Annotated in this window: 42 protein-coding genes and 2 pseudogenes (1 of these 44 running past the window's edge); 19 read left to right on the forward strand and 25 right to left on the reverse strand. The window is 45.8% G+C overall.

Annotation, left to right across the window (positions count from 1 at the left end):
• The 7 genes from H6F66_RS26930 to H6F66_RS26960 form a co-directional block, all read left to right on the forward strand.
• Positions 1 to 300 (forward strand): transposase (locus H6F66_RS26930; RefSeq protein ID WP_190419731.1); only part of this gene is annotated, 300 nt, incomplete at its 5' end.
• A 92-nt stretch (positions 301 to 392) separates the two neighbouring features.
• A complete protein-coding gene (locus H6F66_RS26935) occupies positions 393 to 566 on the forward strand; it encodes a hypothetical protein (protein ID WP_190428162.1) in 174 nt (57 codons plus the stop codon).
• 216 nt (positions 567 to 782) lie between these two features.
• Positions 783 to 1,325, forward strand: coding sequence for a restriction endonuclease (locus tag H6F66_RS26940; protein ID WP_190428164.1), 543 nt, complete (start codon positions 783 to 785; stop codon positions 1,323 to 1,325).
• Entirely contained in the window at positions 1,322 to 1,474 is a 153-nt protein-coding gene (locus H6F66_RS26945) for a hypothetical protein (protein WP_190428166.1), read from the forward strand. Before H6F66_RS26940 ends, H6F66_RS26945 begins: the two co-directional genes overlap by 4 nt.
• 120 nt (positions 1,475 to 1,594) lie before the next feature.
• Positions 1,595 to 2,424 (forward strand): IS1 family transposase gene (locus H6F66_RS26950; protein ID WP_190428168.1). Its coding sequence is split into 2 segments (ribosomal slippage): positions 1,595 to 1,936 and positions 1,939 to 2,424, totalling 828 coding nucleotides; the frame shifts between segments, so codons are not numbered across the junction.
• Positions 2,421 to 2,711 carry a hypothetical protein gene (locus H6F66_RS26955; RefSeq protein ID WP_199295085.1) on the forward strand — a complete coding sequence of 97 codons (291 nt, stop codon included), beginning with the start codon at positions 2,421 to 2,423 and terminating at the stop codon, positions 2,709 to 2,711. The genes H6F66_RS26950 and H6F66_RS26955 overlap by 4 nt, the downstream gene beginning before the upstream one ends.
• A 29-nt stretch (positions 2,712 to 2,740) precedes the next feature.
• Positions 2,741 to 2,899, forward strand: coding sequence for a hypothetical protein (locus H6F66_RS26960; protein ID WP_190428340.1), 159 nt, complete (start codon positions 2,741 to 2,743; stop codon positions 2,897 to 2,899).
• A 55-nt stretch (positions 2,900 to 2,954) separates the two neighbouring features.
• Here the strand turns inward: H6F66_RS26960 and H6F66_RS26965 are convergent, their stop codons facing one another.
• The 3 genes from H6F66_RS26965 to psaA all read right to left on the reverse strand — a co-directional run bounded on the left by H6F66_RS26965 (position 2,955) and on the right by psaA (position 8,724).
• Positions 2,955 to 3,755, reverse strand: coding sequence for a class I SAM-dependent methyltransferase (locus H6F66_RS26965; protein WP_190428170.1), 801 nt, complete (start codon positions 3,753 to 3,755; stop codon positions 2,955 to 2,957).
• Positions 3,756 to 4,173: 418 nt separating this feature from the next.
• The gene (gene psaB, locus H6F66_RS26970; protein ID WP_190428172.1) at positions 4,174 to 6,387 is read right to left on the reverse strand and encodes a photosystem I core protein PsaB; all 2,214 of its coding nucleotides are present in this window, start codon (positions 6,385 to 6,387) and stop codon (positions 4,174 to 4,176) included.
• Positions 6,388 to 6,468: 81 nt separating this feature from the next.
• On the reverse strand, positions 6,469 to 8,724 hold the full coding sequence (psaA, locus tag H6F66_RS26975; protein ID WP_190428174.1) for a photosystem I core protein PsaA: 2,256 nt from the start codon (positions 8,722 to 8,724) through the stop codon (positions 6,469 to 6,471).
• Between the two features lie 454 nt (positions 8,725 to 9,178).
• Between psaA and H6F66_RS26980 the strand changes: the two genes are divergently transcribed.
• Positions 9,179 to 10,978, forward strand: a complete 1,800-nt coding sequence (locus H6F66_RS26980) for a hypothetical protein (RefSeq protein ID WP_190428176.1) — start codon at positions 9,179 to 9,181, stop codon at positions 10,976 to 10,978.
• Positions 10,979 to 11,202: 224 nt separating this feature from the next.
• Here the strand turns inward: H6F66_RS26980 and H6F66_RS26985 are convergent, their stop codons facing one another.
• Positions 11,203 to 11,367: a hypothetical protein gene (locus tag H6F66_RS26985; protein WP_190428177.1), complete on the reverse strand. Its 165-nt coding sequence runs from the start codon at positions 11,365 to 11,367 to the stop codon at positions 11,203 to 11,205.
• A 107-nt stretch (positions 11,368 to 11,474) separates the two neighbouring features.
• Between H6F66_RS26985 and H6F66_RS26990 the strand changes: the two genes are divergently transcribed.
• Positions 11,475 to 12,995 (forward strand): thioredoxin-like domain-containing protein, encoded by a 1,521-nt coding sequence (locus tag H6F66_RS26990; protein ID WP_190428179.1) that lies wholly within the window; start codon positions 11,475 to 11,477, stop codon positions 12,993 to 12,995.
• Between the two features lie 134 nt (positions 12,996 to 13,129).
• Here the strand turns inward: H6F66_RS26990 and H6F66_RS26995 are convergent, their stop codons facing one another.
• A complete protein-coding gene (locus tag H6F66_RS26995) occupies positions 13,130 to 13,864 on the reverse strand; it encodes a circadian clock KaiB family protein (RefSeq protein WP_190428181.1) in 735 nt (244 codons plus the stop codon).
• Positions 13,865 to 13,959: 95 nt separating this feature from the next.
• Positions 13,960 to 15,342, reverse strand: coding sequence for a type IV pilus twitching motility protein PilT (locus H6F66_RS27000; RefSeq protein ID WP_190428182.1), 1,383 nt, complete (start codon positions 15,340 to 15,342; stop codon positions 13,960 to 13,962).
• 646 nt (positions 15,343 to 15,988) lie between these two features.
• Here H6F66_RS27000 and H6F66_RS27005 point away from each other — a divergent pair.
• Together H6F66_RS27005 and wecB are read left to right on the forward strand one after the other, a co-directional pair.
• Complete coding sequence (locus H6F66_RS27005) at positions 15,989 to 16,363, forward strand: hypothetical protein (RefSeq protein ID WP_190428184.1); 375 nt, start codon at positions 15,989 to 15,991, stop codon at positions 16,361 to 16,363.
• A gap of 216 nt (positions 16,364 to 16,579) precedes the next feature.
• A complete protein-coding gene (gene wecB / locus H6F66_RS27010) occupies positions 16,580 to 17,698 on the forward strand; it encodes a UDP-N-acetylglucosamine 2-epimerase (non-hydrolyzing) (RefSeq protein WP_190428186.1) in 1,119 nt (372 codons plus the stop codon).
• A gap of 14 nt (positions 17,699 to 17,712) precedes the next feature.
• Here wecB and H6F66_RS27015 read toward each other — a convergent pair whose 3' ends face one another.
• From H6F66_RS27015 to ilvN, 3 genes are all read right to left on the reverse strand, one after another.
• Positions 17,713 to 18,813 (reverse strand): ABC transporter ATP-binding protein, encoded by a 1,101-nt coding sequence (locus tag H6F66_RS27015; RefSeq protein WP_190428187.1) that lies wholly within the window; start codon positions 18,811 to 18,813, stop codon positions 17,713 to 17,715.
• A gap of 144 nt (positions 18,814 to 18,957) precedes the next feature.
• Positions 18,958 to 23,955: a hypothetical protein gene (locus H6F66_RS27020; RefSeq protein WP_199313387.1), complete on the reverse strand. Its 4,998-nt coding sequence runs from the start codon at positions 23,953 to 23,955 to the stop codon at positions 18,958 to 18,960.
• A 565-nt stretch (positions 23,956 to 24,520) separates the two neighbouring features.
• Positions 24,521 to 25,039: an acetolactate synthase small subunit gene (gene ilvN, locus H6F66_RS27025; RefSeq protein WP_190428195.1), complete on the reverse strand. Its 519-nt coding sequence runs from the start codon at positions 25,037 to 25,039 to the stop codon at positions 24,521 to 24,523.
• Between the two features lie 264 nt (positions 25,040 to 25,303).
• On the opposite strand from ilvN, the gene H6F66_RS27030 reads away from it, so the two are divergent.
• Positions 25,304 to 25,672 (forward strand): BON domain-containing protein, encoded by a 369-nt coding sequence (locus H6F66_RS27030; RefSeq protein ID WP_190428197.1) that lies wholly within the window; start codon positions 25,304 to 25,306, stop codon positions 25,670 to 25,672.
• Positions 25,673 to 25,857: 185 nt separating this feature from the next.
• On the opposite strand, the gene H6F66_RS27035 is transcribed toward H6F66_RS27030, so the two are convergent.
• A complete protein-coding gene (locus H6F66_RS27035) occupies positions 25,858 to 26,805 on the reverse strand; it encodes an alpha/beta fold hydrolase (protein WP_190428199.1) in 948 nt (315 codons plus the stop codon).
• Here H6F66_RS27035 and H6F66_RS27040 point away from each other — a divergent pair.
• From H6F66_RS27040 to H6F66_RS27055, 4 genes are all read left to right on the forward strand, one after another.
• Positions 26,785 to 26,976, forward strand: a complete 192-nt coding sequence (locus H6F66_RS27040) for a hypothetical protein (RefSeq protein WP_190428201.1) — start codon at positions 26,785 to 26,787, stop codon at positions 26,974 to 26,976. The genes H6F66_RS27035 and H6F66_RS27040 overlap by 21 nt on opposite strands.
• Positions 26,977 to 27,291: 315 nt before the next feature.
• Complete coding sequence (infC, locus tag H6F66_RS27045; protein ID WP_190428202.1) at positions 27,292 to 27,825, forward strand: translation initiation factor IF-3; 534 nt, start codon at positions 27,292 to 27,294, stop codon at positions 27,823 to 27,825.
• 280 nt (positions 27,826 to 28,105) lie between these two features.
• Positions 28,106 to 31,093 carry a HEAT repeat domain-containing protein gene (locus tag H6F66_RS27050; protein ID WP_190428326.1) on the forward strand — a complete coding sequence of 996 codons (2,988 nt, stop codon included), beginning with the start codon at positions 28,106 to 28,108 and terminating at the stop codon, positions 31,091 to 31,093.
• A gap of 75 nt (positions 31,094 to 31,168) precedes the next feature.
• Positions 31,169 to 31,648: a Crp/Fnr family transcriptional regulator gene (locus tag H6F66_RS27055; RefSeq protein WP_190428204.1), complete on the forward strand. Its 480-nt coding sequence runs from the start codon at positions 31,169 to 31,171 to the stop codon at positions 31,646 to 31,648.
• Between the two features lie 70 nt (positions 31,649 to 31,718).
• Here H6F66_RS27055 and H6F66_RS27060 read toward each other — a convergent pair whose 3' ends face one another.
• From H6F66_RS27060 to fbp, 6 genes are all read right to left on the reverse strand, one after another.
• Positions 31,719 to 34,010, reverse strand: coding sequence for a dynamin family protein (locus tag H6F66_RS27060; RefSeq protein ID WP_190428207.1), 2,292 nt, complete (start codon positions 34,008 to 34,010; stop codon positions 31,719 to 31,721).
• 147 nt (positions 34,011 to 34,157) lie between these two features.
• Entirely contained in the window at positions 34,158 to 35,576 is a 1,419-nt protein-coding gene (locus H6F66_RS27065) for a cobyrinate a,c-diamide synthase (protein WP_190428208.1), read from the reverse strand.
• 41 nt (positions 35,577 to 35,617) lie between these two features.
• Positions 35,618 to 37,000 (reverse strand): glucose-6-phosphate dehydrogenase assembly protein OpcA, encoded by a 1,383-nt coding sequence (gene opcA, locus H6F66_RS27070; RefSeq protein ID WP_190428210.1) that lies wholly within the window; start codon positions 36,998 to 37,000, stop codon positions 35,618 to 35,620.
• Between the two features lie 87 nt (positions 37,001 to 37,087).
• Complete coding sequence (gene zwf, locus H6F66_RS27075) at positions 37,088 to 38,617, reverse strand: glucose-6-phosphate dehydrogenase (RefSeq protein ID WP_190428212.1); 1,530 nt, start codon at positions 38,615 to 38,617, stop codon at positions 37,088 to 37,090.
• A gap of 93 nt (positions 38,618 to 38,710) precedes the next feature.
• Positions 38,711 to 39,856: a transaldolase gene (gene tal, locus H6F66_RS27080; protein WP_190428328.1), complete on the reverse strand. Its 1,146-nt coding sequence runs from the start codon at positions 39,854 to 39,856 to the stop codon at positions 38,711 to 38,713.
• A 124-nt stretch (positions 39,857 to 39,980) separates the two neighbouring features.
• Positions 39,981 to 41,063 (reverse strand): class 1 fructose-bisphosphatase, encoded by a 1,083-nt coding sequence (fbp, locus tag H6F66_RS27085; protein WP_190428214.1) that lies wholly within the window; start codon positions 41,061 to 41,063, stop codon positions 39,981 to 39,983.
• Between the two features lie 240 nt (positions 41,064 to 41,303).
• On the opposite strand from fbp, the gene H6F66_RS27090 reads away from it, so the two are divergent.
• Positions 41,304 to 42,383 (forward strand): ATP-dependent 6-phosphofructokinase, encoded by a 1,080-nt coding sequence (locus H6F66_RS27090; RefSeq protein WP_190428216.1) that lies wholly within the window; start codon positions 41,304 to 41,306, stop codon positions 42,381 to 42,383.
• Positions 42,384 to 42,571: 188 nt separating this feature from the next.
• Here the strand turns inward: H6F66_RS27090 and H6F66_RS27095 are convergent, their stop codons facing one another.
• From H6F66_RS27095 to nrdJ (H6F66_RS27110), 4 genes and pseudogenes are all read right to left on the reverse strand, one after another.
• Positions 42,572 to 42,850, reverse strand: a complete 279-nt coding sequence (locus tag H6F66_RS27095; protein ID WP_190428218.1) for an RNA-binding protein — start codon at positions 42,848 to 42,850, stop codon at positions 42,572 to 42,574.
• Positions 42,851 to 43,181: 331 nt separating this feature from the next.
• Positions 43,182 to 43,400, reverse strand: a complete 219-nt coding sequence (locus H6F66_RS27100; RefSeq protein WP_190428220.1) for a hypothetical protein — start codon at positions 43,398 to 43,400, stop codon at positions 43,182 to 43,184.
• Between the two features lie 368 nt (positions 43,401 to 43,768).
• A pseudogene (nrdJ, locus tag H6F66_RS27105) lies at positions 43,769 to 44,833 on the reverse strand (ribonucleoside-triphosphate reductase, adenosylcobalamin-dependent); the annotation flags it as partial.
• Between the two features lie 243 nt (positions 44,834 to 45,076).
• Positions 45,077 to 46,306, reverse strand: a pseudogene (nrdJ, locus tag H6F66_RS27110) (ribonucleoside-triphosphate reductase, adenosylcobalamin-dependent); the annotation flags it as partial.
• Positions 46,307 to 46,475: 169 nt separating this feature from the next.
• On the opposite strand from nrdJ (H6F66_RS27110), the gene H6F66_RS27115 reads away from it, so the two are divergent.
• A complete protein-coding gene (locus H6F66_RS27115; RefSeq protein WP_190428224.1) occupies positions 46,476 to 47,054 on the forward strand; it encodes an Npun_F5749 family FMN-dependent PPOX-type flavoprotein in 579 nt (192 codons plus the stop codon).
• A 56-nt stretch (positions 47,055 to 47,110) separates the two neighbouring features.
• On the opposite strand, the gene cysE is transcribed toward H6F66_RS27115, so the two are convergent.
• A complete protein-coding gene (gene cysE / locus H6F66_RS27120) occupies positions 47,111 to 47,878 on the reverse strand; it encodes a serine O-acetyltransferase (RefSeq protein WP_190428226.1) in 768 nt (255 codons plus the stop codon).
• A gap of 166 nt (positions 47,879 to 48,044) precedes the next feature.
• Positions 48,045 to 50,444, reverse strand: a complete 2,400-nt coding sequence (locus H6F66_RS27125; protein ID WP_190428228.1) for a PhoX family phosphatase — start codon at positions 50,442 to 50,444, stop codon at positions 48,045 to 48,047.
• A 496-nt stretch (positions 50,445 to 50,940) separates the two neighbouring features.
• Here H6F66_RS27125 and H6F66_RS27130 point away from each other — a divergent pair, with 496 nt between their 5' ends.
• Positions 50,941 to 51,771: a hypothetical protein gene (locus H6F66_RS27130; protein ID WP_190428230.1), complete on the forward strand. Its 831-nt coding sequence runs from the start codon at positions 50,941 to 50,943 to the stop codon at positions 51,769 to 51,771.
• Between the two features lie 346 nt (positions 51,772 to 52,117).
• Here the strand turns inward: H6F66_RS27130 and H6F66_RS27135 are convergent, their stop codons facing one another.
• The 3 genes from H6F66_RS27135 to H6F66_RS27145 all read right to left on the reverse strand — a co-directional run.
• Complete coding sequence (locus H6F66_RS27135) at positions 52,118 to 52,561, reverse strand: hypothetical protein (protein ID WP_190428233.1); 444 nt, start codon at positions 52,559 to 52,561, stop codon at positions 52,118 to 52,120.
• A gap of 97 nt (positions 52,562 to 52,658) precedes the next feature.
• Positions 52,659 to 55,781 carry a PAS domain S-box protein gene (locus H6F66_RS27140; protein ID WP_190428235.1) on the reverse strand — a complete coding sequence of 1,041 codons (3,123 nt, stop codon included), beginning with the start codon at positions 55,779 to 55,781 and terminating at the stop codon, positions 52,659 to 52,661.
• Between the two features lie 243 nt (positions 55,782 to 56,024).
• Positions 56,025 to 57,671: the 3' portion of an ATP-binding protein gene (locus tag H6F66_RS27145; RefSeq protein ID WP_190428236.1), read on the reverse strand. Its footprint extends 537 nt past the window's final position; only the last 1,647 of its 2,184 coding nucleotides appear in the window; the start codon falls outside the window, past its right edge; its stop codon occupies positions 56,025 to 56,027.

Genomic DNA, 57,671 nt, shown 5'->3' on the forward strand with positions numbered 1-57,671 from the left:
AAATATCCAAAAGATTTACATATTATTCAGTTAGATAATGGAGGGTTTCACAGTTCCTTAAACTTAAATATACCGGAGAATGTCATTTTACTGTTTCAACCTGCATATAGCCCAGAAGTAAATCCCATAGAAAGGTTATGGAAGTATATCAAAGAGCAATTAAAATGGCAGACTTTTGACAATCTAGAAGAATTGAGAGAAGCGGTAGAGAAAAGTCTGGGAAAATTAAGTAAGGAAATAGTCGCTTCTTTGACTGGATGGAAATTCATTTTGGATGCTTTATCTGTAGCAGATATTTAGGAAATTGGTATAAGAATGAGTAACTACAGAATTTTTTCTGTTAGTTATGTCACAAGTGTTGAAATTTTCTGAAGGATGTTCATCAGTCGAAAGTGGTAATCAAAGTGAGAGCGATCGCGCTTTTGCAATCAATATCAGTAGAGTATGGGCGATCGCATCTGGTGTTTAAATGTCAGCCAGTAATTTTGCTGTGGGTAGATAGGATTTTTAAGCTGTGGGTGGGAAGAATAAATCAAAAGAGCGATCGCGCACTGTCTCGGAAGTAGAATCATGCAATCGTGTCTCTGCAATGCTTGTAGGAGTTAACAGATTACATTTTTATGAATTGGTTTCCTACTCATTAGTGTTTATGTACTAATCTGGAAAAGAGCGATCGCGCACTGGCTCCCAAGTAGAATCATGGGATCGTTGTTTCCTTGCCTTATACAGAAAGCCTGGCTGTCCTAGTTTGAGGCTATTTAAACTTGTCCAGAGAGCTGATTATGCCAAACAATAACTCACAAGAATATGAAAATTTGACCAGAGAAATTCTTAATGATGATCGTATTTGCCCTTATCTTGATCTAAATAGAATAGAAGCTGAAAAATGTTCGTTTCCTGGCAAGAAAACGGGAGCAAATTGGGAAGTTGATGCTTTTGGCTATGACCTAGATGGAGAGCTGGTTTTAATTGAGTGTAAACATTATAAAAAAGGTAAACTCAAGCAAAATCAAGTAGGTGGGTTTGCTTATACGATTCAGGACGTGGGGGCAAAGCGTGGCATTATTGTAACAACCTTTGGGCTTCAATCTGGAGCAATAAAGGTAGCAAAGGCAGAAAATATAACTTTAATCAGGTTAGATTACAATTCAACTGATAAAGATTTTACTGTTCATCTAGTCAATAGAGCAGTTATTCAAAGAACAGATCAATTTAATAGCATCAGTTTTAGTCCTGGTATAGCAAGAATCAAAAAGTATTCCCAAGAAGAACTTCTTAAACGGATGCATGAAGATTCTAGTAGAGACAACCCTGAGATAAAGTGAAAACTGGAAGCAATGACCTATCTGCTGCCCTAACAGCGTTGTTGATGGTTGGAAAAAAGCGATTCTCAACATTTTCCCTGATAGCGCGATCGCTACCAAAACCTTTACACCCGATTGAGCAAAAGCTGTCGCTGACGAGACTGGGTTAGGTGCGGCGCTGAATCTAAACGCTCACCGTTACATCATCTTGAACTATGAGATGTTCGGTAGTGCGTCAAGAAATGGTGGGTCAGGTAAAGTAGAGAGGTATCTACTTTCAAGCATGATCTATGGAATGTCGGCTTTGCGGTCATCCTAGCATCCATAAACATGGTAAAGCCCCAAATGGAAGCCAACGCTATTTCTGCCCCCAGTGCAAGCAAACGTTCAACGAGCGATTTGACACGTTGTACTACCATCGGCAAGTCACTCCAGAACAAATCCGACAAGTTTTACAGGCTCATAGTGAAGGCAGCAGTCTCAGAGGGATTAGCCGCACTATAGGACTTGCCTACAATACCGTCGTTAGCCTTGTCCATGCAGCGAGCCAGCAGGCTCAATTGGTTCACAATGGCGAAGTACAAGCCGTCCAAACTGAACAAGTAAGTGCAGATGAATTGTGGTCATTTGTTGAAAAAAACAAAAGCAATGTCTGCCAACTCAATTAGAGTCAGGTGATTGCTGGATTGGGGTGAGCTTGGCTGACGCTAGTGGGCTGCTCCTCGCAGCACGAGTGGGAAAACACACCGATGAACTCATTGAAGCATTAGTGGTCAGTAGTGAGGGGAAGACTGCCTGTAAACACTCGAACAGTGACGATTGGGGCGGTTATGAGAGAGTATTGCCCCCTGAGATTATTCATCATATCGGCAAAGACAAAACACAACGCTTAGAGAGAACTAATGGAATTATCAGACAACAAACAGGTCGATGGCATCGCAAACAGAATAAGTTTGGTAAGGTCTGGGAACACACGAAGGTGACTAGTCGATTAGTGGTGAGTTACTTCAACTGGATTTGGCAACACAGTCGGCTTAAAACAACAGCAGCCCAACGAGCCGGATTAACACTAGAACCTTGGTCCTGGGATGATCTAATTACTTATCCCACTATCATTTGACGCACTACCTAATTTTACTCCTGGCTATTGCCTACACCTGTGCGGTTTTAGCAGGTCGCCGTTCCCGAACTATGGGTTTACAAAAATACCTGGGTCGCCTTCAACAATTAAAGCGAATTCCCCGTCGTCATAGTACGTTTTGGATTGGATTATATGGTCATTTATGGATTGGTGCTATGGAGTTTTGGTCAGAATTAGCAGTAGCACTCATGGCTCTCAATCCTCATAAACTTCCCTATTTTCACAAAGGTCTACGTGCTATGACACTTATCCAGTCTGCTTTATAGGCTTCTTGTCACCCCTTCAGAGGAATCTATTGATCATTTTTAAAGACTATCCTGAAGAGAATAATATTGATGAAAAAGCCGGTCTAGCCTATGCAAACTTATTATTACCAGATGAAGGGCAAAATCTGATTGAAAAAGCTGGATTTGTCCGAATTAGATTTGGTGATAATACCTGTATGCCGCATTAGGAAGGCTATCACTTCCTTTATTTGGGCGAAAAAACCGTGACTATATTCTTTCTATTTATAATCGGGATGATTTTGACAAAGGTTTTCTAGCTACAAACAGGTAATTTTGGCATAGCAAAGAAAACGGATATGTCAAAATATTATCCAGAAAATCCCAAATCAACGCTAGTAGGCGGGAATTTCTAATGGCTTTTGGAAATACACCCCACATATTTCTCGGTAAAAAACCATAACGTTGAACTTCTATAACCTCAAATCCGGTTTCTTCACAGAGAGTGTCTATAGATTTGCGCGTATAACGGTATTGATGATGGAATTTGTTTGGAAATAGGGACGCGATCGCTTCAATTAGGCTAAACTTATTTGGAAAATGGTAACAGATAAAAAAGCCGCCAGCCTGCAATACGCGAAATATTTCTTTTAAGCTGGTAATTTCATTTCCTCCAGTCTCTCTAACGTGTTCTAAAACCCCTACAGACACAACTGCACTGAATTTATTATCTGAATATGGGATAGCTGTTGGTTCTTCCCAAATTCCTTTCTGAAAATCATAACCCAGGCTGTTTATGCTTTTTATAAGGCAAAAATCATCAAAAGAAAATCCTGAAGTTTTATAGCCAGATTTCACCAGAAAATAAGAAAAATGTCCGTTTCCACAACCCCAATCTAATACTTGACTTCCTTGGACAACATATTTTAAAAATATGCGATAAAGCCGACGATATTGATTTGCACTGATTAAGCTTCTAAATTGCCATAAACTACAATCAATATTCTGCTCTTGAATTTTGATTAGTTCATTAACTATTTCATTAAAGTTTGAATGACTCTCTTCAGTTTCTACAGTTTTTACCATTTCTACAGTTTCTACTATATTTTTTTTTTATCCGTTGGAATTGCATCTCATTATTTAATAAAGGCATTTTAGAATCCTAGCCTAATTTATAAAATAAATTTCCATAATAAACTATGAAAACGTTTACCGGATGTGGTATAGAGCTTGCAAGAGAAGGAAGATACCTAAGATAACGTCGTATGCTGTTTTCACAAACGGAACAATTGAAGGCGTAGTGAGTGGTGTCCAACTAATCTAAAAATCTAAATACATAAGGAAATATTAGTAAATTCCTACCATAAATGCTTTTTAAAAGAAAAATTTTGACCCATCAGCGAGGAAACTTGCCCAACCGGAACGTGAGCTAATTAAGTAAAAATCCTCTACCCGAAGGCAGAGGATTTTATTTGTTTACCTACAAATGCTAGTTTTAGCCAGATTAACCGAACTTACCAGCAGTTGAGGCAATGAGGAAGGCAGCGTAGGTGAGGACGTAGCCCACAGCGAAGTGAACTAGACCAACCAAACGACCTTGGACGATGGACATAGCAACGGGCTTGTCCTTCCAGCGAACCAGGTTCGCAAGAGGAGTGCGCTCATGCGCCCAGACAAGGGTTTCGATCAACTCTTGCCAGTAACCACGCCAAGCGATCAGGAACATGAAGCCAGTAGCCCAAACCAGGTGTCCAAAGAGGAACATCCAGTCCCAAACCGCCAGGTTATTCATGCCGTAGGGGTTGTACCCGTTGATCAGCTGAGCGGAATATAGCCAGAGGTAGTCGCGCAGCCAGCCCATGAGGTAAGTAGAAGACTCATTGAACTGAGCTACGTTGCCTTGCCAAATACCCAAATGCTTCCAGTGCCAGTAGAAAGTTACCCAACCAAGGGTGTTCAGCATCCAGAACGCGGCAAGGTAGAAGGCATCCCATGCGGAAATGTCGCAGGTACCGCCCCGACCAGGGCCGTCACAAGGGAAGGCAAAGCCGAAATCCTTTTTATCGGGCATCAGCTTGGAGCCACGAGCATCCAACGCACCCTTGACCAAAATCAGGGTGGTGGTGTGCAGACCAAGAGCGAAAGCGTGGTGAACTAAGAAATCGCCAGGGCCAATTGTCAGGAACAGGGAGTTAGTGCCGCTGTTGATGGCATCCAACCAGCCTGGTAAGTAAGTAGCACCCGCAGTGGAGGCAACGCTATCGGCGTTGGATAGCAGAGTGTCGAAGCCGTAAAGCACCTTACCGTGGGAAGCCTGGATGAACTGGGCAAATACTGGCTCAATCAAGATTTGCTTTTCGGGAGTACCGAAGGCAACCACAACATCGTTGTGGACGTATAAGCCCAGGGTGTGGAAGCCCAAGAACAGGGATACCCAGCTTAAGTGCGAGATGATCGCTTCTTTGTGCTGTAGTACCCGGTCAAGAACGTTACCCCGGTTTTGCTCAGGGTCGTAGTCCCGCACCCAGAAGATAGCTCCGTGAGCGAACGCACCGAGCATGAAGAAACCAGCGATGTACTGGTGGTGGGTGTAGAGCGCTGCCTGGGTTGTGAAGTCCTTAGCCATGAAGGCGTAGGGAGGCATCGCATACATATGCTGCGCCACCAAGGAAAGAGCAGTCCCTAGCGCTGCCAGGTGGATTCCCAACTGGAAGTGTAGAGAGTTGTTATAGGTGTCGTACAGACCTTGGTGAGGCAGGTTGAACTGCCCTTCAGTTTTGGTGCCAAAGAAGTTTTTGGCGTTCAGCATATCTTTGATGCTGTGACCAATTCCGAAGTTTGTCCGGTACTGGTGACCGGCGATGATGAAGATAACAGCGATCGCTAGGTGGTGATGAGCCATATCCGTCAGCCACAGCGATTGTGTCTGAGGATGGAAGCCACCCAAGAATGTCAGAATCGCTGTTCCAGCACCTTGTGCAGTTCCGAAAATCTGACCTGGGGTATCTGGGTTCTCAGCGTACACACCCCAATTTCCAGTAAAGAAGGGGCCTAAGCCTGCTGGGTGAGGTAGCGTGGTCAGGAAGTTATCCCAACCTACGTGCTGTCCACGAGATTCGGGGATAGCAACGTGAATCAAGTGACCTGCCCAAGCCAAAGAGCTAACTCCAAACAAACCTGCCAGGTGGTGGTTCAGCCGAGGCTCAGCACTCTTAAACCAGGACAGGCTGGGACGGAACTTAGGCTGTAGGTGCAGCCAGCCTGCGAACAGGAAGACCGCAGACAGCAAAATCAGGAATACTGCACCTTGGAATAGGTCATTATTCGTCCGCATCCCGATGGTGTACCACCAGTGGTAGACACCAGAGTAGGCAATGTTTACAGGAAAGTTCGCACCACCTTGGGTGAAAGCTTCTACTGCCGGTTGACCAAAGTGGGGGTCCCAAATCGCGTGAGCGATGGGACGGACATTTAGCGGATCTTTGATCCACTGCTCAAAGTTACCTTGCCAGGCGACGTGGAACAGGAGACTGGAAGCCCACAGGAAAATAATTGCCAGTTGACCGAAGTGGGTAGCAAAAATCTTTTGATAAAGATTTTCCTCCGTCATTCCATCATGGCTTTCAAAGTCGTGAGCCATTGCAATCCCGTACCAGATCCGACGTGTTGTCGGGTCCTGAGCGAGGTCTTGGCTAAATTTGGGAAATTTTGTCGCCATAGTATCCTCAATTATCGGTACAGAGTGCTGAGAACTAAGCAAGTTCTACTCATTACTCAGCACTCATTACTCAGTCCTGACTTATCCTATTGATAGGATTCGCGCCTCGAAGAACGCCCATATCGTGACGATTGCCCCCAGGAGGAAGTGAGCAACCCCCACAGCCCGACCCTGAATGATACTCAGAGCGCGAGGCTGGATCGATGGGGCAACTTTTAGTTTATTGTGTGCCCAAACGATGGATTCAATCAACTCCTGCCAGTAGCCGCGACCACTGAACAAGAACATTAAGCTGAATGCCCAGACAAAGTGAGCGCCCAGGAACAGCAGACCATAAGCGGAGAGAGCTGATCCGTAGGATTGAATCACTTGAGCGGCTTGCGCCCACTGGAAGTCACGCAACCAGCCGTTGATCGTGATGGCACTCATCGCAAAGTTGCCACCAGTTATGTGATCCACCGTACCATCGGCGTTGACTGTTCCCCACACATCCGACTGCATTTTCCAGCTGAAGTGGTAAACCGCGATCGCAATCGTGTTGAACATCCAGAACAGACCCAGGTAAACGTGGTCCCAACCAGAAACCTGGCAGGTACCGCCACGACCAGGACCGTCGCACGGGAACCGGAAGCCCAGATTAGCCTTGTCTGGAATCAGACGAGAGCTACGAGCAAACAGGAAGCCCTTCAGCAAAATCAGCACTGTAACGTGAATTTGGAAGGCGTGAATATGGTGGATCATGAAATCCGCCGTACCCAGAGCAAGTGGCATCATCGCTACCTTGCCACCTACAGCCATAATCCCGCCACCGAAGGCATAGCTAACTGGCTCAAGCTGGTTGGGAGCGGTAGCTCCGGGAGCCAGAGTGTGCAGATTTTGCACCCACTGAGCAAATACCGGTTGCAGCTGAATTGCTGTATCCGAGAACATATCTTGGGGACGACCCAAGGCACTCATCGTGTCGTTGTGGATGTACAAACCGAAGCTGTGTAAGCCCAGGAAAATACATACCCAGTTGAGGTGAGAGATGATTGCATCCCGGTGACGAATCACCCGATCCAGCAAGTTGTTTTGGTTCACAACCGGATCGTAATCCCGCACCATGAAAATGGTAGCGTGAGCTGCTCCACCAACGATACAGAATGCCCCAATCCACATATGGTGGGTGAATATGGACAACTGCGTCGCGTAGTCAGTGGCGAGGTACGGATACGGAGGCATCGCGTACATATGGTGCGCCACAATAATGGTCACAGAACCCAGCATAGCTAGGTTGATACCCAACTGAGCGTGCCAGGAGGTTGTGAGGTTTTCATAGAGACCTTTATGACCATCACCTGTGAAGGGGCCTTTGTGGTTCTCTAGGATTTCCTTAATGCTGTGACCAATTCCCCAGTTGGTGCGGTACATATGACCGGCGATGATGAACAGCACCGCCAAAGCCAAGTGATGGTGGGCTGTATCTGTCAGCCATAAGCCTCCAGTGACTGGGTTTAAGCCACCTTTGAAGGTGAGGAAGTCAGCATACTGACCCCAATTCAAAGTCCAGAACGGCGTTAACCCTTGGTTAAAGCTGGGATACAGCTGCGCCATCAAGTCACGGTTCAAAATGAACTCTTGGGGCAGGGGGATATCTTTGATAGCCACTCCCGCATCCAGCAGCTTGTTGGTGGGTAGGGCCACGTGAATTTGGTGACCTGCCCAAGACAAGCATCCCAGACCTAGCAATCCTGCTAGGTGGTGGTTCAGCATCGACTCCACGTTCTGGAACCATTCCAGTTTAGGAGCACGCTTGTGATAGTGGAACCAGCCAGCAAACAGCATCAGAGCGGCTGCTACCAAGCCACCAATGGCAGTGCAGTAAAGCTGGAATGTGTTTGTGAAGCCAGCCGCCCGCCAAACCTGGAACAAGCCGGATGTAATTTGAATTCCGTGGAAGCCACCGCCCACATCGGCATTCAAAATATCTTGACCTACGATTGGCCAGACAACTTGAGCGCTAGGCCTGATTCCAAGGGGATTGGCTAGCCAAGCTTCGTAGTTAGAAAAGCGAGCGCCATGAAATTCCATACCGCTTAGCCAGATGAAGACAATGGCTAAGTGACCAAAGTGCGCCGCAAAGATTTTCCGAGATACGTCTTCTAAGTCACTTGTATGACTATCGAAATCGTGGGCGAGAGCGTGAAGGTTCCAAATCCAGGTGGTGGTTTTTGGCCCTCTAGCAAGGGTGCGGTCAAAATGACCGGGCTGCGACCACTTCTCAAAAGAAGTTGGTACCGGGTCTTTATCAACTACTACCCTTACCTTTTGCTCCCGCTCCGGAGGACTGATTGTCATGAGGACTCTCCTCTCTTTAGACAAGGAACGAGAACTGTCCCATTCAACAAAGTTGATTTTAATGGGGGCAGGAAAGCTGGCTGGGAAGAACCACTTTCCCCGAATTATGTAATGCCCGTTTTAAAGGGTTCACTACAGAGGGAAGGATTCAAAACCACACCCTCTATCTTGTAGATGATAGGTCTTGAATTACAGCCTATTCCGATGGACTTAACAATAATTCAAATTTGGTCAATCGTTTATGCAACTTAGCTTGCACCTCCATAATCAGGGGTACAAAGTCAAGAGGCGTTAAATTTAGTTTACAAAACTAAATTATCAGCTCATTTAAAGCTGGTATTTTTTTCCTTACCATCTACGGAAATTCCCTAGATTTCGGCGGTCAGATTCATGCTTTTGGGCTATATTTCCCTATGGGCAGCTGTCGCGCAAAGAGTAGGAGTGAGTGTTGGGCATGAATCGCCAGTGGAAACCCGTAAGAGTGCTAGTTTCATTTCTGATGGCAGCAGTATTGGTGGGAAGTTTAGCGGGGTGTGGCAAAGCCTCCCCGAAACCGTCAGATCCTGCCTCCAAAGGCATATCTTCCCTAGCCTCTGGGGCAGTCTCAGAAGTGTCACCGCCAGAAGTCATTCAACAGTTGCGTCCAGCCTTGGAAGCTTATCAGCCGCAAGTAAGTATTCTCAGCCCCCAGGCAGATGAAATTCTTCAAGACACCAAAGTTGAGGTAAGGCTCCAGGTTCAGGACTTGCCAATCTTCAAAAACCCTGACTTTGGTCTAGGCCCGCATCTGCACGTAATCCTTGACAACCAACCTTATGAGGCGGTTTACGACTTAAACAAACCCTTAGTTTTTGAAGATTTAGCTCCCGGAACTCATACCCTGCGAGTCTTTGCCTCCCGTCCTTGGCATGAGAGCTTCAAAAACGAAGGCGCTTACGCCCAAACTACCTTTCACCTGTTCACCAAGACAGCAGGCAACAACCCCGATCCTCAACAGCCACTGTTAACCTATAGCCGTCCTAAAGGCAGCTATGGGGCCGAGCCAATCATGCTCGATTTCTATCTGACCAACGCTCCCCTGCACCTAGTTGCGAAGGAAAATCCTGAAGACGACATTGCTGACTGGCGAGTACGGGTCACAGTAAATGGTCAAAGCTTTGTTCTAGACAGATGGCAACCGCTTTATCTCAACGGCTTTAACCAAGGGAAAAACTGGGTACAACTAGAGTTTCTGGATGAGAAGGGAAACCCAGTTAACAATGTGTTTAACAACACAGTCCGGCTGATAACCTACGATCCCAAAGGCAAAGATACCCTTGACAAGATTGTGCGGGGCGAACTCTCAGCAGATCAAGTTCGGGGAATTGTAAACCCCAGCTACACCGCTACGACACCAGTACCAACGCCAACCCCGACACCGGAACCGTTACAAACTCCTAGCGTTGAAGAAACACCTACGCCTCAGATAGAGGAAGAGATACCAACAGAACCGGAAGAAGTACAGCCAACAAGACCAGCCGAACCCTTATCGGCCCAGACAAAACAGGTAGAAAAACCCAAAGGTGGCTTTTTCAATCGCTTCCGTGGTAAATCTGCCCTCCCATCACCTACATTGCCAGAGGTGATGGAGTCGCCGACTCCGGAACCAGCAGAACCAGAAACAATTCCGCTACCAGAGTTTTTACCAGAACCGGAAGTATCGCCGATTCCAACTCCAGAAGTAGAACTGATTCCCCCAGTTGAACCAGTACCGACCCAGACAAAGCAGGTAGAAAAGCCTAAAGGCGGCTTCTTCAATCGCTTCCGGCGGCAACCTTCCCAGGAGGTGACACCTGCTCCCAGCTTGCCACCGACAGAGCCAGAAGCTATCGAAACGCCTTCGCCAGAACCCTTGGCACCAGAAACAGCTCCTGAACCAGAGGCAGGTGTTGTTACTCCTTCCCCCAGCTTGCCGCCAACGCTACCGGATATAGTGCCATCACCAGCGCCTGAAGCAGTGACTCCTGATTTGGTTGAGCCTCAGCCAGAGAGTTCACCAGATGCAGTACCTTCAACAACATCATCGGAAGCCAAACCCAAAGTGGATTTTAAGGAAATCTTCCTGCCAAAAACTTCTCCAACCCCAACCCCAAGGATTATCCAAGCCCCAACTGAACCAGATATCCCCAGCAGCTTCTTCAAGAAATCAGCAACACCAGTAACACCAGAACCTTCTCCCGCAGCTGAGGAGATGGAGGCTGAGTCAGGAGGTTGATAACCCTAGAAAAACTGGGTCAAAATCAGAGAGTGCGATCGCATTCTCTGATTCTCTAAACCCTCCCGCGCTAAACTAGCGAAACTGTAACCAAATCAAGCTCAATGCCAAATCTCTCAGTAATGGTATCTATCACCTTGGCTTCTTCTGGTGTTGTCACTCCGTCTAACTGAGCAATTTTCAGGCATTGAACCAGAAGCGATTGATTTGATTCAGCAAAGTCTCTAATTGTGGCGGTGATTTAATATTGGATGCGATCGCTTCCCTTGAAGCCGCTTTGGGATCGCCTTGCGCGAGCAAGTTCTAGAAGATTCGGCTGAGTCATAACCAGTAGACTTAACGTAAGGTTCTAAACTCAGAGTTCCCGGATTTTTACGATAGATTGACATTTTTCAGCATTTTTTGCGCGATCGCACTCCCGGTATAAAGCAGTCAAGCACAGTTTCGCTAACGTAAAGGAGTGTAAAGTTATGCGATCGCGCTCACTAATAAAGCTATGACTCCCCGCGTTAGAGCGCCAGAGTTTCCCAAAAACAAAACCTGGCTAAACACCGACCGCCCTCTCTCTATCCAAGAGTTAAAAGGGCGAGTCGTAATACTTGACTTTTGGACATATTGCTGCATCAACTGCCTGCACGTCCTGCCAGATTTGAAATACCTCGAACAAAAATACAAAGACAGCCTCACGGTCATTGGCGTTCACTCCCCCAAATTTGAAAACGAGAAAGAAGCTGAAAACATTCGTCAGGCAATCCTGCGTTATGACATTGAGCATCCAGTCGTAGTTGATAGCAATTTTGCGATTTGGCGACACTATGCCGTCCGTGCATGGCCTACCTTGATGGTGATTGACCCGGAAAGCTACGTCATTGGCTATATGTCTGGGGAAGGAAATCGGGATGCTTTAGACCAGTTGATTTCGCAGCTAATTGAGCAACACAAAGAGCAGGGAACGATTAATTTTCATGAACTTAGCCCCATTTTGGAAAAACAGCGGCAACCCTTGGCGACACCCCTGGCTTTTCCCGGTAAAGTGTTAGCGGATGGCGATCGCTTATTCATCGCCGACTCCGGTCATCACCGCATCGTTGTCAGTACCATCACAGGTGAAGTGGTACATGTAATTGGCACTGGCAAACAAGGGTTAACCGACGGTTCCTTTACCGAAGCTCAGTTTTTCGCTCCTCAAGGTATGGCACTAGACACCGAGAATCAAATTCTCTACGTCGCCGATACTGAAAACCACGCCATACGTCAAGTTGATCTCAAACATCAACAAGTGCAAACCATTGCTGGTACTGGCGAACAAAGCCACCAAATTCGCCCCCACAGTGGTGCTGGGCTAGAAACTAAGTTAAATTCCCCTTGGGATTTAGAAAAAGTAGGAAATAGCCTATTTATCGCTATGGCTGGCCCTCACCAAATCTGGGAAATGCAGCTAGAAACTGGCACCGTCAGCACTTACGCAGGCACAGGTGCAGAATCATCCATCGATGGAAATCTTGACGAATCTGCCTTTTCCCAACCCAGCGGCATCACTACAGATGGTCAAGAATTATACATAGCCGACAGCGAAATTAGCTCAATTCGCAGTGTCGGACTCGGCAAACAAGCTCAAGTGCGAACCGTCTGCGGCAGCGGTGAGCTATTTGGATTTGGAGATGTTGATGGTGAAGGCTACGACGTGCGACTCCAGCACTGCCTAGGTGTTGAATATGCCCAAAATTCCCTTTGGGTAGCTGATACCTACAACCACAAAATTAAGCGACTTGACCCCAAAAGCGGCATTTGCGAAACTGTTTTGGGAGGCACGGCAGGATTTCAGGATGGTGAAGGCACCAGCGCACGATTTTCTGAGCCATCAGGACTAAGTGCTGTTGGTTCCACTCTATACATTGCGGATACTAATAACCATGCCATCCGTTGTGTCAATCTCGCCACGCTGAGTGCCACAACCATAAAGTTTCCAGGGTTGTGTGCGCCAGATGTCTGTATTCCCGCCGCTTATGAAAATTAAATTTCTCGTTCCCTGGCTGGGCCAGGGAATGCTATTCTCGGAGGCTCTGCCTCCTGTAATGTTTGGCAGATGAGGCAGAGCCTCTGATTTGCATTGCTAGTCTCGGACTGGCAACGAGATAAACGAGAGAAAATCTATAAATCTACCGCTCCGAGTACCTGTAGCACTCTTTCAATATTATCCAAATCACCAACAATCCTTCGCACAGGCTGAGGCCAGACCCGAACAAGGGTCGGTGTTGCAGAGATATGATTAGACTCCGCCTGCTCTGGGTGTTTGAAGATATCAATAACTTTCAGAGTGTAAGGATGACCAAGAGATTGCTCTAACAGCTGGTGCAAACTTTGGAGAGTGCGTTCGGTGGTTCCATTATGTCCGGAAACAAACAGACGCAGCACATAACCACGAGTCGGGACTGTAGGTAATGAAGGTTGGAAACCAGTTCGCTCCAAGCGCACGATTAAGTCGTGATTTTCCCAAAGTTGAGGAAATTGGTCGCGATAAGTTTCCAGTACAATCGGGTCGCCTAATTCTGGGGGCCAAGGAGCAATTTGCCAATTTTGCCAATCGCCAGTCTGAAAAACCCCATTCAGTAATGCCTGATGCCGTCGCACTGGCGGATAGACTTCAGCCGCAACCTGCAATTCTTGAGTGTAAGGAGCAAACCAGCGATCGATTGTGGCAGTGTACGCTGGCACTAGAAAATGAGGAGGCTCCTGTAACCCCAGCATTTCTTGAAGTCCAGCACACAGATGCAGGTGCCAGTGGTTCTGCTTTGTGGAGTCAATACAATAAATTAAATCTCCCCCTGGTGTAAACAGGGCAATGCCTTTGAACAACTGGGGGATGTGTAGTTGGTATTGGGTCAAGGAAATGCGCCAAAAGAATAAAAATTAAAAATTAAAAATGGAAGAAGAAGCTCTTCTTTTTTAATTTTTAATTTTTAATTTTACATTTTTAATTGCTATACCCGTCCTCGGAGGAATTGAGCCATCTCGTTAGGAGTAGGCGACATTTCCAAGGCAGTTTCTTCAGTAATTCTACCTTCTTGATAGAGGTCGAGGAGCGCTCTATTCATGGTAATCATGCCGTCAAAACTGGAGGCAAGCATGATTCCGGTAATCTCTTCATACTTACCTTCCTTGATGTAATCTTTGATCGCCTCAGTATTGATCAGGATGTCGTGGAAAGCAGCACGTTTACCATCGGTGGTTTTGCACAAACCTTGGGAAATGATGGATACAAGGGACTCAGCGATCGCAATCTTCATAGAATGCTGCTCCTCAGCTGAGTAAAGATTGAGAATCCGCTCAATCGTTTTCACAGCGCTGTTGGTGTGTAGCGTTCCCATTACCAAGTGACCAGTTTGAGCCGCTTTGAGGGCAGTGTTAACCGTTTCTTTATCACGCATTTCCCCCACCAGAATCAAGTCGGGGTCTTCCCGCAACGCTGCTTTCAGTGCGTTGTCAAACTTCAAGGTGTTTAAACCGACTTCCCGGTGTTTAATTAGAGACTTGCGACTGGTATGAACAAATTCAATCGGGTCTTCAATGGTGATGATGTGCTTTGCCATTTCTTTATTGATGTAGTCAATCATGGCAGCCATCGTGGTAGATTTACCAGAACCTGTTGGCCCTGTCACCAAAATCAACCCTTTATGGTAATGACAAATATCTTTAAATACTTCTGGCAACCGTAGCTGCTCCATCGTCAAGATATTGTTCGGGATGAGTCGCATTACCATCGCCGGGCCGCGCATGGAACCAAATACGTTGATCCGCGCCCGCGAAAACTCGTACTGCGTTACCCCGTCAAAGTCTAGACGTTCTTCAAATTCCCGAATCTGAGCATCGCTCATCACTTCCCGCAACCAGCTCATAAAAGTTGCTTCGTCCGTTAACGGATAATCCGTCGTTTCCATGTCGCCCCGCTTGCGGAAGCGCGGAACTTCAGATACACCTACGTGAATATCGGAAATTCCATTTTCATGAGCCTTGACAACGATTTCCCGTAATGTTGGTTGTCCCGGACTAGGGCCTACAGGTTTTGCCGGTGTGCGAGCTACAACAGTTGGTGCAGCCGAGGAAGGCGGGGGAGCTGGTCGCCCCGAAGGTGGCACCCCAGGCGGCATCCCAGGTGGCATCCCAGGTGGAACTTTGGGAGGAGGCGGAGGAGCTGCGACAGCGGTTCTTTGTGTTGAAGACATTTCCACGGTTTGCATTGGCTGCTGCTGAGTGGAACTGGTGGCAGCGGCATCCCTTGCTGGAGGTCGCATTCCCGGCGGTGGTGCAGGGGGGACGCGGGGTGGAGGGGGCGGTGACATCGGTGGACGCTGGGGTTCTGTCATCTTTCAAATACCGCTGTTAGAAAATTTACATCAATTAATAAAGCGCACTTTCATCCCGCGAAGACGTTTCCTCAAGGCAGTCCTCAGAGGCGATTCGAGGGTTTGGCTGCTGTTGTAGGAGTTTTAAGCACTCCTATTGGTAGTTTTCCCAAAACTAGGGGGTGAGTAACATTCACCGGAAAAAATTCTTTCTTTTCAGGGGATTGTTCAATTTGGGATTTTGGATGGGAGGTTTTCTCCCAGTTACCCCCTCCCCAGTCCCTTTCATAGATGAGCTTAATTATGAGAATATTTCTTGAAAATCATAAGATATGTTAAGCAGAATGGTGTTGGATTGGTTGTATAGAAGTTATATGGGCGATCGCGTCTTTTTAGCCTGCCTATAAAATAAGCTGAAATCCTAACACTCTTGAAAACCTATATCTTTAGGGGGATGGTGGTTATAATTTGCGCTTTAGAATGAGCCGACGCTGAAAATTTTGCAGCCATAGATAATCTGAACTGAGTGTAAATTTTAGTAAAGATAAGCTCATCTTAAGAAAAGGATTAACTATACTAATTTTCACGCTGGTCGAGTCCGCAAGGATCGATTAAAAGTCATTTTCTACATATAAATTCGTTGTTTGGCTATCAGGAGAAAAAAATCATGCAACTGACTCAGAACCAAAGTTTGGGAAAAGGTTATTCATTATCTACGATCAAAAGCTTTTTGATCTGGACTTTTACTTTAACGGTTTGCTTACTGGTTGTAGGCTTCCCGTTGGTTGTCCTCATGGTTACGGTAGGCGCAATGCTGGCGATCGCTTTACAATCTGTACTGCCTGTGAGCGCTGTATTATTGGTGGCAGGAGCCTTGATTGGAACAAATATTTTGGCAGTTGTCGCTGGTGCGGCATTGTTAACTCTCAAGGGAGTACATCCTCAAGAAGTGCGTTGGTTGCACTGGCTGCATGGTGAAGCAAATCCTCGTCACACTTCAGTGTATGCAGCTTGCCCACTAACTTGCGATCTAGATTCCTAACAAATGAATAAATTGTGAACGCTCATCTAAAGAAAGTGTGTTGTCTGCAACAGTTCAACGACCCGGCATCTGCCGGGTCTTTTCGTAGGAGAATCTTTATATAGGATTGGGAAAAGCGAACAACTTTGTATGCGTCCGAAGTGCGAAAAACCGCATCAAGTACCATATAAAGGAAGCGATCGCAATTCCTGTTACTCGCAAATGACCTAAATTTCCATGCTCCCATCTCCTTTTTCGATTTGCATCACTCTGGGAACCCGTCCGGAAGCGATTAAACTGGCACCAGTTATTCAGCAGTTCCAGCGATCGCCCAATTTTAAAACTCAGGTAGTTTTGACTGGTCAGCATCGAGAAATGGTTCAACAGGTGATGCAGCTATTTGGACTGAGTGCTGATTGGAATCTAGAAATCATGCAACGTCAGCAAACTCTCACAGATATTACCTTTCGCAGTTTGCGGGGACTAGAAGCCATATTTGGACAGTTGCAGCCACAGATGGTAATAGTTCAAGGTGATACAACCACAGCTTTTGCAGCTACTTTGGCCGCATTTTACCAAAAAATCCCCGTAGGTCACGTAGAAGCGGGATTACGCACAGACGATCTATTTAATCCTTACCCAGAAGAAGCCAATCGAAGGCTGATTTCCCAACTAACCCAACTGCATTTTGCGCCAACATCACTGGCGGTGGAAAACCTGCAACGTTCTGGAGTGACGGGTGAAATTCACCAAACCGGAAATACAGTAATTGATGCTTTGCTGACGGTGGCGAAAAGTCAGCCAGAGTGCGACATTCCCGGTTTGGACTGGAATAAATACCGCGTACTTCTAGCAACAGTTCACCGCCGGGAAAACTGGGGGGAACCACTCCAAGGAATTGCAGAGGGATTTCTACATATATTAGATAAGTTTCCCGATACAGCTTTATTGTTACCCCTGCATCGAAATCCGACCGTGCGAGAACCGTTACAAGCACTTTTAGGAACCAACGAGAGAGTTTTTTTAACAGAACCCTTAGATTACGCGCAGCTTGTAGGCGCAATTCAACGCAGTTACTTGCTGTTAACAGATTCCGGGGGATTGCAAGAGGAAGCACCGAGTTTAGGTAAACCAGTGCTAGTTTTACGGGAAACCACAGAAAGACCAGAAGCTGTAACAGCAGGTACAGCAAAATTGGTGGGAACCGACTCAAATCAAATTCTGGCTGCGGCGACCCAATTGTTAAGTAATCCAGATGCCTATCAAAAGATGGCAACAGCGATTAATCCTTTTGGCGATGGACGTGCATCTGAGAAAATTTTGCAAATTGTAGAGAAATATTTCTCTAGCTGTTAAAAATCACTAAATTTCTAAGGATAGAGAGTGTCGCCAGTGGTGGAGTCAAAGACAAACAGCTGATTCAGGTCGAGTTGGATGGTCAAGCGATCGCCCGGACGACCCCGCCAATCTGCACCCGCCTGAAAATTCACCACAACACCAGATTCCGGCAAACGCCCACGAACCAGAATCTCCCTCCCTAAAGGTTCAACAACATGCACCTCAATAACTAACTGTCCATATTCCTTTTCTTCAGGGGGCGTTTGCGGTTCAATCCAAATATGCTCCGGACGAATTCCCAAATCAAAAGTTTTCCCTTCAGGGAGTTTTAACTTATTGCGAAGCGCAAACGGACAAGGTAAAGATTCGTTGCCTATCTGAAAAACTTCACCCGTGTAGGTCGCGGATAAAATATTCATCGGCGGACTACCTAAAAACGTCGCCACCATCCGATTAGCAGGTCTGGCATAAATATTTTGAGGGTCGCCAATTTGCTGAATCCGACCTTGATTTAGCACTATAATTTGATCGGCTAAAGTCATCGCTTCTACCTGATCGTGGGTGACATAAATAGTAGTAATTCCCACTTTTTGATGTAGCTGCTTGAGTTCCGCCCGCGTATCATCTCGCAACTGAGCATCTAAATTAGAAAGTGGTTCATCTAAGAGAAATACTTGGGGTTGACGTGCGATCGCTCTCCCCAACGCTACTCGCTGCTGCTGTCCTCCAGAAAGTTGCTTAGGTTTGCGATCCAGAAGATGGGAAATATCGAGCGATCGCGCTACCGTTTCCACCCGTTCTCGAACCATTTTCTTCTCAAAAGAGCGCATCCTCAGACCAAAAGCCAGATTTTCCGCTACCGTCATGTGCGGGTAAAGCGCATAATTTTGGAATACCATCGCCACATCCCTGGCCCTAGCGGGGACACCATTCATCAAAGTATCCCCGATGTAGAGATTACCGCCAGTGGCCGTTTCCAAACCAGCAATCGTTCGCAAAATCGTCGATTTACCGCAACCGGAAGGCCCCACCATCACCCAGAATTCTCCATCAGGCACCTCAAAGGTAATATTCTCAATGGCAGTGGTATTAGTAAATCTGCGCGTAATGCCTTGTAAGCGAACGTTTGCCATAGTTTTTAGCTATTAGTCATTAGTTATTAGTTTATACGTAGTTATTAGTGAAAATGCCTTATTGTAGGCGCTTCGCCTTCCCCAAGGATAATCGCAGCTTTGGACGTGGAACATCAAAGCTAAAGCGCTGTGGGTATATATTTCCTAATTACTATTGCAAAGAAAGCGATCGCTTGCTCGAACTTTTGGGTTATTCCTCAGATAGTCTTGCACCCAATCACAACTGTGCAACAGGAGATTATCTAAATCCAGATTCCAGATACTCGCTGTTTGATCCTGACTAGCAGAAGCAAGTGCTTTACCATCAGGACTGAAACTGACGCTTGTAACGCGGCCACTATGACCTTGAAGAGTTTTAATCAAAGTATCATCAAGCCGCCACAATTGTACTGTATTTTCCCAAGTAGTCGTCGCCAAAATTTGGCCATCTGGGCTAAAACTAAGATGAGAAACGCTATCAGTATGCCCTTCTAAAGTTCGATACAAAGATCCATCGCGCCGCCAAAGTTTGACAGTGTTATCATAACTAGCTGACGCGATTAGCTGACCATTGGGACTAAACGTTACATCCAAGACCCAGCCATTATGCCCAGCCAGAGTTTGGATGTATTTGCCATCAGATGTCCAGAGTTTTATAGTATTATCATCGCTGGTAGTTGCCAGTGTATTACCATTCGGACTAAAGGCAACTGCATTAACGCGATCGCTATGTCCCTTCAAAGTTTTAATCAGCCTACCAGAAACATCCCAAAGTTTCACTGTCTTATCGCGAGAAACAGACGCAAGGATATTGCCATTAGGACTAAAAGCCACATCCAAAACCCAATCTTTATGTCCATTCTGCCCATTTAAAGTCAAAAGCAGCTTACCCGATATACTCCAAATTTTCACCGTTTTGTCGCGAGAAGCAGAAGCAATCAACTGACCCTCTGGGCTAAAAGTAACACTAAGTACCCGGTCTTTATGCCCCACCAAACTTCCGAGTAACAAGCCGCTTTTGTCCCACAATTTTACCGTTTTATCTTGGCTAGCCGAAGCCAAAGTCTGACCATCTGGGCTGAAACTAATGTCATGGACATGATCCTTATGTCCTCTTAGAATAATGCGCGACATATCGTTAAGTCGCCAGAATTTCACAGTTTTGTCGTAACTACCAGAAGCCAAAGTCTGACCATCTGACGACCAAGATACACTGGTGACAGCATCGCTGTGTCCCTTAAGAATTCTGTAGGAACGGGTTTCAAACTTGGCCTTACTGTCACGCCGCCAAACTCTTACCGTATTATCATTACTGGCAGAAGCTAACTTCTGACTGTCAGGACTAAAACTAACTGCAAACACCCAGTCACTATGTCCTGTCAATGTCTGAACCAGTTCGCCGCTTTTGTTCCACACTTTTATCGTTTTGTCATCACTTGCCGAAGCTAAAAGCTGCCCATCCAGGCTGAAATTCAGGGAAGTCACTTTACCTTGATGTCCCCGCAAAATTTTGTCAGGCTGCTCTACCTTTGGCTTGGAAATATCCCAAATGCTGATGATTTTGTCATAACTTGCCGTAGCTAAGAGCCTCCCATCCGGGCTGAAAACAACGCTAGTAACTTTACTGTTATGTTTTAAGGCCTTTTGGAACTGGCCAGTGCTGCGGTTCCAAAGCTTTACCGTTTTATCATCGCTTGCTGAAGCCAATGTTTTACCGTCTGGGCTAAAGCTAACGTTATTAACCGGGCTACTATGTCCCTTAATTGTTCTAATTAAAGTGCCGTCTGTTTTCCACAGTTTTATCGTCTTGTCTAAACTGCTAGAAGCCAACGTTTTACCGTCTGGGCTGAAACTTACGCTGGTGACACTATCAGTGTGTCCAATAAGGTTTCCCAAAGTTTTCAGTAGTTTGCCATCACGTCGCCAGAGTTTTACAGTCTTATCTGTACTCGCTGAGGCAATTGTTTGTCCATCTGGGCTGAAACTCACACCCCAAACTATATCCCGATGCCCCTCCAAGCGATTGCGCTCTTGCACGCCATAGACTGCTCGCTGCATTGCTAACAAGACGCGCAGCTGAGTAGCTGCTTCTACACCCGTAGCATTTTTTAGGCGTTTACCTGCTCTCAACGCTTCAATTAAAGCATCAAATTCCTTATGGGAAACAAAGAGTGTTTCGGAAGAGGCACTTAGGGCGCTAAGCTGAGCATTAGTTTGCGCGATCGCAGCCACTTTTCTTTGAGCTTCCGCTCGCCACGCAAATTGTCCAGCCAAAATTGCCAGAATTGCCATCATAATACCAGCGGCAATCGTCCCCAGCTGTTGTTTCTGAACTCGATTCAGTTTTTCCTCACTTCTGGCTAGCTGTGCTTTCAGGTTCAAATCGGATCTATGGCGAATCCGCTCGACCAAATAATCATGCACCAACTGATAGCGGGCTTCTGACTCATCCCAGACGACAAATACTAAACCAGAGCCTATCAGAATCTCTAAAATTAAATTTAGTTTCTTTTTATTTATAGATAAAATAGTTGCGAATTCCTCTTGAGTCTTCAGCGGGCGGGTTCCTTTTTTATCAGTTAATAAAAACAAAATATCCCAAGCTGCGAACTCGTTCTCTGGACCACAATCAGCAATAACTTTTTTTAAAAATCTCTCCACTAGTTCTGCTTTTGGGTTAGCTCCAAGTTGCAGATATTGCTGTAAGGTTGTGATTTTGTCTTCTTCTTCTTGTAGTTGAGCGCCCACTAATTGCAACTCAATAGGTCGAACTTCTCCTAATTCTTCAGCCAAATCTTCCACCAACCGACTAATTAGTTGCTGCTCCAAATTAAAAAATGGAGAACGTTCAGTTAATCTTTTAATAACTAATTTGGCATCTTTCTTAGAAAAGTTGCCCAAGTAATAACGAATCTCTTGATTTAAAATATCATTATTGATAATATCTAAATAATTAAGCCGTTCGCATTCTAGTAAATAATGTAAATAGTCTTCTCGCAGCGATAAAATAACTTTGACAAAAGGAATGTTTAGACAGTCGCGCAAAAATTCATAAAATTGATGCCTAATCGTTGGGTTAGTACAAACAAAAAATAACTCTTCAAATTGGTCAAAAATCAGAACTGTTAACAGATTGCCGTTAGCATTTTGTCGCAACTGTTCTATAATTTCAGTGGAAATTGGGAACTCTTGACTGGGTAAAGGGAATAATTCTCTATCTCTACTGGTGTTTGCCTCCTCGCCTTTCTGATTCCTAAGAGCGAGAGAATGGGCTAAATTTCTTCTCAGCGTCCCCAGCCAATCGCTGTAAGCCTGCACTACGACGGGCAAGACATCCCGAGCGCCAATACTTTTGAGCTGTAATGCGGGGATTAAGCCAGCTGTAATAATTGAGCTTTTGCCAACCCCAGAAGGGCCGTGAATTAAAATCAGCTTGCGATCGTTGCGGCTGATGCGCTCGATAAGGCGACTAACATCTTGTTGGCGACCGGAAGCCGCTATCTCCTGGGCAACAGATCCTTTAGCTCTTGTTTCTAGTGCATGTGAGATACTTGGGTTAAGAGCTTGCCGGTGGGGCTGTAAGCGTCCAGCACCAGTGAAGGCGCGAAAACCATACTGCTGTTCAATGGAACGCAGTTGTTGCTTAAGTAGAAAAGCTTGCAGATAGTGACCTTCTTCAAAGTAAAGCGATCGCAAAGCTTTGGCAATCCGAATATACAAATGCGGATCGTACTGATGGTTACACTGTTCTAGAGCTTGTTCCAAGTTTTTGACAGCAGTAGCAGTTTGCCACTCACCCAAATGCTGCTGGGACACAGCCAGAAGAAATAGATATAAACTCTCATACTGGGAGAGTGGCATTGCTAGACAGGTTGTATCTAAATTCGTTATCGTTAACGTCGAGAGTGCAAACCTTGCTTGCAAATTCACCTCTTCCCAGTTGCATACAGAAAGAGCAACTTCCGCCAAAAAGCCATAATCTTGAGCTTGCTGGAGGGACAATTTATAAGTTTGATGTAACAACAAAGCTTTTTGAGCCAAAACCTGCAAGTCTGCCCAAGCTTCTAAACGTTGCAGCACTTCACAAAGAGACGAAATAAACTTAGCAACCAGTTCTGGACGCTCAGCTGCTTCAAAGACCTTAATACACTCCTGTAAATAATCTCTGGATTGGTTCCAGTGTTGGCGGCTTTTTTCTGGTCGCAGGTTAGCCAAACGGCTGTAACATCGCCCCAAGTGAAATAGCAGCAAAGCCTCTCGCTCTTTCTGGGGGTTCTCAAGGCCTAGCATGGTAAAGCGTCGCAGACGAGAATGGAAAGAAGTGTTTCTCGCCTTTCGGTTTTTGTCAGTTGCCTTTTTGTGACAACTCACTGCTGAGTGGTCACTTCGGAAATAAGCCAGACTTTTTTGATAATGGACTATGCTCGACTCGATCCGATCTCTGTTGTAGTCATCGCATCCCCGGACAAATTCCAGACTTGCTTGTAATTTTGGCTCTAATTGCTGTCCGCGATCGCGCAAATCTTCTAAAGCTGACTCCAGTTCTAGAGGATGGTCGGAAACACAAGGAGCGAGGGCAAAATTTTCTTGCGACTGATCGGTGCTGAAGTTTAGCTCTTTGGCAAACCAGGAGTCTGCCTTATTTTGCAGTAATTCCATTAACTCCGATGTGGACAGCACAAAGCGGATTGATGAAGCCGCCCAGCTTTTGAAATCCGGCGCAAACCGGATTAGCTTTTGCAGCACCGCATCCGTAATCCACAGTACTATCGGAAAGGGAAAATGAGCGCGAAACTCATCTCGCAGTAAGTTGGTAGATATCAGCACCTGGTCAAGCGCGATCGCTGACTCTAACCCCAAAATCATCAAAGCTGGCGGCATTTCCTGTTGTAGCTGCGATCTGCCTTGCTCCCCCACAGCTTCCAGAATCGGGTTGTAGAGGGTTTTGACTGTATCTGCTAAGAGCAGCTCCTGCATCAAAAACTGATTTTGTTGGCGTATCTGCTGCACCATCCGATTTTGTAAAGAAGCATAGTTGCAGCGCACCAAGATTAGCGAAAAGTACCCCTGAGAAAGTGCGATCGCTCTTAATAATGTCCTCACTGAGCGATCGTTGTATGCAGATGCCTCTTCTGGTTCCCTCAAATCAGTCATTGCTCTCATTTTCGGCCTGTGCGTTCGATGCAAATAGTCATCAACCAGTGCTGTAGCAGTGGCGGTATCTACAAACCTTATAAGCAATAATACTTAGTTTATTTTCCGGTTTTGCAATTGGCTGATTATCAGTATTTGCTAAATAAAGTTTTTTTACTCTCCTGTTGTCTCAGGACATATTTTCAGCACCCAACTGAACCCTGTTAATTATCAAAAATCGTTTATTAATCTTTCGCCAGCTCACATCTTATATGCCTTTAGCAGAGAATAATCAATATTTCTTTAGACAGAATATAGAAATCATTGTCCGCAAAAAGCATACGACCGATTGCCCACTCTATACAGTGCTTTTGATACCTAGTAACTAGCAGCCTATCCGGATTCTGTAGATATTAAAGTATGTTTCCGTGGCTATAAACTAATTTAGGGAACACTAAATTAAAGTTGCTGACATAAGAAAGACATAGATAGAAACCCGTTTTCTTTAAGAAAACGGGTTTCTCAAACCCTGCATATATTGGCCGCCTTCCTAGCGCCCAACAGTGGTAACGAAACAGGAAAAATTGCCAGTCCCTTAAAGTTTGGCTTCCAAAGATTTGAGAAACTCTGTATTAACGCCTGACTCGCGAGTGAGGGCAATCTTACCAGTACGAGCAATTTCCCGCAAGCCAAATTTATTTAGCACCTGCACAATTGCTACCAACTTCCCTGGATCTCCTACCACTTCTAAGGTCAGCGAATCCTCAGCGATATCTACTACCCTAGCGCGAAAAATCTGAGCCAATTCCACAACTTCCGAGCGATTCGAGCTAGTAGCATTCACTTTCAGCAGCATCAACTCTCGCTCAACACACGGAGTATCAGTAATATCCTGTACTTTAAGTACATTCACCAACTTGTAGAGCTGCTTAGTAAGCTGCTCAATTATCCGATCATCTCCTGGTACAACCATTGTGATTCGGGAGATTCCCAAATTTTCGGCAGGCCCAACAGCGAGGCTTTCAATATTAAAGCCTCGACGGGCAAATAAACCAGCTATTCGGGTTAGAACTCCCGCCTCATCTTCAACTAAAACAGAAAGAGTGTGTTTCATTGTATACAAAAGAAGCTGAAGCGCAAAATCTTGCTTTGCAATACAGGGTTTTCCTAAAGGTTACGCCAAGCAAAAGCAATGCTGACGCAATATGCGGCAACGGGACACCACTTTATGTTACTTCATAGCGCCCCCTGTCCACAAAAACGCTTATATCTGTAGATTTAGCGATAGTAAAGGCTTAAATCTTTCCTTGGGAGATGTTATCAATTCGTCATTTTCATAATAATGGTGTAGTAAACTTCGTTTGGAGTAAGAATACTTATGGGTTGGTTAAAAAGACTTTTTGGGATGGAAAAGCCGCAAAATGCTCAAGTCAATGCGACCCCAGCACCGACAGCTCAAGCTCCTGCCTCAGCTGGTGCTGCAAGTGGTAGCGAGACAATTCCCCCAGAGCGAGTAGGGTTAAATGGGGAATATGACCAAAGCGGTCTTGCCAAGCGGGTTGCTCTGGCTTTTGACCAAGACCCGTCGTTGGATGATATTGATACCCTCTACGTAGCGCAGACTGGCGGTACAGTGGTTTTGAAAGGAAAAGTTCCCAGTCAGCAAATTCTTTCTCAAATGGTATCGGTCGCCCGCAGTGTGGAAGGTGCCACGGGTGTAGAAACCAATCAAGTCACTATTGGTTAGATTGTAGCTAGGGTAATCCCCTTCACAGAATTAGGTGGGATTGAAGGATACAAACCCAATCTAAATATAGGCATTTGTTGGGTTTTGCTTAGTCGTTTAACCCAACCTGCCCTTATCCTGGGCGCATTTATCATGCGTAGCGCAGGAATCATGCCTGCGCTATCTGGCAAAAGTTACAGCCGCTGTTATTCTCTAGCCGTTAACTGCTTTTGCGGTGTAGCAGAGTCAGTTTTAGATGTGGCTAGAGTTTCCAGCCAGTTGAGGATCAGCTGATTAATTTCGTCTGGGCATTCATCGTGGGGACAGTGACCTGCATCTACCTCAACTAACTGGAGCCTTGCGTTGAGGTTGTTGAAGCGATGTACAAGACTGTAGGGAATCATCTTGTCTTTACGGCCCCAAATCAGGAGCATAGGCACATTTAAGGTTGGCAGCAGCTTGGTGACACTAGGGCCAAACTGTGTCCCAGTCATCGCCTTAAAGATGGCGCAGAATGCCGCAGCAGAACCCCGATCTTGGGCAGGGCCTGCGAGAATATCCACCAGTTCGTCGGTAATAGCTTCGGGGTTAGAATAAGCTAGGCTTGCCCACTTGCGGACAAAAGACGGGCGCTTAACCACAGAAAAAACGTTTTTCAGCACTAGGGGCGATGCCACAACGCCTTTAATACTCGCCACCAAAGGTCGTAAGAACTTGGGAGTCGCCTCCTCCTCCATTGTCGGATCGGGCAAACTCATCATCACAAAGCCCTGCACCATCTCCGGATGCGCCGCCGCCGCCGCTAGCGCAACCAGCGAACCAATCGAGTTTCCCACTAGCACCACTGGCTGCTGAATAAAAGTGCGCCAGAAATCATAAACCTGCTCTACCCAGAGGTCAATTTTATAATCTGCCTGGGCCTTCTGGGAAGCTCCAAATCCCAGCATATCCAGGGCATAAACTGTGTGGGATTGGCTTAAAACCCCTAGATTGTGTCGCCAGTGTCCAATAGAAGCCCCGAATCCATGCAGCAGCAACACCGGGGTTGTTATCTGACTTGGTTGAGATGCACGGATGTAGGTATAGCGAGTCTGCCAACCTCGCCAAACCCAGTCTCTCTGACTGCCAATCCGATGCTGCCAATGCTGGGTCACGATCGCATTTGCCTCAAGTTAAGAAATGTTTACCATTTTGGTTTCTTAACTTCTATTTTAGAGGTTTGCAGCCGGTTGCTGTTTAAAATTCAGATCGAGGATAATTTGATTACGGCGGAAAAAAGGCAAGCTAAAAGAGCGATCGCTCTGGCAGTGATACTAGCGGATTAGCTATAAAAGCTATGGAGTGTAAAGCTTTCAGCCTTTGTGCGGGGAAGATTTCTCCCGGTCGCCGTCCCTAGACCTTAGCTCTCAGATTGGCGACAAGTGCCTAACTCAATTGGAAGTTAAATTACAACCCTGGACAGAAACCATATCAGACTAAGTAGAATGGCAAATACAAGGAGCGCAAAGCTTGGGTTCATTCTCATTGAATTGAAAACAGCTCCTGAGCATTTTGTCAGAGGCGATCGCTCTGGCGGAAAGCTTGCTACTTGGACAAACTAACTTACTTACCATTACAATTAACCGAGCAAAAATAACCTAATGCCTGTGATTGAAAAAAGACGCACGCGCGATCTACCCCAAATCAACGAAAGAATTCGCTTTCCCCAAATTCGTGTCATTGATACCGATGGCACGCAGTTGGGTATTATGGCACCGAATGAGGCTATACGCATTGCCGAAGAAAAAGAGCTGGATCTCGTTTTGCTGAGCGACAAGGCAGAGCCGCCCGTTTGCCGGATTATGAACTACGGCAAGTATAAGTTCGAGCAAGAGAAAAAAGCACGGGAGGCCAAGAAAAATCAGCATACGGCGGATGTCAAGGAAGTGAAGATGCGCTATAAGATTGAGGAGCATGACTATCAAGTGCGCGTCAATCAAGCTGAGCGCTTTCTGAAGTCGGGAGATAAGGTTAAAGCTACGATTACCTTTCGAGGTCGAGAAATTCAACACAGCGATTTGGCCGAGGAACTGCTGCAACGGATGGCGACAGATTTGCAGGAATTGGCGGAAGTGCAGCAAGCTCCCAAAAAAGAAGGTCGCAACATGATGATGCTGCTGTCTCCAAAAAAATAGCCTAAAAGAAGAAGTCAGGAGACTGACAACAGTCGCCAAAGGATAGACTAAAAGTCTGGAACTGGTGGCAATAACCTCCATCAAGAATACAGGAGACAAAATACAGGAGGCAGAATCAAGGGGACAAAATCCATAAGAAAAACCTTGCCTCCTGACTCCTGACTCCTGAATGGGGGTAAGCTTTTATCTCCTGCCTGTACGGGTGAAGTATTTGGGTGGGAATCATAAAGCTGTTGCCCAGATCAATCGCCTCCTACAACTGACTTCTCCCTTGAGCGGCATGAAACTGAACAATCGCACTTGGTCTTGGTCCGACTGGGGACGGGGATTCCTCCAGTGGGTGAATCTCCGCCCAGAAGAAGGAGAGCGAACATTACTGATGTTCGCCTTCTACACCACAACCTCGGTGGGGATAATCTGGGCAGAAGCCAGCACCGTCGCTTTATTTCTCGAAAAGTATGGAGCAGAATCCCTGCCCTTGTTTTATATTCTCTCGGCAGGGATCGGTTCCGGGCTGGGGGTGGTGTATTCTTGGATGCAAAAGATTCTGCCCCTGCGCTCGGTAATTGTCGTAGTTGCTATTCTTGCAGTAGCCCCCCTACTCCTATTTCGCGTGGGGTTGAATATTGTCTATTTGTCTGGTGTTATCGTCTTTCTGATGCGCCTGTGGGTGGAAGCTATTAACGTCCTCAATGACATCAACACCTCCATCACAGCTAATCAACTATTTAATATTCGGGAAATTAAACGCACTTATCCGCTCATTAGTAGCGGCATTCTAGTTGCAGATGTCGTCAGCGGCTTTTCTCTCCCGTTCATCGTCGCCACAGTTGGGCTGAATAATGTTTCTATAGTCGCCGCTGTGATGATGGGACTGGGAGCCACAAGCCTTTTTTATCTTACCCAGCGCTATAGCCAAGCCTTCCCCGCTGCTCCCTATAGAGGTAGTGCTGCACAAGAAACAGATTTCACCTCGCGCCGCCTTCGAGGGCCGCTACAGCGATACGCAATCCCGCTATTTGGCTTCTTCGTGGTTGGGCAGATTTTGTACCTGTTAATAGACTTCCAATATCTCAGTCAATTAGAGCTGAAGTTGGACAGTAAGCAAATTGCCAGCTTCCTGGGATTGTTTAGCGGGATTGTGGGTTTGTGCGAACTGGGGACGCAGTGGTTTATATCTAGTCGTGCCATAGAGCGACTGGGGGTATTTGTCGCTGCTATGTTATTACCAGGAGCGATCGCTATCCTTGGCTTAATCTCCCTCACAGGCATAGGCAATTTTTTTATTGGTCTAATCTGCCTGAAATTCATAGACGAATTACTACGCTACACCCTGATTGCTGCTATTGGGCCTGTTCTGTTCCAACCCCTCCCAGACAACATCCGCAGCTCGGTTATGGCTCAGGTGCGGGGTATTGGTGAATCTCTCTCCACCGGATTTACTGGAGTGGCGATTTTAGGTGTCATCAGCCTGTTAGCTTTTGTTTTTCATCACCTGTCGGCGAACACATTACAGTATCTCCAAACTTGGGTGTTTGTCGCCGTCATCTTAATTGTGGCTCTCGTATGGTTACTCATAGTTTGGCTGTTACGGTCAACCTATGTCGGCTTACTGGTTCAGAGCGCCCAAGGAGAACGCTTGAGCGTCTCGGATGTGGATTTGCGCGTTCTCAAGCGTACCATCATCGAAACCTTAGAGAAACCAGGAACGGAAGCCGATAAACGCTCTTGTATAGAACTGTTGTGCCAAATAGACTTGGAAGACGTTGGGGAAGTCCTCGCTCCGCTGCTGACTCACCTCACCCCGTCCTTGCAGCGTCAGAGCCTTGAAGCAATGCTGCTAAACCCAAGTCAGATTTATTTAGACCCAGTTCAGGCTTTAATTGCCCAAAAACCTAATCCTGAAGTTCTCGCTCTGGCTCTGCGCTATGTTTGGATAACTCAAGACGAGCCGGATATAGGGCAGCTACAGCCTTATCTTCGCCCAAGTGTAGACCCAGTAGTGCGAGGAACTGCTGCTGCCCTGATTTTACGCCGGGGTACGCCTACGGAGAAAGCGGAGGCTACTAATACTGTGCGACGGATGCTAACCCATCAACGGGAACGGGAACGAGTTATGGGTTGTCGGGCGCTATCGGAGGCGGATTATTTGCAAGGGCTGCGACTTTATATCCCCAGTTTGTTGCAAGATGAGTCTTTGCGGGTGCGCTGTGCCTTACTCGAAGCGATCGCATCGACTCACTTAAACGAATATTATCCAGCTTTGGTGCGGGGACTTTACTATAAATCTACCCGCGAAGCCGCAATTAGCGCCCTCGTGCGCTTAGGCGATGAAGCAATTCCGATGCTGGTTGAGCTGGCTGAAGATCTCCATAAACCAGATTTGGCGCGGCTACAAGCTTGGGTCGCTCTTGGTCAGATTGGCACACCAGAAGCGCTTAATCAATTGGTGGCTCACCTGAAAACGGGTTGGGGGACAACGCGACGCAACATTCTCCGCACTCTGCTGAAGATGCCTAATGAAGCCGGAATTGAGGGGGTTCTCGACCGATTAGGACGCAGTGGTGTGGAAACCTTAATTGAACAGGAAATGCTGTTTATCGGACAACTGTACGCTGCACTTCTAGATTTAAGCCGTTCTGAGGAACGAGTGCTGATTAGTGAATCTAATAGTTTCAAAGTTTCGGCTATAGACCAGAATTATTCAGCACTGGATTTGCTACGACGGGCGCTTTTAGAGGAGCAGTCAGATGTGGTGGAGCGGTGTTTTTTGTTGATGAAGTTTCTTTATCCGTTGAATTCTATTCAAGCTGCGGCTTTTAATCTTCAGTCTGATTCGCCTTCTAATATCGCTTTGGGGTTGGAAATTTTGGATAATACTTTGGATATTGCCAGAAAGCGAAATCTTGTGGTAATTCTCGACCGACGACCAGAAGGCGAAAAACTGCAAAGTTTGGCGGAAATGGTGCCATATAAGCCGATGACTAAGAGCGATCGCTTGCGTCGTTTGCTAGAATTACGCCACTTTCTGTCAGACTGGCCTTTGGCTTGTTGTTTTCATGTGGCACGTCAGGCAAAATGGAGTCTCACGCCAGAACAAACGCTGGTGTGTATGCGCCATCCTACAGGTTTTGTGCGAGAGGCGGTTCTGGCTTATCTAAAAGCAGCTTCGCCGCGCGCTTTGGCAGAAATGCTACCCGTGCTGAAAAATGACCCAGACCGCCTTGTAGCCGCCCAAGTTGAGCAGATGATGTCAGAGCTGAAATAATTAGTTCATGCTAATGGAAGTATGGCTAATTGCAATTGACAATTAGCAATTAGCTATTGACAAAATATTAAATTTATGTTAACCAGCGTTGAGCGCCTATTATTTGTCCGGGGTGTCCCACTTTTTCAAGAATTGCGGGATGATTTTCTGGTGCGGCTGGCTTCTGTAATGGATGAGCTTTCTTTTCCAGCGCAGCATACCATTTTTACCGAGGGACAAGAAGGGCGATCGCTTTATATTGTGGTCTCAGGTAGAGTAAGGGTGCATCTGGGCGATCGCGATCTGGCGCAACTGGATCAGGGTACTTGCTTTGGGGAAATGTCTCTGTTTGATGCTGAACCGCGTTCGGCTTCAGTTACGACTTTGGAATCCTGCGATTGTCTGGTGTTGACGCAGCTGCAACTGTATGATGCTATCGATGAAACGCCGGGAATTGCTGTGAATATCATTCGTCTACTTTCCCGTCGCATCCGTGAATTAAATAACAAGTTGAGTGTTTATCGGGCGGAAACTCAGGATGGGGATTTGAGTAAGGCTGGTAATTTAGGGGGATAAACCGCGTTAGCGCTATAGACGCGAAGAATAAGAGAGGAAGAAGAGAGTGCGATCGCATTCCCTCCCCAGCCTACACAACTGTTAATACAGGCTTCCAGCTATTCAAAGATTCCCGAATAGAATTCAATTCCGACAAATACTCATTTAGTTGCTTTTTTTGAGCCTGAAGATTTACTAAAATTTCCTCTGTATCTGCTTCTGGCTTTTCTCTTTCGCTCACCAAATAGTTAAATTCATCTTTGAATCTTTCAATGTAGTACTTAATTTGTTGCTCTGCACTTCGGAAATCTGCTGTAACTTGTCTGTCAATAACTTGTTTGAAAATCTCTTGATTTATAGAAACCTGTTCATCTATCTTCAGCTTAATTTGCGCTGCTATTTGGTATAAGTCAATTTCTAACAAATCGCCCTTATCTTCAAAGGGTATATCGACTTGATATAGATTAGTTGAAGCAGTGCGATCGCTCTCTGTTATAGTTTCTTTTTCTAGCCTCGCATATACCTCTTGCTGAGACTGAATTTCTGTATCAATGCCTAAAAATTCAAAACTCGGAAACTGAATGCAATTAATGTTCAATTCAATCTTCAAAGCTTCTTCTATAGAAGTAGTTATTTCATTGGATATTTGTTGGGCTTGCTCTTGTATTTCTTGCACCAACTCCTCTCTACTGCGCGTTCCCTGTCTGATAAGCTGATCATGCGTGTCTATCCACCAGCTTTGAATTTGAGAACCGAAGAACTCGTTTACAGCGCGTCGAATATTTTGAGCATCTTCTCTGGTAGCAACTCTTAGTTTATAGACTTGCGAATGAGGATTATCAGTATTACTATTAAATAGATTAACAACTGCTCGTTTTATAGCTTCTACGAAAGTAGCTTTTCTTTCATTTATGACAAATATTGAAGATTCGCCTAAAAAAGGAATCTTTGTGATTTCCCGGTTAACATTACTCTGAGTAACCTTTAAATCTGTTGTTGTATTTCCAATTTCAGTATTTAGATGAGCAAGTCGTTCAATTTCTTTTTGAATCTCGTTTTTAGCATTCTCAGCAAAAATGTTTATTTCAGATGTAAGTTTAGTAATTAATTTTTCCTTTTTTCCTTCTGAAAACTTTTTAACTAAATCAATTTTTTTAGTTACAGATTCAGATTTTTCTCTATACTCTTTTACCTGATTTTTAAAAGCTTCAATTTCCATACCCCAAACTTTTAGTTCTGTATTTAGAGAATCCTCAATTGCCTTGGCAGCTTTATCTAGTTTTGCCAAAACATCACTTATAAGATTCCAACCATAATTTTTAGTAAGGTTTTGAATTATTGTTTCTTGAATAGTTGTTATGCCACTATCTTTTAAGGCTTTCGACGCAATCTCTATGGGTTGGGGAACTCTAACTTCACCGTCCTCATTTTCTTCGAGATATTCACCCAAAAACAATTTAACAAATTCTTTGGTATGACTGTTAGCTGCTGTATCTCCTTGAATCAGTTTCGCTAATAGTCCTTTTTTAGAACTTGCAGGATAGATCATTTGGTTAGAGAGTCCAAAGCCAGCTAACTCTAATTCAATTTTTTTTATAAAGTCATTATTTCCTGTATTTACATCTATTGTTTTATCAGCTTTATTCAAAATAAAGTAAATATTTTCCGTTTTTTCAGCTAATATATTTTTTTGGTTCTCCATGACATCACGAAGCAAATCTGAAATCAAATCTGTAGAAGAGGTGTAATCTAAAATAAACAAAATAGCATGGCATTTCCGCAATGATTCCAACGTTATTTGCTTTAATTCTGTGGAATAATGATATTCCCAATTCCCATTAGCTACGCCAGGGGTATCAATGAGAGTAAATCCAGCCAGGGATGAGAGGGTGCTAATAGCCTCGATAGGATACTCTATTTCAAAGCGAATGGTATGGTCGGGATTATTATGAGTGCGAATATATTGGGTACGTTCCAGAAATATTTGGTGAATTTCTGCACCGTCACCTTCAGCAAGAACAACAGGTTGTCTTTTTCCCTCTCGATACTCTAAAAATCTAGGCACTTGCCCAACATCAATATGTCGAATATCTGTACGGCAAACGGTACAAGCGGCGGCTTCAGTTGCTAAAATATCCGCACCAATTATGGCATTGAGAAAGGTACTTTTACCTGTTTTAGTTGGCGAAATGACTGCAAGTTGATAGTTGTGTTCTTTCAAAGCGTATAGCGCTTTGGTGATGTCTTCCTCAATACTTTGTAAGCATTTAGTATCGTTTCCTTTAGCCAGGCGCTTGGATTGAATTTCTTGAAGGTATTGTAAGAGTAGTCTACCAGTGATATAGATGCTGTCGTGTGCTGCTTGGAACTGTTCAGAAGACATACTGGCTGTCCGAAAGAGGGTAGCTTTTGTTAGCTAAAGCTTACAACAGCTGAACGCAATAGGGCAGGGGAGGGTGATACTTACTAGGGTGGCTGACTGGATGGTGAGTGCTGAGTAGAACAAGAGAAAGTTTTCTGTAATGCTTCGTTAGTTGGCGATCGCGTCCGTTGAGGCTTGAGAAAACCTTAGGCAATGTTCTAAAAATCTGGCGGGAAGATCCGGACACCCAGCAAAATGAAGATGGACATAAGAAGCATGAAGCTGATGCAGCAACCATCCTTCGACTGTGTTTGAACTGTGGGGATCGCAGCCTCGTGCCTGAAATAGAGGTGCAGCTGGTTCCTGGGTTAACTGGGAACGGTGAAACTCATGCCCCCAAACTGTTGTACCAGCGGGTAGTAGGGGACTGTCTTGCAAAACCACGGCTTGCCGATAGCCCAATGTCAGACGCGATCGCATAACGGCTGTGGTGGGCAAAACTCCCACCATAGGGGAAGAATTTCCCTCAAAGTCTACAATCTGCTGACACAAATACATTAAACCGCCGCACTCGGCATAGGTGGGCATTCCCGCTAAGATGGCTTTTCGGACTGCATCCCGGACGACTGTATTGTCAGCTAACTGCTGGGCAAAAACTTCCGGGAACCCGCCCCCAAAATACATCCCCTGAATGCCTTCTGGTAGGCTGTCGTCGGTCAGCGGACTCCAAAATGCCAGTTCTACCCCAAGTGATCGCAAAGTCTCTAGATTGTCCTCGTAGTAGAAGCTAAAAGCGCGATCGCGGGCAACTGCCAATCTTACCTTACCTCTTGCCTCTGTCTGAAGTTGGGGTCGGAGTTGGGGAGAGCTTCCCACTTGCAGCAACGGTAACAAGCCTTCCCAGTCAAAGCAATCGCCCAAGTAGGCAAGTCGATCTATCAAAGCATCCAGATGGGACACTTCTGCTGTGGGTACTAAACCGAGATGCCGATCGGGAATGGTAATGTTATCTTGACGGCGAAGAATACCTAAAATCGGCAATTGCAAAGCTTCTAGGGCATCTTGGAGAAGTTGCAAGTGGCGATCGCTTCCGACTCGATTTAAAACTACTCCCGCAAATTTGAGACGCGGATCAAAGGAACGGAAACCGTGCGCGATCGCAGCCACCGAACCCGACAACCTGCTGCAATCTAACACCAACAATATCGGCAAATCCAACAGCCGCGCAACGTGAGCCGTACTTGCAAAAGTGACTGGAGATTGGGAATCTTGCCCAGTTCCCAGTTTCCCGTTCCCAGTCCCTTCCACTCCATCAAAAAGCCCCATCACCCCTTCAACTAAGGCGTAATTTACCGCCTGAGTATGACGGGCAAAACATTCCTGCACATAAGTTTCTGATGTCAGCACCGGATCTAAATTCCGACAGGCACGATTTGTAACGTACCGATGAAACATCGGATCTATGTAATCTGGGCCAACCTTAAAAGATTGTACCTTTTCACCCCGACGACACAAAGACGACAGTAGGGCAAGCGTGACTGTCGTCTTGCCCACCCCACTGCGATCGCCTGCGATTACTAAAGCCATGTTTGCTAACTGCTAACTGAAGGATAGCTAATTGTTAACCATTAGCCATTAGCTTTACTCATCTTGAGAATTTCCGCCGTGACCGACAAACTTTCTTCGTAAAGCATATCGCGACCCCAACGGCGCAGCTGCTGACCTAACAAAGTCTCAGCCTTTTGGTCAGTCAGAGGCGCTACCTGCTCAAATCGGCAAGCTTGAGCGCCGCCCCCAGCTTCCATCCGCATACAACCGCTAGTTTCCGAACACAGAACCGTACAACAGTCGGCATCCAGGTTAGTCGAACTCATCCGCAAGGCAATCAAATCACCTGGAATTTCGCCCCAATCAGCGGTGGGAATTCCTGCTAACTCAGCTTCTATTGGGCGTTGGTCAGCAGTCACGAACGAGCAGTATCTCAGATCGTAATCGCCGCCTTCGCGCTTATAGGATACTGGATGCCACTGGAGACGACTTGCCAGCCAACCCAGGAACATCAGCGCCTGATCGGGATTGCCTTTTTCATAATTTATCGTCACTTTATCGACTTCTGTAAGAGCAGCACGGCGTTCTGGGGGATCAAAAGCCTCGGCAGTCAGTTCTTGCCATGCTGCCAACCGTCGCCAGTTAAGGTCAGTAAGCTGGATACCTTGTTCCGCCAAAGTATGCACTCGCAATAAATCGGTTTCTGGTTCGCCAAATTGACAAGAGTCAACGATTACGGAATTGCTAACTGATGCCAGTCGCTTGAACAAAGCATTATGGGGATCGGGTGTGGCTTTCCACCAGAGAAACTTAGGTAAATCGCCGATCAGTAGTGCTGTCACTATGCCGCCGATGCGTTCTAGGGCATCCGCGGTGCCGCTTAGAGTGATGTATTCGCAACAAAGCAACGTATTGTTACTTTGCTTGTTCATCGGGCAATATACAGAGACTTGGACGGTTACACCTTCGTCTATACCGGAGTGGGGACACAGGGCAATGATACGACAGGGATTTGAGGCAGCGATCGCATCCGCAACTCCGTAACCTGTGACATTCAACGTTGCTTGTGTCTCTCCATTCATTTGAGCGTCTTTTATGGCACCAGAGGAGCGTCTATGAGCCAAGTCTTCCCGCAGTCGGGCTAGGGTTTCAGCATCCGCCTTCCCAGTACGAGGCAGTCCATAGGCTTTTTGGGCATCCTTCAAACCTGAATTCATCCGCGGCCCAGCGATGCCATCAATTGGCCCGGTGTAAAATCCCAAAGCAGCTAACAAGTGTTGGGTTTCTTCGGGTTCGTAAACTACAAATGTAAACGTAGTGGCTCTAGCGGCAGCAGGCGAATCGCCATTTGCAGTATTCTCTCTGTAGCTTTCCCAGATTTGATTTAGTTCCGCTTCAATATCACTCAGCGAAATATCTTTAGGTGCTTGTAGCGAAACAACGGGAGGAGATTGTGTTGTCATAGCTCAGTTGTCAGTTGCTAATGTTAATTGTTAATTGCTAGTTGAGGCATTGGGGAATTGGGAATCTTACCCAGTCCCCAGTCCCCTTTATAGTCTTCGCCAGCGGCGACCATCTTGATTGATCAGGTGTTCTGCTTCCTCTGGTTCCCAAGTTCCCGCTTCATACTGGGGAATTGAAGCCGGGTCAGTCGATCCCTCCCACGCTGAGAGGGCTGGTGTCACGACCCGCCAAGCTTCTTCCACTTCATCGGCACGGGTGAACAAAGTCTGGTCGCCCAGCATACAATCGACTAACAAGCGATCGTAAGCATCAGAGCTGGTGACACCAAAAGAAGAACCATAGCTAAAGTCCATATCTACGGTGCGAGTACGCAAATCTGGCCCCGGCATTTTCGCTTCAAAGCGTAGCGAAATTCCCTCATTCGGGTGAACACGCATAGTCAGCACGTTGGGACTAGCTTGTTGGGCGGCAGATTGAAAGATTAAGAACGGCACCTCGCGGAACTGGATAGAAATCTCGCTAACCTTCTTGGGTAAACGCTTGCCAGTCCGCAGATAAAAGGGTACGCCCTGCCAGCGCCAGTTATCAATCGCAAACTTCATGGCGACATAGGTGGGCGTTGTGGAGTTGGGATCAACTCCTGGTTCCTCCCGGTAGCCTGGGACGGGTTTCCCTTTCATCCAGCCTGCCGAATATTGACCCCTTACTGCTGATAATTCCAGGTTATGCACATCCGCTAAACGAGTTGCCTGAAGAACTTTCAGCTTTTCCGTGCGGATACTGTCAGCATCTAGCGAGTTTGGGTGTTCCATCGCTGTGAGGCAGAAAATTTGCATCAGGTGGTTTTGCAGCATATCCCGCAAAGCACCAGCTGTTTCATAGTACCCGGCTCGGTCTTCTACGCCTACAGTTTCTGCGACTGTGATTTGAACGTGATCGACAAATTGGCGATTCCACAGTGGCTCAAAAATTGCATTGGCAAACCGGAAAACCAAAAGATTCTGAACGGTTTCTTTACCTAGATAGTGGTCGATCCGGTAAACTTGTTTTTCTCTGCAAACCTGCTGCACTACTCGGTTGAGTGACTGGGCCGAACTCAAATCCCGTCCAAAAGGCTTTTCAATTACCAGGCGGGTTTTTTCTGGGTCTTTTAGCATTTCTGCTGCACCCAGTTGACGAATCGCTTCTGGGAAGAATTTCGGAGCCACAGACAAGTAGAATACCCGGCTTCCCCGCGTTCCCCGCTTACCGTCGAGTTCTGCAAGGAAAGCTTTTAGTTTTTGGTAGCTTTCTGGCTTATCAATATCACCGGGACAGTAGTATAAACCTTGGGCGAAGTCTTGCCAAAATTCGTCCGACCCGATGCCACCGCCAAATTCTTCGATGCCTTCGCGCATCTCTTCTCGGAAGTAGTCGTGGCTCCATTCTCGACGCGCTACGCCTACAACTGTGATTTCTTGCGGCATACGGCGATCGCGTTTCATCTGATAAATCGCTGGCACCAGCTTGCGTTTTGTTAAGTCGCCTGATGCCCCAAATATTATCAGTATCTGCGGCTCTGGTACCCGTTCCTGCCGCAACCCAACGCGCAAGGGATTTTCTAGCAGTGTGGCCATAGATGTTGCTAATTACTAATTACTAATTGAAGGATTATTAATTGGTAATGAGTTGCCCAACCCATTACCAATTACCTATTATCTATTACCCAGTTACACAGGTTGCAGATGTTTTATCTTCTCTTCCAATGATGCTGTTAGAGATTCAAAAGGCTTCACAAACTTCTCAATTCCTTCGACAAGCAATTCATCCATCACTTCGTCTAGATTAATGTCGATGTCGGGATCTTTGAGACTTTCTATGAGGTTATAGGCTTCTTCTACTCCTGTTTCAATGCGAGAAGCAACATCGCAGTGGTCGGCACAGGCTTCGATGGTGTTCGGTGGTAAGGTGTTTACCGTGTCTGGCCCAACCAGTTCATCAACATACATCACGTCGCTGTAGCTGGGGTCTTTGGTGCTGGTGGAAGCCCACAATAACCGCTGGACATTTGCACCTTTTTCTGATAGAGCTTTCCAGCGATCGCTTGCGATAATTTCTTTGTACTTCTGGTAGGCGATTTTGGCGTTAGCGATCGCTATTTTCCCTTTGATGGCTAGGAGTTCTGCCTTTTTCTCTATTCTATCCACTCCAGCTTTGAGCTTGGCGTCAATCCGTGCATCAATGTTGATATCGATACGGCTGAGGAAGAAACTCGCCACTGAGGATATTTTGCTGATGTCTTTGCCTTCAGCTGCCCGCTTTTCTAAGCCGCGAATATAAGCCCAAGCTGTCTCTTCGTAGCTTTGAGTTGAGAATAGCAAAGTTACGTTGACGTTGATTCCCTCAGATATTACTTGCTCAACTGCTGGCAAACCCGCCGTTGTCCCAGGAATCTTGATCATGACGTTATCTTTACCAATTTCTTGATAATAGCGTCGGGCTTCCTCAATCGTCGCTTGGGTATCGTGGGCGATAGTTGGCGGTACTTCAATGCTAACGTAACCATCCAGTCCATCAGATGCTTCATACACAGGTCGGAGAATATCGCAAGCATTGCGGATATCTTCAAAAACCAGAGTTTCGTAAATTTTCTCAACTGGCAATCCTTCGCGAATTCCAGCTTCAATATCGGCATCGTAGATTGCGTTACCTGCGATCGCTTTTTCAAATATCGCTGGATTAGAGGTGATCCCGCAGATCCCCTTATTTTCCACCATATCTTTGAGTTCGCCACTCTCAATCAAGTCGCGAGTCAGATTATCCATCCAGATACTCTGACCGTACTCTTTAATTTCTAGTAGATGATTGTTTGGCATCTCTGTCATCTCTGTCATTTTTTTGACTCCTAGTAATTGTCGTTGTAGTTTTAGAGAAATAATGTTCTCTCTGAGCAGGTTTGAAGCCTGCTGTGAAAAAGGGATTTCTCAAAAAGGAAATACTTCACTGAGGTATGCGCGATCGCTCTCTAGCAGCTCTTTCCTCAACAGCCCTGGCCCGATCCTGAATGAAAGACTCCACCAAGGCGACATCATCTTTGCTACCAATAATCAAAGGCGATCGCGCGTGTAGTGCTTCTGGCACTACATCCAAAATCTCCTGGGTTCCCGTACTTGCTCGACCACCCGCTTGCTCTATCAAATACGCTAAAGGAGCAGATTCATACAGCAGGCGCAATTTGCCTTCCGGTTTTTTCACCGTCCCAGGATAGAGGAAAACACCCCCTTGGAATAGAATCCGGTGAATATCCCCCACTAACGCCCCACCATAACGGGCGGTGTAACCTTCATGACGATGGACGTAGCGGATGTAGTCTCGCAGTGGTTCCTCCCACTGCCAGAAATTACCCTCATTGACGCTGTAAATCGATCCGTGGTCTGGCAAGCGGATATTTTCACTCGACAGGATAAACTCGCCTAAACTGGGATCTAGTGTGAAAGCGTGAACTCCCGTGCCGATAGAATACACCAGCATTGTGCTGGGGCCGTATAGCACATAACCTGCGGCGATTTGGTTGCGTCCATTATTTTGCAGCAAATCGCTAGCCGTGCCATCTTCGTCCAGACCCTCTTGTTGGCGAATTGCGAAGATAGAACCAACGTTGATATTAATATCAACATTGGACGATCCATCAATCGGGTCATAAAGCAGGGTATAACGACCAATGGGACAGTTTTCGGGGATATAGTATAGGTTTTCCATTTCCTCGGAAGCCAAGCGGCAAACTAAACCGCTTTGCTTAAATACCGAGATAAATACGTCATTGGCATAGACATCCATCTTTTTGACGGATTCTCCCTGGACGTTCATCTCCCCCGTAAATCCCAAGGCTCCTGCGACTAAACCAGCTCGCGTGAGCCGCCGCGCAATCAGCTTTGCCGCCAGGGCAATGCGATTCATAATGGCACTGAGATCCTGTGCTTCTGCACCGAAGCTGTGCAGTTGCTGCAAAACGTGACGAGATAACGTCATGCAGTCGCGATCCAGGGCTTGTTCCGGAATGAAAGGCTGATCCACGTTGGACATGTGTTTCCTCCTCCCTATCGATAACGCTTTATTAACAAAGGCAGTTAATTTCAGGTACTGCCCCAACAGTATCAAGGCCCGGTCGCCTTACCTTCTATCTTAGGGAGCCATTTATCAGGTTGGTGTTTAACTTCAGATCAACTAAAGAAATCAATCTTTAGACAACTTTTTTGTCGAAAAGACAACTCTGTAAGCAAAATCAGTTTAATATCGCCTCTTGATCGCAATTATCAGAACAAGATGGGACAAAAACGCATTGGAATCCTTACCAGTGGTGGAGACTGTGCTGGACTAAATGCTGTAATTCGGGCAGTAGTCCACCGTGCAGTTGGCACCTATGACTGGGAGGTGCTGGGGATCTGTCGGTCTACCCTAGGGTTGATGAGCAGTCCGCCGGAAGTTATCACTCTAGACATTGACCAGGTAGACCGTTTACTGACGATGGGCGGAACGGTTCTGGGGACGACAAATAAAGGCGATCCTTTTGCGTTTCCCTTGGAAGATGGAAGTTTGCGCGATCGCTCTGAGGAAATTATTTCTGGCTACCATCAACTAGGTTTATCAGCCTTAATTGGAATTGGCGGGGATGGCAGTTTAGCCCTTCTCCGGCGATTGGCAAACCAAGGTGGGATCAACTTAGTAGGCATTCCCAAAACCATTGATAATGATGTTGGCTGCACCGAACGCTCCATCGGATTTGATACCGCAGTTAATATTGCGACAGAAGCACTCGACAGGCTGCATTTTACCGCCGCCAGTCACAGCAGGGTAATGATTTTGGAAGTAATGGGGCGCGATGCTGGTCATATCGCCCTGAATGCTGGGATTGCTGGCGGTGCTGATATTATTTTGATCCCAGAAATCCCTTATAGCCTGGAAAAGGTCTGTGACAAAATACGCGATCGCCAGTCGAAAGGAAAAAACTTCTCCATCGTCATTGTCTCAGAAGCCGTCTGCACACTCGAAGGTAATCCAGTTAAAAATATGGATCGATTTGGGGAATGTCGATTAGGCGGAATTGGTCAGTACCTGGCAGAGCAAATTTCTATCTCTAGCGGTGCCGAAACTCGCGTCACAGTATTAGGACACGTTCAGCGCGGCGGTATCCCCTCGTCGCTGGATCGATTACTGGGGACAGCCTTTGGCGTAGCGGCAGTCGATTTGATTGCCGATGGCAAGTACGATCAAGTTGTCACCTGGCAAAACCGCGAAGTTGTCAGCGTACCAATTGCTGAAGCAATTGGACAATACAGGGCAGTAGATCCCAATGATACTCTGGTCAAAACTGCCAGAGGCTTAGGAATTTGCCTTGGAGACTGAAATTTATGTCATTAGTCTTTTGTTTTCCGTGTTAATGACCAATGACTAATAAAGGCAACTTTTTGCACCTTTTTCTTAGCCCCCCTTTATAAGGGGGGTTAGGCGATCGCATACTTGCTCTGTACAAATTTAGCTCCCTTTTAAAAGGGTTCTAATCTGTAAAGTTCCACCGAAGCGTTAATGACTAATTAAAATCTGGCTCGCTTCGCGCCGCTGCGATCGTCCTCCCTCGGCCGTGCTTTGTTAACTCTTAGCTGACGTCCCATCCACTCAGCGCCATCCAATTCGGCAATGGCGGCTTCTTCCTGGGCATCATCTGTCATTTCAACGAAAGCAAACCCTCGCATACGTCCTGTTTCTCGGTCTGTCGGCAACAAAACTCGCTTGACAGCACCGTAGTCTGCAAAGACTGCTTTTAAATCTTCTTCCGTAGCTTGGTAAGACAGGTTTCCGATGTAAATGGTCATGTCGATGGATAAGGCTGAAAGAGGAACTCAAGTTCAGAACCTTTACATGGTCAGACGCGAACTATAAATCAAGGTCAAGCATTATTTACCAATGATGAAATTTTATGACCCAAGCCTACAAGTGCGGCTACACGAGTCGTAAACCCAACCATTGATAGGGCTGAACTTTTATATTTCGTCCTATCATAGCCTACTAATTTTATTGTGTAAGGTCATCTAGCCTACACAGTTGCAGCTTTTTTAATGTTGATTTTCTATGACATTTAACAAGAATTCTAATAGTGCTGAGTCCAAATAACACTACTTATTCGGGACTCAGCACTACTGAGAGTTAGTCAATAGAAATTGACTGAGGTCCACTGCTTCTGCCGTTATCACTGTTTGTGCTAGAGGATGTATAGGAGGTAACCCCAGCTTCTCCGTCGAGCCAGCTTTTAACTGGATCGTCATTCAGGTTGAGTCGGAGGATGCCAGAGACAAACCCGCCTAAGAAAGCTGCTGGGTGTTTGGTGAATTCTTTAAATACTGGTGTCAGTTCATCGAGAAACATTTAAGAGTCTCCTGGGGTTGTGGGTTAAACAATTGATTTTTCTAGATCGATCCTAGCGTGTTTGAATGGAGGCTTGGCTTGGCAAGAGCAGGAACCAATAACTTGTCGGTGAGGAATGTCGGTTAAATAACTTACATTCATTCGCGCTACATAGGGGTATGACAATGCCAGAGAAAAGGGAGGAGAATTAAGTCTTAGTCCCCCTTTTCAAGGGGGACTAAGACCGTCTAAGGCTATCGATTATGACTTTTCAGACATCTTCTAAAAAGTTACCCGCTTCACCCCTAAAACACGGGATCACCGCAGGTGGGGGATGGAAGCTTAACCAATCCGTATTGACAATCTGACTCTTTTTGCCTCCCCTATACCTACTTTTGCTCCGAGAAAAGACACTTATCGGAATCACACCCAGCAGGGCCAGCTTCCATTGAGTAGCCAGCATCGTAGCGACTTAAGGCAGCATGAAAATTTTCATTCTGCCGTCGCAGTTCCACTTCTTGCTTGAACTGATCGTACTGCTGTTTTGTGATTGGCTCAAATGGCAAGCGCGGGAAGGTTTGGTGAGCATCGAAACGTGCCAAAAGTGCGGCTGAGATGTAGCCTTCATCATTTTGAATAGCTTCGTAAATGCTACTACCTAAAGCTTCTATCTCATGTTCGCGCAGCTCAATGGTGGCTGAGGTGTTGTGTCGCACAAAGAATTTTTGGACTTGCATATAGAAATCCATTTGCGCGATCGCGCTAAATTTGCCGATCTCGATTTGATCAGCACCAGGCAAATCAGCCCAAGGTACGGCGACGGGAATTTCCACCAGCCATTCCGTGCATCGGGGATCGAAGGGATCGTTCAGGAGATTGCCATTTTCATCTTTGTCAGACTGAGACGGAACGACATTGTAACCGTAGTCGATACACGCTAAGGCTACAGGGTCATTCTTTCTAAATGTGATGCGCCGCAGGAAACGTTGCGCCTTCGGGGGATGCCAACCAGGGGAAGCGCCTGTTAGTAAAGATTTCGTGCCAGAAGGCTGAACTGTGGTGCAACGGTTCGGGCGTTTTAGGGAATGGCGATCGCAATAATCCCACACGGTTCGATGCACAATTTCTCGCCAACGAGTCAAATATTCTTGTTCTTGTCGCTTCAACTCCAATCCTTCAACGGTTTCGGGTCGTCCAGCTTCCCACCACCGCAACCAATCCACGCCAAAAGCTATCACAAAAAAGTCGAACAATCCTGTAAAAGATACGCCGACAATCGGATCGAGTTCGCGTGACTTTCGGTAACGTTCTTCGACAAATTCGTGATTTAACAGTGAGGCTACTGATAATGCTGCTGCTGTGAAAGCTTCCTCTTGTTCTTTGTAGTTATGTGGGCCAATTTGATTGAGATGAATCTCCGAAAGATTACAGTGGAAATTAGAGCCAATGATTTCCTATTTTGTTATCCACTATTTCTAGTGGTATCGGACTATATCTTCACCTGATCTAGGTGGAGGGCGCTGTCTGACCATTATTGGTTTCCCGCAGGTCTAGTCTCTGAACCTTCTCCAACTCTGGGGCATCCTGCCTTACATCTGGAGCTTGGCTGCTGATTACCTTGCACATTTTTTGTGTTTAGGCTTCCAGCAATTCACCCTCTGACTATCTAACCTGTCCCCAGGCTAGGCGGCAAAATCTAGGCTACCGCAAGGATTCAACCCAACACGAGCTAATCTATGCTCTATCTCCAAAGGATCTATGTTGGGGTAGTGTTCTAGTAACCAATCTTGAGCTTTTCCTTGGTCATAAGCTTTCAGAAAATCAGTTTTTAGTTCAGGTGAAAATAGTAAATCGCAGTTAGCTCTAGCTATAGCTTCTCCAGCCCATTGAATCGCGCCTTCACCGGAGTAATACTGTTTTCTAACAGCTTCTACACACTCTTCAAGAGTTGGTTTGTGGTGAAAAACTCGCGTATGATTTGCCATTCTTAAAGCATCTCGATCTGGATCGATCCGCCAGTTACCATTTTCATCCTGCTGCCAAAGATTGCCTTTAGCACTGGCAAACAATTCATCATCGCTAATGCCTTGCCTCATGCCAGCTGACCTTCTCACGTTGCCAGCTACTACGACTACTGCGGCTTCATCAATTAACAAACAGCATTCAACTGAGTTTAATTGCCGTCCTACAGCTTTATTCAAAATTGCCGCACAGCGTTCATAAAGCCCAGGTAACTTAACAGGATTAGCAACGCCTCCAAAGCCTTTAAGGGCTTCTCCGGCAGCACGAACATCACTCAAGTCAATTGATATGTTGACTTCTTGTGAAAACTGTTCATCCGTGGATAATTCCAACAACGTTTGATAAGATTTGACCCAACCTTGGCGACTATCTCCCACATAAATAAGTACCTTATTACCTTCCACCTGAACTTCTGTCTGTTCGCGCCGAAGGTGTGGCTGGGTGCTACCTACATCCCCTTGTATAGTTACAATCAGACGATTGCGGATGGGTGGCAGTTGATTAATGTATTTTGGTTCGAGGACGGCACCTGTGCCACAGCCCATCATCGCCAGATCCATCATTAAGCCGAAGGCACGCCAATCCAGTACATTTGTACTGGTGCAGTTGTAAGCGCCGGAAAAGTTTTGTTGTTGCTCGATCCATTCACTACCGCCTACCCACAACCAGCGACCGGAAGGCAATGCTTTGAGGTGGAGCTGCATCCGTTCTAGTAGGGCTGTCTCTTCTGGGGTAAGCTTACCTAATTTGGTTAAACCACGGACGCTTCTGGCGCATACTTCTTCCCACGTCTCGCGCCCAGCTTCTGTGCGGCGGCTATACGTTCTAAAAAATACAGGTAAGCCTGCTGGTGCAGTTTCAGGAAATTTGCTATTTTGGCGTACTCGCTCAAGCTCTCGAACCATAATTCAAGTCAGATTATCTTTGGGACTGATCGATAGATCAAGACTATACGCGATCGCTCATATGGGGTCAAAACTTGCCAAAATACATAAAATGCGCTATATGTAGGTTGCAGTCAGGACTAGCAACTAGGTAAGAATTTTTTCCAATTCCCAATTCAAAATTACTTTAATGTCCCTTGCTCCGTGGCGATCGCCCTTAGCCGGTGCCTTGCATCGCAATGACAGCCAGCCTCATTGCCGCTACTTGCAGTTAGCAACCGTTCGGGCTGATGGACGGCCAGCCAACCGTACCGTCGTATTTCGGGGATTCCTACCAGACACCAACCAACTGAAATTTGTCATAGATTCCCGCAGCCAGAAACCAGAGCAAATTGATCATCAGCCTTGGGGAGAAGCTTGCTGGTACTTCACCAACACCCGCGAACAATTTCGCCTCGCAGGTAGGCTAACCCTGGTACAACAAGAGCATCCCAACCCAGCCCTACAACAAGCACGTCAAACCACCTGGAAAGACCTCTCAGATGCCGCTCGCGTGCAATTTGCCTGGCCAGCGCCTCGCGAAACTAGAGCTGATGCCGTCGCCTTTTCGCCACCACCACCCGATTCAGCCCAACCACTAGCGAATTTTTGTCTACTACTCCTCGAACCCGTGCAGGTAGATCATTTAGAATTGCGAGGCGAACCGCAAAATCGGTGGCTATACAGCCTAGATTCGCAAACCTGGACTACTCAAGCTGTGAATCCATAAAGCATTAGAAGGCAAAAAAACAATTTTTTTGCCTTCTAACATTTGCCTTATTAATATTAGATACCAGCACCATCCAAGAATTGCTGAATCACCCCATCCTTAAGGCGACAACTGGGAGCCACGGCTGCTGGAACATTCGATAAATTATTTGCCGCCACCAATTGAGCAGGAGTGGACGCATGAGCAGGTTGTTGATTTTGTAGCTCTTGCAACTGTTGTTCCAGCGACTCTAGGCGGTCTACCAAAGCGCGAATCACCGCGGCTTCAGAATCGGGCAAACTTCCATGTTCCAGTGGATTCACCCGGACACCTGAGCGATACACAATCCTACCCGGAACGCCGACCACAGTACAATCGGAAGGCACATCGCGCAAAACAACCGAGCCAGCTCCGATGCGGACACTGTTGCCGATTTGGATATTACCCAGAACTTTAGCACCAGCACCCACCACGACATTTTCTCCTAACGTGGGGTGACGCTTGCCGCCCTCCTTGCCAGTACCGCCCAGAGTAGCACCCTGATAAATGAGAGCATAATCTCCCACAATTGCAGTTTCACCAATCACCACACCCATCCCGTGGTCAATAAAAACACTCCGTCCAATTACAGCACCGGGGTGAATTTCAATGCCAGTAAGAAAGCGAGCTAGTTGGGAAATCAATCGAGGGATGAAGGGAATTCCCAGGACGTATAGCCAATGAGCAAAGCGATGGAATACCAGCGCCTGCAAACCTGGATAGCAAAACAGAACCTCCAGCCAGTTGCGGGCGGCGGGGTCACGCTCGAAGATGATGCGAAAGTCAGCTATAAGCGTAGATAGCACAAGCGTTTACCAATTTTGGCAAAATAGACCATATCTATCATATCGTTCTCAGTGATTTTCCCGATCGGGGAAACCGAACCTAAAATTTTCCCTCGTTCCCAGGCATATACCCAGAGAACGAGGGAAAATTTTATCTTTTGCCTTCTACTTAACAGGCTTTTGCTTTTTAGACAAACCTGCCATTTGACTGTTTGCGGCGAATGCCAATCACCGAGGGACGTGGTGGCCCTTGAGGATTGCCCTCAATGTTGCTGGGCCAATTACTGCCACGAGGCACAGTGCGTCGTTGATTAAAGACGCTGGTTCCAGTCAAGTCCAGAATCTCGATATCTCGACTCAGAGTTTGCTGGGGAGTGAATGGCACCTCTTCACCAGGATGCTGCACTGCCAGAATCAGCGTATCCCCAATGAACGTTGGGCCAGTCAGTTCGCAACGCGGTGGGCCATAGGCAAAGGGTACGACTGCGCCAGCATCAGGCCCAGTAGTGGGAATGAAGAACAACCAGTTATTGCCAAACACCCCAATCAAGTTAGAAGTTTCAACATTGAGATTAGAGTCTATTTGACTAGGCGAGCTAGCACCCACTACCCTATGGTCGATGTTTAAGGGAGTTGCGGCAGCACCAACATCAAAACCATTGTGGGCGCTAGTAGACATATCGGTGACACCCCAGATGTTACCTTGGCTGTCAAACGCTAAGTTATCCACATTGGCGAAACCATCTCCAGGGTTGGCTCCCGCTTCCCCACCTTTAGCAAATCGCTGCCAGCGGAAGGTGGTACCCGTGCTATCGGCGCTATCTTCAATAATCTTGATAAGTTCCCCAGATGGCTGTGGCGCGTTAATGTCAGCGCTGTACTTAGAAACTACAAAGATCCGTGAGTCAGGATAGCCATCGCTGCCCGGAGCGCCGTCTGTGTAGGCGATGAACACTTCTCTGGGATTGCGTGGATTAACTTCTATGTCTTCGGGACGAGCCGTCGGAGTTCCGCCAACCAAGTTAGCCGCTAAAAAGGCATCCACTAGCACAGCACCCTGGCTGGTGTAGAAATCTGATAGCTTCTTACCTCGATAAGCGGGCAGAATCGTGGCTTCATTGGTTATGTCAACGCCCTGGAAAACACTACCTTGTGCAGGGTCTTGAGTGGGGCCGAAGCGTCGTATTGGGGTACGGCCATTGCGGGTCGCTTTGCCCAATGCGGCAATTTCCCTTGAGGCAAGAACTGAGGGAGGAATTGGATTGGTGGCGGTATTTAATCTCAGCGGAATCCATTCACCCGTACCGTTAGGGTTGTAACGGGCAACGTACAGAGTGCCGTCTTCAAATAAGCGACTGTTGTTCTTATCAGTGGGAGAGCTAACTCTACCGGAACTGACAAATTTCCAAGTGTGAGCTCCGCGTCGGTCATCACCCATGTAACCAACTAATTGTTTTCCAGCCTCAACCCGCATGGCAATATTTTCATGGCGGAAGCGACCTAATGCGGTGTGTTTGCGGGGGCGGAAATTGGGGTCTGCTGGGTCAATTTCGACCATATATCCATATTTTTCCCCGACCAAGCCAAAGGTAGCCCCGGTAGTGCCTGCAATATAACCCGTCTGTGTACCGTTGGCGTTTACGGGTTCTGTTACTCCAACGAAGAAGGCGGTACTAGCTTGGAAGTTCTCTTCAGCAGATAGAATGGTTCCCCAAGGACTGGTGCCGCCAGAACAGTTGTATCCAGTGCCGATAATTTTGTTACCCAGTCCATCTGAACTCAGAGGGAAAACTTCAGCTGCGGCTGGGCCAGTGCCAATTAGGTAATTTTGATCCCCTTGCTGGTAGCTCTTTGAACCCCAGGATGTGACATTTTTATAGGCATCGGAACGCTGGGAGTTAATCCCTAAACCTGAGAGATGGTGGATGCGTCGATTTTTAGGATCACGGACAACAGAAAAGCGTCCACCACGGTCTGCGCGGGCAATCCGAACGATAGAGCCACCCATGTTGTACAAAAATTCGCCCAACAGTTCGAGATTCGTTTTGTCACTCGGCAAATTTTGCCCAATAACCAAAGGGTACGATTCGGGGAATTGTGCTAAATCCTCTGATGTGCCTGGGGCGGCAAAAGAAAATGGGTAGGAGACATATTCGTGGTTAACCCAAAGGTAGCCGTCGTTGGGGTTCCTACCATTGAGGGGAATAAAGCCGGTGTAGTCGTTGTTGTAACCAAAGTATTCTTCTTGGTTAGGGAAGACGCGATCGCCCCAGCGTACAATTACATAACGTTCGTATTCCGGCGGCACTACAACGTCATCAAGAACGTTGTAAGTTCCTAATCTAGGATCTGCTGATTTATTTATTACTGTTCCCTGACCAATTGCTGTTGCGTAATAGCTGTTCTGCTCTGTGTAAATTGGCAAAGGATGTGGCAGACGCAATGGCGTAAATTTCAGAGGCTGTATTGCTTCAGCGATGCCTGAATCAAGCCCAAAAATTCTGTTTTCTACAGCAGGAGCTAGTACCGCAGCACCAGCACTGGCTCCAAAGAAAACAAGTAGCTGCCTCCGACTAAGCTTAGACATGAAAAACCCTCATTAAGGAATCGCAATACTGGCGCACAAAAAATGCTGGGAACTTATAGTCAAGTCACAGCAATTATGTCAACCGCTAGTTAACACACCATTACCTAACAACATCGGTGTGGTTTGAGCTGGGATAGGAATAATACCTACTGTGCGCTTTCCTTAACACAGGTAACGGCTCCCTCCACGCCCGACGGGTAAAAATCATTTGCGTGTTTACACGCACACCATAAATACTACTTACGTAAAATTAAGGGTCTTTAATGAGTTGGTTAATAAAAGACTAACAAGACATTAAAGTTCTTAAGAAGTTTTCAAAATCAGAGTTAAACATCAATTTAGAAGTTCTTAACCTTCTATTAAAGCTTACTTAATGTTTAATGCTTTTAATCTAAGTACGTCAGTAAATATACTAGACTTAATTTGAGTCAAGCTGCTAGAAATTAGCAGCAGATAAAGCGATCGCGTTTAAACCTAAGCAAATAAGGAGTAACAAATGAGGGGCATTACCTATTTTACTACGCTTGCACTGTTTGCAAGTGTAGCCTTGCCTGATGCAGCAAATGCTGTAATTTTAAATGGCGGATTTGAAGAAGGCTTCGGTAGTTGGCAAACCCTAGGCGACTACAGAATAGAAAATTCTGCTTTTGGCAGTGGAACAGTACAAGGAAATTCTCAAGCTTTTCTATCAACTGCTTACCGCGAAGTGATTGGTTTTGATAATAACTCAATTGAAATTTTTGGTGGGGATGCAGCGCCTGTTGCCTTCATTTCTGGCTTTGCTGAAGAATCTAGTTTAGAGGGATTCCTTGGTTTCTCAACATTTTTAGGAGATAAGTCTTTATATGATATTGCTACAGCAGAACCTATTGAGGGTTCGGCAATAAAACAGACTTTTAGAGCAGGTTCTGGACAGGTTTTATCTTTCTCTTGGAATTTTCTCACAAATGAGTCTGTTGGGGAAGCGGCTGTTGACGATCTTACCTATCCTGACTTCAATGATTTTGCTTTCGTATCCCTAAAGTCAGACTCCGGCACCCAACTTTTCACTTTGGCAGATACAATTTCAGAATTTCAAAGTTCTTCTACTAGCCTTGCTAATGAGACTGGATTTAAGACTTTCTCTTACAAGATTCCAACTTCTGGGGAATATACATTAGGAATTGGGGTTGTGGATGCAGGAGAGGCAACACGTATTTCAGCTTTGTTGATTGATAAGGCGCAAGTTGTTCCGGAGACTACACCTACGCTGGGTATGCTACTTTTTGGAGTGGGAACAGTTTCGATGTTGAAGCGGGGTAAGAAAAAAAGAGATTTTGTTTCTTAGATTTAGATTTTAACTGTTGTTGCCTGTTGTAGGGGTGCAATTAATTGCGCTCCTACTTTTTTATCGTTTTTTTTTCGGTTACAGGCTTTGATTATCGCGATGGCTGATAAAGTAAATATAGGTTGGATTTCACCAAGGTAGCTTTTTAATAAAGATAATGTTTCTAAGGCAGAGGAAAATTCTATATAAATAATTATTTTTGGTTCGTTGCTGCCCTACTCAACTTATACTTAACTAAATATTTTATGATAGAGGTGTCACTACAATTATTGGAAAAAATAGATGAGGCTATAGCCTTATCGTTCGCATTCCCAGGTTCTAGCCTGGGAACGAGAAAGAAGTTAGCTTAATCATCTCGAAAGCCGGGATCGTCTTCGAGTCTGATTCTGCTTCGTGTAGGAGCAATGTCTGTGGGTGAAACAGAAGAGCTGTCAAAACCTAGCAGCAATCCAGAAGTAATAAAATATCGAGTCCAACGATGTATTCTAGGGTCTTGCTGCCAATCTGAACGAGAGACTTTTGAAAACAGAAGTGGGACGATTTGTCCTTTAACGTCGCCGAAAACTCGGAGATAAATTTGGGTAGTCTCCGGGCTTTGTGATAATTCTTGGTCGATAGAGATAGTGGCTACGGTTTCTGCTTCTTCGACAACTTTTTCATAAGGTTGATTGGAGTTGGGGCTGAGGAAGAGATCGATTTTCGTAGGTTCAGATAAAGCTGGGGAAGCGATCGCGCCCAAACTACCTAAAATTGAAAATGTAGCTAAAATTCGCCAGATGCGGATAACCATTGCTTTTATTCATCATCAAGGTTTACACAGACTAACACTCTCAAGATTAAGAATTCAGTAAAGTTTGGTTAATTCTAAATAAAACTGTTGCTAATCTTTAAATCTGCCGAATGGGAATTTTAATTGCAAATTCTGTACCCTTTCCAGGCGCACTGATGCAGTTCAATTCGCCTCCGTGTTTTTCGACAATAATTTGATAACTAATTGACAAACCAAGCCCAGTGCCTTTGCCTACTGGTTTGGTAGTAAAGAAGGGATTAAACAGTTGTTGTTTCATTGCTTGTGTCATCCCAGGCCCGTTGTCTGCAATCCGAATCACAACTTGATTGTTGTTTTGCACTTTGGTAGAAATCCGAATTGTGGGGATTGGGGACTGGGAAGAATCTTTTCCAGTGCCTAATGCCAAATCACAAGTCTCCAGTTCCAAAGCATCAATCGCATTGGCAATCAGATTCATAAATACTTGGTTCAACTGTCCAGCGTAGCACTCTACCTGCGGCAGGTTGCCGTATTCTTTGATTAGTTGAATGCCGGGGTGATCTGTCTTAGCTTTCAGACGATTTTGCAGAATTAGTAGGGTGCTATCAATACCTTCGTGAATATCAACTGCCTTCATTTCTGCTTCATCGAGTCGTGAGAAATTACGCAGAGATAAGATAATTTGACGAATGCGTTCAGCACCGACTTTCATTGAAGACAGCATTTTGGGTAGGTCTTCGATGAGGAAATCTACATCGATTGCTTCTATCTCGTCTCGAATTTCCGCAGTGGGATTAGGATAGTTTTTGTTATAGAGATGTAGTAGGTTAAGCAGGTCTTGGATGTAATTATCAGTGTGAATCAGATTGCCGTAGATGAAGTTGACGGGGTTGTTAATTTCGTGGGCGATCCCAGCAACTAGCTGCCCTAAGCTGGACATTTTTTCGGTTTGCACGAGTTGGGCTTGGGTTTGCTGGAGTTCGTATAAAGTTTGTTCGAGTTTGGTTGCTTGTTCTTGGAATTGTCGGGCGGCGGTGCGGGTAGCGGCGTAGAGTTCGGCTTGGTTAATAGCGATCGCAAGGTTATCTGTAACCGCACAAAGCAGTTCTACTTCGGCATCGCTCCAAGCTCTTGGTGTAGAATTACTACAACTAATAACGCCGATAGTACCTGAGAGAGTTTGAATTGGCAGCACCAACACCGAGGCATAGTTAAGAGAGCGCATAAATTCCTGCCAAACGCGATCGCTTTCTTTGTAGACATCATCCATCCGCACTATTTCCAGATCCAAAAGTTTTTCCGCGATTAGCCCCACCACCGCCGCCGGGTAGTAACCTGTGCAATCGGGAAGATCCGGATGTCGATCTTCCTTAATCACCTCCCAACCAGGTTCTTCTCTGTCCTGGTAATACCAGGCGAAGTGACAGCGCTCAATCTGCAATAAGCTACGGATTTCCTGCACTGTGGTTTCCAAAACTGTATCCAGGTTGAGAGTGTTGCGAATTTGGGTAGTGATACGGTTTAGCAAATTTTCCCGGTTGGCTTTTTCTCTCAGCCGTACTTCCGATTGTCGTAGTGCTTCCTCAGCAGCTTTGCTATGATTAATATTAGTCATAGTGCCGACATAGCTTTTCAATCCCTCTGACCCGATTTCAGCTGCTGCTTGAGCTAAAACCCAAGTTACCAACCCATCGGCTCGAATCAGCCGAAACTCGGATTGAAAAGATAAATTATTCGTTACAGCTTGATGCCATTCGGAATATACGCGATCGCGATCGTCAGGATGTAGGGCTTTTATCCAACCTTCTCCCAGTGTTCCTTCTTTTGTTAGCCCAGTAATCTCACGCCACTGCCGGTTAGCATACACAGAATTTCCTCGCGCATCTGCACGAAATATGACTACTGGGGACAATTTAGCTAATATTTGATATCGTTGTTCGCTTGAGCGCAGTGCATCTTCAGTGGTTTTGCGTTCTGTGATGTCTGTAATCATCCCCAAAGTACCCAAATACTCACCTTGTGAGTCTAAGATGGGTTTTGTGGAAACGATTGCCCACATAGGAGAGCCATCTTTGCGAGTGAATTTGAAATCATGATTTTCCTTAATGCCTTGGCGACGACGTTCCACATTGGCGGATGCGATCGCCTTTCCCTCATCATCCATAAAATCAAACAGCGACTTCCCGTGCATTTCTTGGACGCTGTAGCCCAACATTTCTGCCATTCTGGGATTGACAAAGCTGGTCTTGCTATCACTGTCAATAATCCAAACGCCTTCTAAGCTTGTTTCAATAATCCGACGATAACGCTCCTCAGATTCTCGCAATGCTAACTCTGCCTGTTTTCGTTCAGCGACCTCAGCTTTTAAACGATTAATCGCATTTTTTAAGATATTTGTACGTTCTTCTACTCTACTTTCTAAGACTTCATTCGACTGTTTCAAAGCTTCTTCTGCCCGTTGGCGCTCTGAAATATCGAGAATAACAGCTAAAAATACTGATTGTCCATTTTGCACAATCAGTTGTATGTGTACTTCTACTGGATAAAGACTGCCATCAGCACGCTGGTGGACTGTTTGAAACTCTAGTTTTTCTTGCTCATGTTGTACTAAAGGTGCAACCAAGTTCCAAAAAAAAGCTTCATCTAGCTCTGGATTGATGTCAAGGGGTGTAAGAGTTTGCATCTTTTCCAGAGAATAGCCCAGGTTGCGCCTAGCACCCGCGTTAACATACTGAAAGCGAAGAGTTTTGGCATTAACAATATAAATTTCGTTTAAGCTTGCTTCAACTGCATTTAACAGTTGCAAACGTTCAGCTTCAGTTTGCTTGCGATCGCTAATATCAACACAGGAACCAATGTAACCCCCAAAGCTGCCATCCGGTAGAAACCGAGGCGTTCCTGTATCCAAAACCCAGCGGTACTCGCCATCAGCACGCAAAAGGCGATATTCCATCTGGAATTTTTCACGGGCATCAAAGGCTGTAATATAAATATCTAAACAATGCTGCAAATCTTCTGGATGAACGCCTTCCGCCCAGCCATTACCCATCTCTTTTTCTATTGTTCTCCCGGTAAAATCTAGCCAGATTTGATTGAAGTAATAATAGAGTTTGTCAGTGCCAGATAACCAAATCATTACGGGGGCGGTATCTGCTACGATCCGAAATAGTTCTTCGTCCCGTAAAGGCGTTTGTATTAGCTGTTGCTCAGTGTTCTGTACTTTTAGATCCTGGCTAGTCATTTTTGGGAGTAAGTTGGGTTTGATTTGAATATACTGGCATTTTAAGCATTAATTTCTGGATATAATAGGTCATGTATAAAGTCTGTATACAATTACGAGTAATACGGGGTGGTGCGATCGCGATCGTAGGACGGATGTCACTATTGCTATAGCATATGCAACAAAAGGCTATAAAGCCCCAGCTTGGCAAATTACTCCAGATGCTTCACTATACTTACACCCGGTAGGTATGACAGCTTAAAATTAAGCCGAGACGGGTTGAGAAGATGTCTGTTTCAGTGGAAGAGCGATCGCAAACTCCGTTCCCTCACCTATTTGGGAATTTACAGAAATTTTTCCTCCATGCTTTTCAATGATTTGGTAGCAAATCGAAAGTCCTAAACCTGTACCTTGACCTACTGGCTTAGTAGTAAAAAATGGGTCAAATATTTTATCTTTAATAGGCGATGGGATTCCTGAACCATTATCCCGAATTCGCACTTGAATTTTGTTGTCAGAAGTTTTTATGGTTTTAATTATTATTTGCTTATTTGATTTTTTTTCATCAGTTAATAGCGCATCAATAGCATTACTAATAATATTCATAAATACCTGATTAATTTGCGCTGGATAGCACTCAATTAGAGGCAAATTACCATATTGCTTAATCACTTTAACTTCTTTTTTTAATTTGTTGCTCAAAATTAACAACGTGCTATCAATACCTTCGTGTAAGTTAACGTCTTTAACCTCGGCTTCATCTAGACGCGAGAAGTTTCGCAAAGATAAAACCATCTGCTGAATTCGCTTAGCTCCTACCTTCATAGAAGACAACATTTTAGGTACATCTTCAGTAATAAATTCTAGGTCAATTTCCTCACTAACCTCCTCAATTTCAGGAGATGAATATGGGTGCTGCTGATAAATATGCACTAATCTAAGCAAATCTTGAAGATATTCGCTGGTATGTTCAAGATTGCCGTAAATAAAGTTAATTGGGTTATTGATTTCATGAGCAATCCCAGCTACCATCTGGCCGAGACTGGACATTTTTTCAGTTTGAATTAGTTGAGATTGGGTTTGTTGCAGTTCTTGCAGAGTTTGAGAAAGTTTAGTTGTTTGTTCACGCAATGCTTCCTCCGCAACTTTAGTAGGAGTAATGTCACGCGCACTCGCATAAATTAACTTTTCTTGGGGAGACTGCACAGATGTCCACGCCAGCCATTTGTAGGAACCATCTTTGCAGCGATAGCGATTCTGGAAGTGGTAAGACGTTGTTATACCTGTGGAAAGTTTTTCTGATTCGGCGATAGTTGCTGCTTTATCTTCAGGATGAACGAAATCGATGAATTGGCTGCTAAGGAGTTCTTCGATTGTGTAGCCAAGCGTTTTTTCAAAAGCTGGGTTGACGAACTTAAAATAACCGTCGAAACCAGCTATACAGAGCATATCAAACGAAATATTGAAGAAATTATCAAGCTGGTGTTGTTTTTGCTTTATGTCTTGGGTATAAGTTGCAACTCGCCGGATCATTTGGTTGAGAGAAATTGTCAACTTCCCAACTTCATCTTCAGTCGTCACGGGTGCTTGGAGGTTAAAATTTGATTCCTCTGTTACTTGTTGAGCAACTTTGGTGATAGCTTCAATGGGTTGCGCGATCGCTTTACTGGTATAAACTGCTAAAATAACTGCGATCGCTGCTGATACCAGCAAACTAATAATAATAATAAGGCTACCCAGATCCCCGGCTTCATCGTAAAGTCTATCTCCTGCTTTTGCTTCTCGTTCTTGATAGAGATTAATTAGTTTTGACAGCTCGTCTGTGAGATAATTCAAGCGGACAGTAGTTTTACCATTAATAAACTTGGTGAGCGCTTGCTGTGCTGATGGAAGCTTCTTTGTCTTTACAGT

Source organism: Trichocoleus sp. FACHB-6 (assembly GCF_014695815.1).
Taxonomy (GTDB): Bacteria; Cyanobacteriota; Cyanobacteriia; order Cyanobacteriales; family FACHB-T130; genus Funiculus; species Funiculus sociatus.

Bases quoted from the DNA above. Each gene is read 5' to 3' on its own strand.
- H6F66_RS27130 (WP_190428230.1), top strand. From the start codon at position 50,941: ATGAGGGGCATTACCTATTTTACTACGCTTGCACTGTTTGCAAGTGTA.
- H6F66_RS27095 (WP_190428218.1), bottom strand. From the start codon at position 42,850: ATGACCATTTACATCGGAAACCTGTCTTACCAAGCTACGGAAGAAGAT.
- psaA (WP_190428174.1), bottom strand. From the start codon at position 8,724: ATGACAATCAGTCCTCCGGAGCGGGAGCAAAAGGTAAGGGTAGTAGTT.
- fbp (WP_190428214.1), bottom strand. From the start codon at position 41,063: ATGTCCAACGTGGATCAGCCTTTCATTCCGGAACAAGCCCTGGATCGC.
- opcA (WP_190428210.1), bottom strand. From the start codon at position 37,000: ATGACAACACAATCTCCTCCCGTTGTTTCGCTACAAGCACCTAAAGAT.
- H6F66_RS27125 (WP_190428228.1), bottom strand. From the start codon at position 50,444: ATGTCTAAGCTTAGTCGGAGGCAGCTACTTGTTTTCTTTGGAGCCAGT.
- H6F66_RS27090 (WP_190428216.1), top strand. From the start codon at position 41,304: ATGGGACAAAAACGCATTGGAATCCTTACCAGTGGTGGAGACTGTGCT.
- H6F66_RS27050 (WP_190428326.1), top strand. From the start codon at position 28,106: ATGAAACTGAACAATCGCACTTGGTCTTGGTCCGACTGGGGACGGGGA.
- H6F66_RS27140 (WP_190428235.1), bottom strand. From the start codon at position 55,781: ATGACTAGCCAGGATCTAAAAGTACAGAACACTGAGCAACAGCTAATA.
- wecB (WP_190428186.1), top strand. From the start codon at position 16,580: ATGCTCCCATCTCCTTTTTCGATTTGCATCACTCTGGGAACCCGTCCG.
- H6F66_RS27060 (WP_190428207.1), bottom strand. From the start codon at position 34,010: ATGTCTTCTGAACAGTTCCAAGCAGCACACGACAGCATCTATATCACT.
- H6F66_RS27030 (WP_190428197.1), top strand. From the start codon at position 25,304: ATGGGTTGGTTAAAAAGACTTTTTGGGATGGAAAAGCCGCAAAATGCT.
- H6F66_RS27000 (WP_190428182.1), bottom strand. From the start codon at position 15,342: ATGACAGAACCCCAGCGTCCACCGATGTCACCGCCCCCTCCACCCCGC.
- H6F66_RS27015 (WP_190428187.1), bottom strand. From the start codon at position 18,813: ATGGCAAACGTTCGCTTACAAGGCATTACGCGCAGATTTACTAATACC.
- H6F66_RS27065 (WP_190428208.1), bottom strand. From the start codon at position 35,576: ATGGCTTTAGTAATCGCAGGCGATCGCAGTGGGGTGGGCAAGACGACA.
- H6F66_RS26965 (WP_190428170.1), bottom strand. From the start codon at position 3,755: ATGGTAAAAACTGTAGAAACTGAAGAGAGTCATTCAAACTTTAATGAA.
- H6F66_RS27115 (WP_190428224.1), top strand. From the start codon at position 46,476: ATGTCCCTTGCTCCGTGGCGATCGCCCTTAGCCGGTGCCTTGCATCGC.
- H6F66_RS26940 (WP_190428164.1), top strand. From the start codon at position 783: ATGCCAAACAATAACTCACAAGAATATGAAAATTTGACCAGAGAAATT.
- H6F66_RS27040 (WP_190428201.1), top strand. From the start codon at position 26,785: ATGCTGCCAATGCTGGGTCACGATCGCATTTGCCTCAAGTTAAGAAAT.
- H6F66_RS27020 (WP_199313387.1), bottom strand. From the start codon at position 23,955: ATGAGAGCAATGACTGATTTGAGGGAACCAGAAGAGGCATCTGCATAC.
- H6F66_RS26985 (WP_190428177.1), bottom strand. From the start codon at position 11,367: ATGTCAATCTATCGTAAAAATCCGGGAACTCTGAGTTTAGAACCTTAC.
- H6F66_RS27005 (WP_190428184.1), top strand. From the start codon at position 15,989: ATGCAACTGACTCAGAACCAAAGTTTGGGAAAAGGTTATTCATTATCT.
- infC (WP_190428202.1), top strand. From the start codon at position 27,292: ATGCCTGTGATTGAAAAAAGACGCACGCGCGATCTACCCCAAATCAAC.
- psaB (WP_190428172.1), bottom strand. From the start codon at position 6,387: ATGGCGACAAAATTTCCCAAATTTAGCCAAGACCTCGCTCAGGACCCG.
- tal (WP_190428328.1), bottom strand. From the start codon at position 39,856: ATGCCAAACAATCATCTACTAGAAATTAAAGAGTACGGTCAGAGTATC.
- H6F66_RS27100 (WP_190428220.1), bottom strand. From the start codon at position 43,400: ATGTTTCTCGATGAACTGACACCAGTATTTAAAGAATTCACCAAACAC.
- ilvN (WP_190428195.1), bottom strand. From the start codon at position 25,039: ATGAAACACACTCTTTCTGTTTTAGTTGAAGATGAGGCGGGAGTTCTA.
- H6F66_RS26980 (WP_190428176.1), top strand. From the start codon at position 9,179: ATGAATCGCCAGTGGAAACCCGTAAGAGTGCTAGTTTCATTTCTGATG.
- H6F66_RS27055 (WP_190428204.1), top strand. From the start codon at position 31,169: ATGTTAACCAGCGTTGAGCGCCTATTATTTGTCCGGGGTGTCCCACTT.
- zwf (WP_190428212.1), bottom strand. From the start codon at position 38,617: ATGGCCACACTGCTAGAAAATCCCTTGCGCGTTGGGTTGCGGCAGGAA.
- H6F66_RS26990 (WP_190428179.1), top strand. From the start codon at position 11,475: ATGACTCCCCGCGTTAGAGCGCCAGAGTTTCCCAAAAACAAAACCTGG.
- H6F66_RS27135 (WP_190428233.1), bottom strand. From the start codon at position 52,561: ATGGTTATCCGCATCTGGCGAATTTTAGCTACATTTTCAATTTTAGGT.